The organism is Ligilactobacillus saerimneri (genome assembly GCF_036689625.1).
Lineage (GTDB): Bacteria > Bacillota > Bacilli > Lactobacillales > Lactobacillaceae > Ligilactobacillus > Ligilactobacillus saerimneri.
This window is the reverse complement of record NZ_CP144759.1, coordinates 205001-262671: the sequence shown is the minus strand read 5'-3', so window position 1 is coordinate 262671 and position 57671 is coordinate 205001. Positions and strand designations below refer to the sequence as shown.

The following is a 57671-nucleotide window of genomic DNA, read 5'->3' as shown; positions in this document are numbered from 1 at the left end:
GATTCCGCAGCTGAATAACTTGACTCAAAGTTTCTTTTTCATGCTTCGCATACCCTTTAGTAGTTTCGACTAAGTTTGGAATCAGATCATTCCGCCGCTTGAGTTGGACATCAATCTGGCTCCAAGCTTCCTCGGCATGAACCTTGGCTGTTTGCAAGCCATTGTATAGCGCAATATATCCGCCTACCAATAGGATAATAACAACAATTGTAATGATTAATCCCATCAAAATCACTCCTTAAACTTTTTATTTTCAGCATACCAGAGAAAAATATCGGGATAAAGCTTTCCGCCCTATATTTGAAAATTATTAATATCAAAAAGAGGCTAGCAAGAACAAGTTCTTGCTAACCTCTATCATGCGGTCCTCACCAGTAATAGCAAAGAGTAGCTAGTGCTCCACAACACTAATCTACAGACACGTCACAATCCGGTGACTAATGTGCCCCGCTTATCAAAAGTTTGATCACTAGTTGCCGCAGCAAAACAATACTCAATGTATTGCCTGATCCCTCTCGACTCATCGCATGTCTGCTACTATAAACCAAAAACAGTTAAAATTCAAGTTTTTTATCCATCCGGTGGTGGGGAATACCCGCATCTATAAAACCGGCTCCCACTACCTGGTATCCTAGCTTAGTATAAAAGCCCTGAGCAGTATCCTGGGCTCCTAAAGTTAAAAATTTTGCTCCTGCCTGTCGGGCATCAGTTTCAATCTTAGTTAACAACTGCCGGGCAAAGCCCAAACCACGATATTGTTTCCGGGTAGCTACTCGTTGAATATGCCAGCCACCGTTTTCCCATGAAGCACGTCCGGTAGCCGCAGCAACTCCGTCATTATACAAAACATAGTGATAAGGTCCTTTTTCACCGTCAATTTCTAAACTGATATCAACTCCTTGTTCCTCCACAAAAACCTTTTTCCTAATTGCCAGCGCATCTTGGTAAATTGGTGATGCTAATTCCTGGGTCATCTTGATTGTTACTGCCAGTTTAATCACCTCATCTTAAATTATTATTTCAATAGTCATGCTACATTATTTTTTCTATTATAACTGGTAGTCCACCCCCTAAATAAAGAAACTTTTGCACTTTTAAAAAATCGTTCTATAATAATGGTGTAGAGAGATTATCAATTAATTTCTTTGCAGAAAGAGGCGAATGATTATGGCAAAGAAGCTAAGTAAGGCAGAACGTAAGGAAATGGCACGGAAGGCTATGGAAGCCCGGCAAAAGCAACCTAAGCCAGCTGCTGGTTCTGGTTTTGCCCGCATCGATGCAGACGCTAAGAATCTGCGTGGTGAATAACATTCGCACAGTTGAAGGATCTTTATAGACCCCAAACAGGTTACTTACTAGTAACCAATAAACGGCAGGCCGCTTAATGTGGACCTGCCGTTTTCTATTATTGTAAGACCGCCGTCGAAGACTTGATTGTTTGCTGCGGTGAGGTGGCTGGTAAAGTTTCTTTAAAAATATGATATGCCCTAGCATTCTGATTAATATCAAAGTACACCGTGGTAAAAGCTCCGCGAAATTCCTGGCGTTTCAACGCTTGACTAAATGCCTGCGCAACTAGTGCTGGATCATTTCCTGACCGCTGGCATCCGAAATCACCTAAAATTACTACCCGAACCTGATGATTTTTGAATAAGCGTAATGTCCATAAAATGCGCCGATAAATATGTCGGTATAATAACTGCTTATCCGGTTTAATCCCATTACAAAACATTGCCCGGACATTTGGGGCAGCGACCGAGACAACATCAATATAGCGAAAATGATCGAGAAACTTTAGCGATTCATCGTCACCTAGAACTTTTATTTTTTGCGAGTATAATAAGCGATCTACAAAATAATAATCATTAAGGTGTTGAATATTGTAATAATAATATTTTCGCCGCATTTGTTTTAACTCTGGATATAGAAATGTATTGCGACACAATGCTGCTTCCGAAGCATCAATTCCACTTTGGAAGTCGCCTCCTGGAACTAGCGGGTTAGCAAAGTTCATAATTCCTGTCTTAACATCACTCGGAATTGTCTTTAGGCGGCTCAATGGTGCACGTTGTTCGACTATGATCGTCGGAAGTAGCATCCCCCGTCCTACCGTTTGGCCCGGAGTTGCCGTTACTAACATTGTACTTTGCTCTAGCTGTCGCATCTGTACTTGATAAATATTTATCACATGATGAGCCAATAATCGTTTTGCTTTGCTATCCATCACTCTCACCTTGCTTCCCCACTCACATTAGTATTAACTAATCATATTTTAATCTATACGCCATTTTTTCGCAATCACTGGTTTGCTTCATTTTTCAAGATTTGTGTCTATCTCACTTGTCCATAGTATAATTAATTCGGTTAGTTTTTTACTTAAGAGGTGGTCAGTGATGGATATTAACATTAATGAAAAAATTGGGATTCGCGAACTTGTCGAATTTGTCCTCAAGGGTGGCGATTTGGTAACTACTAGTTCCAACGATCATTCTGCTCAGGAAGGAACCCGAATTCACCATCTTTTACAAAAGAAGTGGCCTGCTACAATCGCTGCCGAAGTGGACCTCAAGGGCGAATTTACCCATGCTGCCCATACTATTCAGGTTCACGGGCGAGCTGACGGTGTGCGCTATGCTGACCATCTTCCCAGTGAAATTTTGGAAATTAAAACTTCGCCAGTCGCTTTTAAAGATCTCACTACTAACACCTTAGAGTTGTATTGGTCACAGGCTAAATTCTATGCCCATCTTTTGCTGACCAAATATGACTTGCCCCAGTTGAAAATAACTTTAATTTACTATCAGACAACAACTAAACAGATAACGGAAAAATCCGTTACTGTCAGCCGTGATCAAGTTAAGGTCTTTACTAATAATGTCATTGCCAGTTATGCAGCCTGGCTCGATCTTGTCGCTGACCTCCACCGCCAACGGGATCAGGCTATCACTCAACTTGAATTTCCTTTTTCAAGTTATCACCAAAATCAACACGAACTGGCCGCAGCCGTTTACCGCACTATTGCTAGTCAAAAAAAGCTCCTTGTTGAAGCCCCAACAGGGACAGGCAAGACTATCTCCACACTTTTTCCTGCCATTAAAGCTTTAGGTGCTGGCCTGTGCACGCGTATTTTTTACCTAACTGCGAAACGTTCTACCCGCATGGTCGCCCGCGATACCATCAAGCTTCTCCATGAGCACGGACTCAACCTCCACACGGTAGTCTTGACGGCTAAAGATCAAATCATCTTCAAAGAGGAAAGGGACCTAGCCGATGAGGATAATCCTTTCTTATTAGGCTATTATGATCGGATCCGGCCGGCACTGCTGGACATCTTACAGCATGAGCAGCTGATCGACCCGGAAACAATTTGGACTTATGCTCGCAAGCATACTGTTGATCCGTTTGAATACTCACTCGATATCAGTCTTTTTTGTGACGTGGTAATTTGTGATTACAACTACCTCTTTGATCCGCTGGTCTATCTCCAACGTTTCTTCACCCAGCCTGACCCCCATAATGTCTTTCTCGTTGATGAAGCACATAATCTAATTGACCGCTCACGTCAGATGTACACCAAGGAAATTAGTTCTGCTGCGCTGGTTCCCCTTCTAAGCCAGCTCAAGGATCAACCCCGACGTCGCCAACGCTTAATTCATTTACTGGAACGGGTATTAGATAGTTTTGATGCTTTGAAGATCACTCTCCAAAAGTATCACCAGGAGACCCTGATGATGACTGAAGCAGCCACTGATTTTAACAAGCGCTTAGATACTTTTTGCGAGTTTACTAGTGATTGGCTCAAGGAGCATCAGCAAGATGAATTATACGACGAGATAAAGGACTATTTTCTGACAGCTCACGCCTTTTTAAAGATCAATGATTACTATGGACCAACATTTCGCACCCGCCTGCTCGTTGTAGATGATGAGCTCACTATTCGGACTATCTGTCTAGATTCCAGTCATTTGCTAGCTGATTCCCTCAATCTCGGGGGCGGGACTGTCCTTTTTTCGGCAACACTTTCGCCCTTACCGTACTATCGGGAAATGTTTGGTCTGGATGATGATACGAACCAAGGATTACTGTACCAGCTACCTTCACCTTTCGCATCGGACCACCTGGGATTGTTTGTAACCAATGATATCCAAACTACCTACCAAAAACGTCCAGCTAGTTTGGGACAAGTCAGTGCAACAATCTATCAGCTACTTGCTAGCCATCCAGGTAATTATCTGATCTTCTTACCATCATATTCTTATCTTGAGCAAGTAGTAGCCCGTTTTAATCGTGACTATCCTGAAATTGCAACAGTCTGTCAAACCGGGACCATGGACAACGAAGCACGCACTAATTTTTTAGCTAACTTCGTTGCTAATCCAACTTCATCCCTAGTCGGCTTTGCCGTTTTGGGAGGGATGTTTGCTGAGGGAATTGACCTTCAAGGATCCCGTTTGGCCGGGGTGGCAATCGTCAGTGTAGGGCTCCCCCGAATCAACCCCGAAACAGATGAGCTACGTAAGTATTTTACTGCCCATCATCGCGATGGTTTCCAATATGCTTACCAGCTACCGGGATTAAATAATGTTTTCCAGGCTGCTGGTCGTGTCATTCGGGGTGAAGACGATGTTGGAGTGGTCGTCCTAATTGACCAACGTTTTGCAAGCCCGCGCTACACTCAGTTTTATCCGCCTCACTGGCAACATTTCCAGCTGACAAACTCTCCTCAGCAACTGCAGCTGGCCTTGAAAAAATTTTGGCACCAACATACTGATTAACACACAAAAAGGGGCTGGAAGAAAACACTGTTTTCTCCCAGCCTCGGTCTTTATGCACTATTGTTTCACAGATAATGTGGAAATAATCACAAGTCTAATATCTAAGTGCGAACGAAGGTTGCCGTCCTTTGCGCCAACCCTCGTTTGAGCTTAACCCCACAACTTGCTGCAAGGGTTATTTCGTCCTCACCTTTATCGTCAATCTTTATGGAAGAAAAATTGCTTTATCCATAGTGGATCACGGCGCATCTGCAAATATGTATATACTGTCAACACCATCCCTCCAATGAAATCAGCTATTAGGTCTCCCATCGTATCCATTAACGCTGCCCGACCCACTAGGGCATGACCGGCACTAAGATAACGTTGTAAGTTTAAATTAGCAATCCCATCACAAGTAAATTCATAAAATTCCCATACCACTCCGGCAAACATCGCAAATGACAGCATATAGACACAGATCAAGGCCCGTTGCGGATGATTTTGTGTTTCATTATCGGTCAATGCACCATACAATGATAGGGCAAAACTGCCTAATAAAGCACCAGAGATCAAGTGTAATCCCTTATCCCAGTAAGGAACACTGTAAAAATGGAAGCCAGTTCCCAAATATACCGAGCCTAAAATAAATAATGTATAGAAAAAATATAGCATTGAGGGAATAGTAAAATGAAAAATTCGCGCTAATAAGCGTGGTAAATACAAGATAATGGCCCCGATCAACATTTCAATGTTCAACAGCAGGGTCCCCGTACCCGCAACTACATTGTAAAAAACAAAAAAGAGCATTAGCCATAAAACTAATTCCATAAACCAATCATGTTTTTTCTTCATTACTATTTCCCCCTTTTGGTCATAGTCCACCTTCATTATAGCATGGGATCAATACAAAAAAGCCTGGTTGCAATAACCAGGCTTTTTCATCAGTTTTGAACTGTTTAGTTTGTAAAACCGTACTTCTTGTTGAAACGATCGACACGGCCATCTGCTTGAGTAAACTTTTGCTTACCAGTGTAGAATGGGTGTGAGTCAGAAGAAATTTCAACACGAATCAATGGGTAAGTGTTACCGTCTTCCCATTCAATTGTTTCTTCAGAAGTCTTAGTAGAACCAGACAGGAACTTGTAACCTGTAGCTGAATCTTGGAAGACAACTTGATGGTAATCTGGATGGATTCCTTGTTTCATTAGTAAACTCTCCTTTGCCCTGGTCCATTTGCTGGGCCAGAGTTAGTATTTCTTTTCTTTGCAACAAACAACATGATAGCATGAATACTCAAGCCATGCAACAATTTTCCCGCTTAGTTTCCCGTTAATTGGGATAGTTGGGCCATGAAGTCTTGGTTAGATTTGGTATTACGTAACATATTAAGTACTAACGGGGTATCCTTTAGTGGATTTCCGCGCATCTTTTTCCGCAACTTCCAGACCGCGGCCAGGTCTTCTTCTGCCAAGAGCAATTCTTCCCGTCGCGTTCCAAACTTCTTGAGGTCAAGGGCAGGGAAAATACGGCGCTCAGCTAAAGCGCGATCTAATTGCATTTCTTGATTCCCTGTTCCCTTAAATTCTTCGAAGATGATGTCATCCATCCGGCTACCAGTGTTAACTAAAGCAGTCGCTAAGATGGTCAAACTTCCACCTTCTTCAACATTACGAGCTGCTCCAAAGAATTTCTTAGGTTTATATAAAGCCGCTGGATCTAAACCACCAGAAAGTGTCCGCCCACTCGGTGGTTCGGTCAAGTTGTATGCCCGGGCTAATCGGGTCAAAGAGTCTAGCAAAATCACTACATCTTGCTTATCTTCAACTAAACGCATAGCTCGCTCCAACACCAGCTCTGCCACTCGAATATGGTTCTCAGGTTTCTGATCAAAGGTTGAATAGACTACTTCACCGTTAATCGTTCGTTCCAGATCAGTAACTTCTTCAGGGCGTTCATCAATTAATAAAACTAGCAGGTGCGCCTGCGGATAATTAGTAGTAATGCCCTGGGCTATTTCCTTCATCAAACTTGTCTTCCCCGCTTTAGGTGGAGCAACAATCAATCCTCTTTGTCCAAAACCAATTGGAGCAAAACAATCAATCGCCCGGGTAGCAATCCGTTGCGAAGTCGTTTCTAGCTTGATCTGCCGATTGGGATAAACCGCCGTTAAAGCCGGAAAGTGTGGCCGGTCTTTAGCCTCATCGGGTGTTTTCCCATTAACCTGGTCAACCCGTAACAAACCTGACTTGCGTTCCCCTGGATGTGGTGGTCGAGCAGTCCCGGCCACCAAGTCTCCATTCCGTAAGCCAAAACGCCGGATCTGTGAATTTGAAATATACACATCTTCTTGTGACGGCGCATAGTTTAGCGGGCGTAAAAAGCCATAGCCATCCGCCAGAATTTCCAGCACTCCAGAAGTATAGTAGAAACCTTCTTTATCAGCTTGCGCACGAATTACTGCCAACACTAGTTCTTTCTTACTCATTTGGCTATAATAATGCACCTGATATTGCCGTGCATACTGGTATAACTCCCGTAAAGTCAACTGTTCCAGTTCGGTAACAGTTAACAATTTCTGGGTCCGATCTGACCCTTCTGCCGGTTGGGTATTAGCTTGTTTCTTCGATGTTGCGATAATTATCCCCCACCTTATTATTGTTTATTTGTGCAAACTTTCAGCTTCATTAACAATTTTCAAATCAACTGATAAGCCCTTGAACTTATCAATGATCCGTTCATATCCCCGGAGGATATTGTCTGCCCGATTGATTGTTGTTACCCCATCAGCCATCAATGCCAGGCCTAGGATCGAAACTCCGGCTCTGATCTCTCCTGCTTCAACGGTTTGCCCAATCAAATTAGGGGAACGTTTAACCGTGATGACTCCGTCCTTACTAGAGATATTAGCTCCCATCCGTTGCATTTCCGGAATATGCTTAACCCGTTGGGGATACAGAGTATCAATAATACTTGAACTTCCCTGTGCCCGCATCAGTAACGGCGTGATTGGTTGTTGCAAGTCAGTCGCAAATCCAGGATATGGCGCTGTTTTAACCGTAACTGGTGACAACTTGTCGCCCCCTGGAACGTAAATGCTATCTTCATTGATCTCCAATGTAACTCCCATCTCTTTGAGCTTAGCGATAAATGGGTCCAGGTGTTCAGTGATAAGATTGCGCACTAAAACACCCTTACCGTTTGCTGCTGCAAAGGAGAGGTAAGTCCCAGCTTCAATGCGATCAGGAATGATGGAGTGGGTATTAGTCATCTTCAAAGAGGGAACCCCTTCAACTCGAATAACATCTGTCCCGGCACCTCGAATATGCGCCCCCATATTGTTCAAGAAGGTTGCTAAATCAACGATTTCCGGCTCACGGGCAGCATTTTCCATAATCGTTGTTCCCTTGGCCTTAACTGCTGCCAGCAAGACATTAATCGTTGCCCCCACAGATACCAAATCGAAGAAAATCTCTGCACCGTGTAACCCGTCAGCACCTGCTTTGATGTGGACCGCATTGTCTTTTTCTTCTACTTCTGCTCCTAAAGCCTTGAACCCTTTAATATGTTGATCAATTGGTCGTGGGCCAATATTGTCCCCACCAGGGAAACCGACAATTGCTTCACCAAAACGACCAAGTAATGCCCCCATAAAATAGTAAGAAGCCCGTAGACTGCGAATAGTATCGCCGGGAAGAGGGGCTTTCCGAATCTGGGTTGGATCAATTTCTAAATTGCCACGGTTAAAGTGCGATGAAACATTCATTGATTCTAAGATCAGCATCAGGTTGTGCACATCTAAAATGTCCGGCACATTATCAAATCTCACCTTAGAATCTGCCAAAATTGCCGCTGGAATCAGTGCAACGGTACTATTTTTAGCCCCACCAATCGTAACTTCGCCATGTAACTGTTGGCCACCTTTAACAATTAACTTCTTCATCTTTATTGAAATCCTCACTCAATTAATCATCTAAAATAATATTGTCTGTGCGAGCTTAATCACCGCCCTAGCGGCTTCATCTCCGCACCGTGTGTCATAAAAATGCACACTTTCTTTCATTTTATAAGATAGCCCCGGGTGTTTCAATGTCTTTTACATCTTATTTGTCTTTTTTCATGAATTTATTTATTCCCTGTAATGCTCTTTACATCATCCTTACAACCCGAAAAAAACAGCGCCGTCAGGCTATCTGACGACGCTGTCTCTTTATCTATCTATTTGCTTATTTGCCAGCTGCAGCTTTGATAAATCCTGCAAATAACCCTTCTGGTCGTTGTGGCCGGGAAAGGAATTCTGGGTGATATTGGGCTGCAATGAAAAACTTCTTGTCTGGAATTTCAATCACTTCAACCAAACGGTTGTCAGGTGATGTCCCAGCAAAGACTAAACCTTTTTCGGCTAATAAGTCACGGTATTTGTTATTAAATTCATAACGGTGACGGTGCCGTTCTTGAATTACTTCCTGGTTGCCATAGCAAGCAGCTGCCCGAGAACCTGGCTTCAACTTACATGGATAAGCACCTAACCGCTGTGTGCCCCCCATGTTTTCAACATCTTCTTGATCAGACATCAAGTCGATCACTTTGTTTGGTGCATCAGGATGAACTTCCCCAGTAGTTGCATCTTTAACCCCTGCAACATTCCGCGCAAATTCAATGCTTGCCATCTGCATTCCCAAGCAAATTCCCAAGAATGGCATGTCATTTTCCCGTGCGTATTGGATAGACTTGATCATGCCTTCCAAGCCACGGCTCCCAAATCCACCAGGAACAATTAAGCCATCATATGGAGCTAAAGTAGCAGCTACATTGTCTTCAGTGATATTTTCTGCGTCGATATATGTGATCTTAACGTCAGCATTGATTTGGTAACCCGCATGCTTCAAAGCTTCGTTAACAGAAATGTAAGCATCCTTCAAGTTGACATACTTACCAACCAAGGCAATCTTAACTTCACCAGCCAAGTTTTCAACCTTGTTCCGTAATTCAACCCATTCAGTCATATCAGCAGCAGGCACATCCAACTTCAAGTGGTCACAAACAATTTGATCCATGTTTTGTGCTTGTAAGTTCAATGGAATCTGATAAAGAGTAGATACATCCATTGATTCAATTACTGCTTCTGGTTCTACGTCACAGAAGTTAGAGATCTTGTTCTTCATTTCTTGGGAAATAGGCTTTTCAGTCCGTACCACTAACATGTTTGGTTGAATACCTAAGCCTCGCAATGCCTTAACACTGTGTTGAGTTGGCTTGGTCTTCATTTCCCCAGCTGCTTTTAAGTATGGAACTAAAGTCGTGTGGATGTAGTAAACATTGTCATTGCCTACTTCTTTTTTCATTTGGCGGATAGCTTCCATAAATGGTTGAGATTCAATATCCCCAACAGTCCCACCAATTTCAGTAATCACGATGTCAGAGTCAGTAACTGTTCCGGCCCGCATGATCTTTTCTTTAATCATGTTAGTAATGTGCGGAATAACTTGGACAGTAGCACCCAAGTAATCACCCCGCCGTTCTTTACGCAATACTTCAGAGTAGATCTTCCCTGTGGTTACGTTAGAATACTTGTTTAAGTTAATATCAATGAACCGTTCATAGTGACCAAGGTCTAAGTCCGTTTCTGTCCCATCATCGGTAACAAACACTTCTCCGTGTTGGTATGGGCTCATTGTCCCTGGGTCAACATTGATATATGGGTCAAACTTTTGAATTGTAACTTTTAAGCCCCGGTTCTTCAATAAGCGGCCTAAGGATGCGGCAACGATCCCTTTCCCTAATGAAGAAACAACGCCGCCTGTAACAAAAATATACTTGGTCATGCTAAATCTCCTTTGAAATAAATTTGTGGGTGAACATAAAATAAAAACAACAAGCTCCCTACTCACTAGAATAGGGAGCTTGTTTATTCCGAACTGCTTTGCTTTACACTACCATGTAAAGCGCCCAAGAAACAGTCTACATAACTTTGATTATTCCGTCAAGGATTAGCCCTGATTAAATTAGTTTAATTGGTCTTCGTCCTCTTCTTCGTCATCATCGTCTTGCAATTCTGATAATTGTCCTTCGATGCCATCTGGTAAGTCATCGTCTTCTTCATCATCACCAAAGTCATCTAAGTCACTACTGTATTGCTTCAATTCGTCGTTTTCTTCGTCATCATCGTCGTAGCCGGAATCAAGATCTGTATCTTCTGGATCATCATCGTTGTAGTCGATCACATCATCGTCGTCATCGTCAACATCAGCTAAGAACGCATTGACACGCTTGTGTTTCTTGCTTGAAGAACCTTCATCGTCATCATCGGTATGAACGAGAGCTTCATCGATGGAATCATATGGATACCACTTCCGCAAGCCCCACATGTTATCACCCAGGGAAATGAAACTGCCGTCAACATTCAAGTCAGTATAGAACTGGGTCAAGCGTTCACGAATATCTTCATCAGACTTGCCCATGAACTGCTGCACCTTATTTGTTAAATCAGCGAATTCCAATGTATCCCCGTGTTCTTGCAAAATTTCATGAGCGACTTCGATCATTGACAGCTCATCTTTATTCATATCAGCGAATTTTTCAAGTCCCAACCTGGTACACGTCCTTTCAACAGTTTACTTCTCATACTACAATACTAGGCTTTAAATTGCAATCGAATTTTGTATTCCCCTAACAGGCTTATTCCTTGGTATAAACGATAATCTATCGCCAGGTGTCCCTGTGGTTGCTTGGTCAGATCTAAGACGTGATCCAACCGGGTAGTCCGCGTCACTAATTCAATCATTCCGTAAGGGGTGTGGTAGTGGTTGGTAACCTTGGTTGCAGTTGTATCAAATTGCAACGCCGTTCGATGTTGTCCCGTCGTCCGCGTCAACATAACCTGGTCGTCAGTGACCAGCTTGAACATCACTCTTGTCCCATCTTCTTCACGATACCGAATGTAGGTTGCCTCTCCCTTATTCACTAGTTGTCCGGTAAACTTTCGGTGATAATTTTCTACCTGTTTGTCGTGGGTTTCTTGGTGCGTTGTAATCTCGACTTGTACGTCATATTTCTCCATCCCCATTTTCTCCTATCCACATATTGTCTAGTTTAATTATAGCGAGATCATTCCTGAGATTCAAAAGTTAGCCCGAGCCTATGCTATAATTAACAATAATTTTATTTAACGAATCGCTTTAGGAAGGAGCCTGCCCCGTGCATTTTCAATATTCCGGCGCTTTACTGCCGATGGAAAAGGTCTTACGTGATCCGATCCATAACTATATCTATATCCAAAACAAAGTCATCCTTGATCTGATCAACACCCGCGAATTTCAGCGACTTCGTCGCATCCGCCAGCTTGGGGTCGCCAACATGACCTTCCATGGGGCTGAACACAGCCGTTTCACACATTCCGTCGGTGTCTATGAAATCACTCGCCGAATCTGTGATCTTTTTGCCCGTAACTACCCCCAAGTCACTCCGGGTGATGGCTTGTGGAATGATGATGAACGGCTAGTAGCACTCTGTGCTGCCCTCCTGCATGACGTGGGACACGGGGCTTATTCACATACCTTTGAACATATCTTCCACACAGACCATGAGCAGATGACCCAAAAGATCATTCTCGATCCGACCACGGAAGTTAATCAGGTCTTGTCCCAAGTTGGAGAAGATTTTCCCACACAGGTGGCTTCTGTCATTGCTAAAACTTATCCTAATCCGCAAGTTGTCCAGCTGATTTCTTCGCAAATCGATGCTGACCGGATGGACTACCTCTTGCGTGACTCTTACTACACTGGTACTAATTACGGAACATTCGACCTTACCCGAATCATGCGGGTAATGCGCCCCTACACAGGAGGAATTGCTTTTGATATGAGCGGAATGCATGCAGTGGAGGATTATCTTGTCAGTCGTTTTCAAATGTATCAGCAAGTTTATTTCCACCCCGTTTCACGCTCAATGGAAGTCATCTTAGACCACCTTCTTCGCCGTGCTAAAGTGCTATTCAAGGCGGGAAAACTCACCGGCTCATTTAAGCCTGAGTTGTTATTACCTTTCTTTACCGATAACTTTACTCTCAGTGATTACTTAAGCCTCGATGATGGGGTTTTAAACACGTACTTTACTTACTGGCGCCATAATCCGGATCCTATCTTAAGTGATTTGGCAACACGGTTTTTGGATCGCAAGCCACTCAAGTCAGTCCGGGTGACACCAACTACACATGCAATCATTCCTACTCTTCAGGATCTAGTTGCCCAAGCTGGATTCAATCCTGAGTATTATACTGATACCAATGACAGCTTTGACCTACCATATGACCTGTATGATCCGCGCTCAAAAAAACCGCGAACACAGATTGAGCTAATGCAAAAAGATAAGAGTCTGGTTGAACTTTCTTCTGTTTCTGATCTTGTCTTGGCAATTACTGGCCGGACCAGTGGAGATGAGCGTTTCTTCTTCCCTAAAGAAATGCGGGGCACTAGTCTTCAGGGACAAGGCGAAGTATTTGCTCCCGTCTATCGTGAGTTTATGCAGCATATTAAAAACGATCAGCTAATCAAGTAATAAGTCAAAAGGCTGGTGGAAAGCTCTGCTTTCTCACCAGCCTTGTTTTTTATCCACTAATATTTCTCAGATAATGTAACAAACAACTACCTACCTCAAAGCTAAGTAGAAACACAGACTTCTGCTCTTTGCGTTAACCACCATCCGGGCTTAACCCAATATCTTGTCACAAAATCGATTTTCCACGCACTTTTGGATAATCAATTTATTGGCGTTCTGCCAACCATGTGTCTAACAGGTCTGCATACTGTGTAGTTTGTTCTGCAAACGCCATGTGCTTAGCCCCAGCAAATAATTCCCACCGCGCATTTGGTAGGTGGTCATACATCGTTTTAGCTACTAAGGGGGTGCATAGATCATCGGTTCCACTTGTTATCAATGCAGGCACCTTTACCTGTTGTAATTTGTCTGTATATTCATAATCTTTCAGCGTTCCCTGGGGCACCAACTCGTTCGGTCCCCAAGCTGCTACATAGGATTCTGTCCCCATGCGCACTTCACGTTGGAGTGGCTCCGCATTTGTGACTGCCCGATCCCGACAATAATACTGCATAAACAACGCATCAGCTGCTTGATAAGCAGACCCACTATAATTACCCGTGACCTCTGCTTGCTTTAAGGCTTCTTGGGCTGTTAGGGGGAGATATTGCAACAAACGATGTTGTTCCTGAGCCCATAAACGAGCCGAGGAAAGCGTACTGGATAAAATTACGCTTTGTACACCACTAGGAGCATAGTCACAAAGATAAATAATCGCCAACATTCCACCCCAGGACTGACCTAAAAGATGGATCTGCTCCAACTTGAGATGACGGCGTAAAGCCTGTAATTCTTCAACCCAAGTTTCTGCTCGGTAAACTGCAGGATCAGTCGGGATCGTCGACCGCCCACATCCTAACTGATCATACATTATTAGTTGGCGGTCCAAGCGTACTGCTAACCCATCTAGCACCTCAAAATAAGTATGCGTTGAGCCTGGCCCACCATGCAATAAAACTAGGGGCGCTTTTACACTAGGCGTTCCCACTATTCGATAATATGTGCGCCACTGGTCATTATGCCAAGTAAAATAGCCATCCGTTACTGTCATCTTCTTGCCCCCTCTTGTTCTACAATGTAATGATAATTGCTAGGACAATCATTCCTAAGCCCAGAACCAGACAGTTAGCTGCTAAGGCTTCAAAATGAATCGGGCGGTTTTTCTTGCTAGCAACCGTTTCAACCTCAATCTTATCCGCCTGGTACTCTTCGTCTGTTTCGCCTTTTTTCTTTTTTTTAAACCAGCCAGAAAACAAACCAGCGTGGAGTAAAATATTACAAATCATCAGGCAGATATAACCGAGACCGGCCACGAATAAAAAGTTAGAAACCGTCACAATCCGTTTTTGCCAATAACCGATAACTATCATGATCACACATATCACTAGAATAAAAATGTCGGTTTTTACCCATAACTTATCAACAAAATTCTTCATCCCTTACTACCTACTCCTTTCGCAAGGCTTCGACTGGGTCCAGCTTGGACGCCCGGTTGGCCGGCAAAATTCCTGCGATCATACTGATCACAACACTCAAAATAATTCCTGTCATGACATACTTCGGCGTCAACATCACGAGAGTAATATCAAAAGCACTATGGGCAAAACGGTTGATTCCCAAACTCAAACCATACGTGAAAGCCACGCCTAAAATTCCTGCGAAAAGTCCGATCAAAAAGGCTTCCGCTGCAAAAATCCGCCGAATATCTTTACGCCGTGCGCCTAAGGCTTTGAGCACTCCAATTTCTTTGGTCCGCTCGACCACAGAAATATTGAGAACAACTAAGATCATAATTGCGGAAACGACCAATGAAATAGCAGCGATTGCTGTTAATACCCAAGTAATGACATTTAACATTTGAGTAAACATTTCTGTCATTTGTTCTTGCATCGAACCGGTATAGCCTAATTTCTTAACCTTATTCTTGATTTGCTTAGTGTTATCTTTATTCGCCGTGTGCAAGTAAATTACATTCGGTTCAAGTGTCTGTCCTGTTTCGGAGTAAAGTTTAGCAACTTCATCATAGCTGACAATCATCGTACTTACACTTTGCGTCTGTGCTTCATAGAGCCCTGCAACTGTCATCGTTTTTGTTAGGTTTTTGGTGCCAACTTTAAGATCAAACGTAACCTGCTTACCAACTATATCCTTTCCTAGCAAATCAGCTGTCCCTTTATCTAGAACAACTTCACCGCGGTGAGGAGCATGGCCCTTGACAATCGTTGATTTAGCAATATTGTCCGACATGGTCTGCAACATCAAAACACTAGCCCGTTTGCCATGATAAGTCACCGCGTCATTTCCCATGGAAAATACTGAATATCCTAACTGATATCTGTCCACATGTTTAATCTTTTTCAAGCGGGCAATATCTTTATCAGTGAAACCCCCACCGCTAGCCCCAGTCATAGCGGCAATATTGGCTTGCTGTTGTTTGGCAATCTCTGCTCGGTCCATCTGTTGCGGATTTTGCATGGCTTTTTGCTGATTGCCAGCCTGTTTATGAACCTCTGTTATGTTGGGGTTAGTATAAGATTTCATCGTTGAACTGACGTATGTGGTCACGCCCTTGCCCAAAGCTAGCATCAAAATCACTGCCATGATCCCAATACTAGACCCTAGTGCAACTAAAAAATTCCGCCCAAACTTAGCTTTCATATTGAGAAAAGCTAAGCGAATCGCTTTTGCCAAAGACATATTAGCCACTTTCCCTAACCGGCCAACTGCTGGCGTTGTCGCTGGGGAAGAGGTGGGTGTAGTGGCTAATAACTTACCATTTTCAATCCGGAGTTCGCGATCACAAAAGGCCGCCACCCGGTCTGAGTGGGTCACCATCAGCACCAGTTTCCCTTCAGTAGCAATCTCTTTAATCAATGCTAAAATCACTCCAGTGGTTTCAGCATCGAGGGCCCCGGTTGGTTCATCAGCAATAATCACATCCGGATCATTAACCAAAGCCCGAGCGATCGCCACCCGCTGCTTTTGTCCCCCTGAGATCTGGTCTGGCTTTTTATACATATGGTCCCCCAACCCCACCTTGGTTAAGAGTTGCTCTGCTCGTGCCACTCTGGTCTTTTCATCCACGTTGGATAAAGTCATAGCCATTGCTACGTTGTCAACCAAGTTGAGGTGGGCAATCAAGTTAAAATTTTGGAAGATAAAACCAATACTCTTCTTATGGTAGTCAACTAATTCCTGCTGACTAAACTGGGCTAAGTTGTGTCCATGATAAAGGATCTCGCCCGTAAAATCCGAATCTAATCCGCCGATCGCATTCATCAAGGTTGATTTTCCTGAACCTGACTCCCCAACGATAGCAACCATCTCGCCTGCCTCAAACTGAGCGTTAATCCCCTTCAATGCGGTAAAATCATTTCCGTCGGCGAGGTGATATTTCTTTACTACATTTCGTAATTCCATAACTGCCACAATTCTTCCTCCTTCTTACTAAAAAGAGACGTGCGTTAAAGTTATCAAATTCTGAAACTTTCCCCACGTCTCATTATTGTTATTATATTTAACCCCGCTACGCCAAGCCACTAATTAATCGGCTTATATTCCCCAGTGATTTCATCCATTTTCTGGGCCTTGTGGGTATTGCTATCGTATGTGTACAAACCTTTCAGGTTAGAAATAGTAGATGCCCCGGTACTAGTATGCCGGATTTCAATCTGATAAGTCGTAGCTGTTAGTTGTTGCACGAAGTATTGGTCTCCATTAACCTGTGGGACCCCCGTAGCTGCTCTGAACTGTTGGATAATCCCTGCGCTCGTTGGTTGTGCTACCTGACTGGAAGCTGAGGCCACTTCAGCATTGGAGGCCGACTCGATACTTCGTCCAGTTTGTTGCGCGTATTGTGAGCTGACAATCTTAGAAGAACGAGCATTAGCATAACTGGCTTGTTTAGCTGCTTCTTTTTCTTGCTTATCTTCAATCTTGTCTTTGTACTTGGAAGCTTGCTTTTGAAGGCGGGCTACCGTTACGTACTTATCATTTAACGAGTTCAGTGCTTGGAGACTACCGCCTGCTGCTTCATATTTCTCAGCTTTGTAATACCGCTGAATTTCCTTGTAGTAGGTATTGGCCAGTGTTACTTCTTTAGCTTCTTTTTTTACTGCCTTAATCTGAGTTAATAATTCCTCAGGTCGAGAAACATCTTGGAGCTTATCGAGTAACTTTTCTGCACGGGTAACTTCGTTAGCATCCAATGCCTGTTCGACACCCACTAAGGTCCGCACATTGTTACGTAATTGGACTACCTTAGTGGAAGTTTTACTAGTCACATTAATTTTTTGAAGCTCATCATTGGCTTTGGAATTAGAGCCATCAGCCAAATACTTCAATGCTTTTTGATACCGATTGTTGACGTAGGATTGCGACTGCGTATTGACTTTGGCATCGTTCTTAGTGCCTCCACTAGCTGAACATGCCCCTAAACTAAAAACAGTTAGTAAGGCAACAATTCCTGTTGCTACTTTCTTTTTCTTTAACACCACAGATCCCTCCCTTTGGATCAACTTTTTACACTTAAATTGTACCATGGATTTATATAAATCCATAAGTTAACGGTCAGTTTTTCGCAGACTATTTACTTTCCGCCCCATAAGATAAGTAGTTATCCAGATCACCGCAATAACGGCAATTGCGGAATAAAGCACGAGCATGCACTCCCGAACGAAAATCTTGGCATTGAGATAATATCCAAAATTTGCATCTAATTTATACAACAAGACAAATAAGGATAAGTCACCCCCGAACATCCCAAAGAATAAGGTATTGAACGTCATCCCCATGATCTGAAAACCGATGTTACGCCCACTGGTAAATAACTCGCTGAGACTAATATGGGGCTTGTTCTGGATAACTTCTTCTAAACCTGAAGCTACTGCAATTGCGGCTTCAGCAATCGCCCCCAAAGTACTGAGAATTGTTACTGCGGCGGTAATTGCACTGAAATTCACTCCAATCAAGAGGTTAAAAGCTTCAATCTCTTCTGATTGTTCATTGCTAAATCCTGCAACCATTGCCCAATGATCAAAGGGAATAATTATCACTAACATCGCACCAAGAACTAGCAAAGTAGCTAAGAAAGCCACGTTAGTTGCCCGTTCATCGTTATTTCCCATATAAATAGTTATAGCGAGAATACAAATTCCCATAAAAGCACTGACCGCCAACGGAGGAAAACCACCTGCTATTAGGATCACAGTAAGAAAAAGCAAGCAAAAGTTAAAGGCGACACTGATAAAAGAAACAACCCCACGTTTGCCTCCAACAATTGCCATTAAAACTAACAAAATTAATGTCAAGACGGTGATTGAATTCATGCTTTTTCCCTCCCTAAAACAAGCGTTGCCAAGAAACTTGCCGTTGGAATCACCAACACAATCCCAATGGCGGAAATCAATGCTTGGGCTAAGCCTAAAGCCATTGTCCACTCAAAGGTATACGCAATTGAATTACCGGTCCGAAGGTAAACCACCGCCATAGTGATTTCACCGGCAAAAAAGATCAGTAATAATACATTAATCAAAGGCCCCATGATGGCTTTACCTACTTGTTGCCCCGACTGGAATAATTGTCGCTTAGTGATCTTAGGCTCTGCCCGTTTCAATTCAAATAAGGTTGCCACAATATCCGTTGCTGCATCCATAACTGCCCCCAATAATCCAATAACTGTCGCAGCAAAGAAAAGCTGTTCTGGTGCTTGAGTGGCAAAATCCAGCGCTTCATAATGAATGCCACGATTGCCGGTTGCCTGTAAGATGGCGTAGCCGAGTACCAAAGCTATCGTTACTCCAAGGAAAATAGCAGTGCAAACTACTAAGCTTTGCTTGTTCCACCCAATCACAAGTAACACTGACAAAAGCGTAAACAGGAAGGCACTTAGGGCAAATAACCAGAAGAAATGGTTTAAATTTAACTGGACATCAAGCTGAATAAAGAACAAGAATAGCGCAAAATTCAATGCTACCGATAAGAGAGCACGTAATCCTTGCAAATGCATTGTAACTATTAGTAAGACAATAACCGTCCAAAATAGCATCGCTAGTGTTGTGTCTCGCTTCAGGTTATCAAATTGCCAAACTTTCCGCTTGCCATCATAAGTCACATTCAAAAAGACTTGCTGGTGAGGTCTTAAGCTCTGGTCTAAGCCCCCTGATTGTGAATATGTATGGCGAATCGTCACCAAGTCTCCCTGATATCTACCATTAATAATTCGGAGCGTAACTTGTTGCCGGATTTCCTCATCATGATTGTGATATGAATCTGTGGTCGCTTCACGGTGAGTTGTGGTCACTGTTTCAATACGACCAACTGGTTGGCGATACATAAAAGCATCATGCCTGGTGAAAAAGAATAAGGCTAGTCCACTCATAACGATAAATAAGAACATCCATAATGTTTTTCTATTTTTCATTTTTATACTAGCAATGCATTGTCTGTTACTAACAACACTAATTGCCCCTCCTTTCGTAAATTCACCAACGTCACTTCACTTTCATTGTACACTTTAACGAAGAATTGAGTTTACACGTTACTTAAGGTTTTAAATTATTTAACCTTGCCAATATTCTCTGCCGTGAATTTACACTCTAAGTGCATCACAAATATAAAAAGACCCATAGCAGGTACAATGTTTAATGACCAAATAAAACATACGAAATACCCACTATGAGCTATAATCAACTTACTATATTTGATCGATATGTTTTTCTAGTATCGACCCAGAATTTGTTCGTTCACTAACTTTAAACCATGGAACAGAATTCCTTGATTTAGATGCAATAGCTGAACGCCTAGGGACGTTAGTATATTGGCCTGATCAGTATTCACCAGAACAACGTGGTGCTAAAGCGAACTGATCTTGATAATTATACGGACCAAGAGATAACTGAATGGTAAAAGCAACTTAATCCTCGTCCCCAAAAAAGTCTTAAATTATTTGACTGCTAATGAAGTTTTATTTAATGAAGTGTTGTACTTAGTTTGACAATTCGCCACAAACAAAAAGAACGATGTCTTTTTAATTACATCGCTCTTATATATTTAAATAAAATTAAGCTATATCGTCATAAGACCATTTAGCGCTTACGGATAAATGACCATGCTCCAAGGAAAGAGGTCAATATTAAACCAAGAATTGAGTAGATTGTTATCTCTTTATCTCCAGTTTGCGGAAGCTTTTCCTGAGCATTTTTGTTATCAACATTCTGACTCGTAACCTTTGAATTAGTTGCTATCTTATTCGAGATAATACCACTTTCCAAACCTATTGTTGCATTACCAGGCGTAATCGGATTAGTTGGTGGCTCAATCGGTTTACCTGGTGTAGTTGGAGGATTAATTGGCTTATTTGGGTCAATAGGTATAATTGGTGTCTCTGGTAGAACGGGTTCATTAGCCCGATAGTAAATATCAACAACAGCATCTAAACTGTCAGAAGTTACCTTGGCTGCATCAACAGAAGCAAGAAGAGCAGTGTAACCATCTAATTTAGGAGCACTGAAAGCATCCCATTGCCCCGTATTCCACGGACCATATTCTTTCTTGTCACTACCAGCAACACTAGTGTAAGTTCGTTCTAAAGTAACAGGTTGCTTAGTGGTTTGCACTTCTCCATTAGGTAAATGAACATTAATTGTTCTAGTGATGGTCTTTTCTTCCTTACCTTCAATAGGTTTAGGATCTTCCTTCTTTTTGTAAAAATATTCTTCTTTAATTAATAAAGCCTCGAAGTCATTATCACTTAAACCATATTTATCCTTGTACTTCTCATCAAACTCATCTGAAAATCTATCATAGTCATCATCATATTTTGTGTCGTCCGGAAGACCTACAACATCCAAACTTTGACGTTGTATAGGATGATGACCATCGTATAGATGATCATCGTATGTTGGATCAGTAATATCATTATTCAAAAAATCAGAAATAGATACAGAAATTGCAGGAATAACAGGCGAGTTATATCCTTCTATTGGTGGAGCTTCAAGAGCTTTAAACCCAAGTTTCGGCAATTGATCATTCTCTTTCTCATCTGAATTAAAATAAATTGAACCCAAAACTTGGTAAGGTAGAACCACTTCTGTACCATCAGGTTTAATGATAGTTACTTCACGAAAGATTGCATAGTAGTTAGCTTTTGAAGATTCTGAAGATTCTTCCTTTCTTTCGTCGCTTTCTTTTGGTTGATATTGAGAAGCGGTAGCTTGGGAATGATTTTGCTTTGCAAGCACACCCCCCTTATTATTGTTATTAATTACTGGACTACTATTTACTTGAACATTCGTTTTTGTTACTTCTGGATGTGCAGTTTTTTCCACAGTATTACCAACTATGTTACTAGTTGAAACCTTGATAGTATCATTATCTACGTTAGCAACTGTTGTTTTTTCTGTATCATCAGCTGCACTAGCAGTTGAATTTTCTTCTCCATGATTAGTAGAATTATCGGTTAAAATGCCTCCCCCTTGATTTGAAGCGCTTTCAATTTTTGGTTCTGAAGAATCAGCTATTACAGTATGCGAACTATTAATAAGAAGTATTGTTCCTCCAATGAAAACAGAAACAACACCAATAGTCAATTTACGAATTGACCACCTTTGCTTGTAATTAGTAGCAAATAGGTTATTTTTTAACATATTACTCCCTCCTTCCTATATTCCATCATTACAGTATAAGCGTTTATTTAAGTCAAAAAATAAATAGTTTTTGCGTAAAACAAACATTTATTTACCTTAATTAAATTATACTATTACTACACTTAATTATACTATACTACATTTAATATATCCACTGATAACCATTTTGCTTATCCAATGCTAGTTGGCTACTACACTTTTTTTGATAAGCCAACTTCTTTTAACTTTAGATGATTTATCGGATAGCATCTAATGTTAAAAATTATTACTATGCATAGTTTTAGTAATCCTTACAAAATTAGCTATCACAAGCTCGATAACATCAATATAATTATCCCTCGCTAAAGTAAGAGAATTACTCCCATTCATTATTAAACCTATAAAGTATTCTACAGGAGCTAATGTTCGAATTACTAAACAACTTTTAATTTAGCAAAGATTTCATTATAATAAACAATAAAAATTATTGAATGTATAAGGAGACCACTCAATATGAAAAAAGACCTTATCCCAATTAATCCGTATACCATTCAGCAAGCACTACCCCAGCTTAAAATTCACTATTATCCTGAAATCGCATCAACTAATCAGCTAGCCAAACAGCTCATCCTAAATAATAAAGGCCAACAAGTCCAAGTAGTACTCACAAACCATCAAACCAAAGGGTATGGTCGCCATGGACGTCCTTTTAGTTCACCGGCTACGGGTGGCATCTATCTGACCTTAACTCTTCCCGTAACTACTCATGACTTGACCAGCCCGGGACTGTTCACAACGGCCGCTGGAGTCGGGGTCGTCCGAACCCTAACTTCAACTCTTCACCAACCAGCACAAATCAAGTGGGTCAACGATGTTCTCGTTGATGGCAAAAAAGTCTGTGGCATTCTCAGCGAAGTTGTTTTGAATACCGATACCAACCAAGTACAAGGAATCGTTTTGGGAATTGGTATTAACTATTTAAGTAAAATTAATGATTTCCCATCAGAACTCCACGATCGTATCGGAACCTTAGCTCAGATTGCCCAAGCTACTCAATGCTCAAGTACCACCTTTACGATTGCCCTCCTGACCAATGTTCTTGCAGCTTTAGCTGATCGAACTAATCCCAAGTTGATGACAGAATACCGCACATACTCAGTTGTAATTGGTCATGAAGTCACTTTAAATTTAGGTAATCAAAAAATCACCGGACGTGTGCAAGACATCAACGATCAAGGAGAGCTAGTCCTCACATCGGGTGCCGTCTTTAGTGCCGGTGAAGTGGTTAAATTACGCTAATTGTTTAGTGATTAGGTCCAGCCAATAAGGAAGGGCTTGGTCCAAGTCTTGGTAGGTTACAGTAAAGTTTCCGGTATACCACGGGTCAGCAACCTCGTGCCCTTTTTGCCCTGGAACAATATCAAATATTTGATAAATCTGCGCAGTAGTATCAGCCGGGGCTATTCGTTGCAGGTCCCGGCGGTTATTTTCATCCATACAGATGATATAGTCGCTTTCGTAAAAATCGGCGGTTGCAATCTGCCGCGAAACTAAACCTTGAGAAGATAAGCCGTGCTGGGCCAATATCTTCTTGGTACCGGGATGAGCCGGATTTCCTACTTCTTCATTGCTAGTAGCGGCCGAATCAACCACTACTTGGTTAGCAAGCCCCGCTTGGGCGACCATGGCCGTAAACATTGCTTCTGCCATCGGTGAGCGACAGATATTGCCCAAGCAAACAAATAAGATTTTCATAGTTTCTTGCCTCACTTTGTTGTCTTTTCTTCATTTTACCATCTGCTACGCTGGTAATTTGCCTGGTTTTGGTACAATTATAGTGATAAGAATTCAATTCTGAAAGGATGGCATGACTATGCAAATTAATGTCCCATTAACAGATGGTCTTTTAGCTGACAAATTTGGTAAGTTCGCTGGCCCTGCTGACTTAAAGGCCGACCACCCGGTCCGGTCTTTTCCAATCGAAATTACCGATTTACCAAAAAATACTGTATCGTTAGCCTTAGTCTTTATTGATTTTGATTCAACCCCTGTTTGCGGATTCACCTGGATCCATTGGCTAGCTGCTAATATCCCGGCTGACTGGACAACCATCCCTGAAGATGCTAGTCGGACCCTGGCTAACCAGTTTGTCCAAGGGAACAATTCCAACGCTGGCCGTTTGGTTAACGGTGATCCAGCGATCACTACCGGCTACGTTGGTCCCCAACCACCGGATACAACCCACGACTACACCCTGACTGTCTATGCCCTTGATCAAGAACTCGATCTTAAAGAAGGTTACTGGCTAAATGAATTTCGTCGGGCTGCTAAGGGGCATATCCTTGCCCAAGCTCAACTCGACCTGCCAAGCCGGGCAAACTAATAATTACACTAAGAAGGAGGCTGGAAAATTTTCAGCCTCCTTCTTATGCGCTAATGTTACATAAATAACTCGGAAAACAATCCCAAGATTATTGCTAGAATTCTTCGTATTCCCGCGGATCCTGATTCTTATTCATCCCATCTGGACGGTCCAGGGCAGAAATCCGCTTTATCTCATCCGTTGAAAGCTCAAAGTCAAAAATGTCTAAGTTAGTCAATTGATGGTGAATACTATTAGCCTTTGGAATAACCCCAACTCCTAATTGTAATTCCCACCGTAAAATGGTCTGGGCTACCGACTTGTTGTGCCGTGTAGCAATTTCTTGAATCACTGGTTCTTGCAAGACAGCATTGGCCCGACCTAAGGGGCTCCATGCTTGGGTCAAGATGTGGTGATCATTATTGTACCGAACTACATCTGGCTGCGACCAGTATGGGTGGAGTTCAACCTGATCAACTGCTGGTGTAACCCCCGTTTCGGCAATCAGTCGGTCGATGTGCTCTGGCAAAAAGTTGGAAACCCCGATTGACTTCACTAATCCAAACTTTTGGGCCTGGATTAGGGCCTGCCATGCCTCAACATAGTGGCCTTGCTTAGGGTTAGGCCAGTGAATTAGGTAAAGATCAAAATAGTCCAACCCTGATCGGTAGAGCGACTCCTGAATCGTAGCCAGAGCTTCATCATACTTGTGGTGGCGTCCTGGCAACTTAGAAGTGATAAATAACTGTTCCCGCGGAACTGGCGACCGACGTACTGCCTCCCCCACGGCGCCTTCATTTTCATAGTTGAAAGCTGAATCCAGCAACCGGTAACCATTATTGATAGCCGCATCCACACTAATTACACCTTGAGCCCCGTTGAGCTTATAAGTCCCAAAACCCAATAAAGGGATCACGTTGCCATCATGTAATTCATAATTAGGAATCATTCGCATAGCCTCCTCGTTAGTCTGTAATACGCTTCAAAACCGCAAATTCTTTAGCTTTGGCATTCTCTTCTTTAACTGCTTGTGATTCATCAAAAACATAGTAAGGTTGGCCATCCTTTTCTTGAACGATCAGCAAAGGTTTAGCCGCCTTATGCCGATAAATCTTGGCAGCAGTGTAGGCTTCATCGAAATCAAATGAACTTGAAATCGACTGCCCTGGATTGAAAAAGATACTTTCGGACATAACAGGACCTCCTTCTATCTACCTTACAAATTCAGTATACCACGCTTGTTGACGCCACTTGTAACCGACGCATTATTTACATTCATGGCTTCCTGGAGTAGGGTTAACCCATACCTGTTTGGTAAAGGAGAGAAAGAGTATGGTAAAACAACCAGACAAAATGCACTTATTGGGGTACTTTGTCTTATCTGTCATTATTAACAGTTTGGGCAATGCCCTAACCGTTTCAATCAACTTGGGATCTGCCTTGTGGACAGCAGCCTCCGTCAACCTTGCTCAGACAACACCGGTTTCTTTGAGTTGGTGGTTATTTTTATCCGGAGCAATAGTGATCTTAACCAATATCATCATATTGCACCACTTTCAAACCAAGCGAATCATCGGTAATTTAATTTTTATGGTTCCATTTGCCTCTTTAGTTGGCATCTTTGCCCACTTTTTAGTTAGATGGGGGATCACTAGTCTACCACTTAGCTTGCGAGTCTTTTTAGATTGCTTAGGCGTTGTATTAATTGCTGTGGCAATTTCACTCTATCAACGCGTTAATTGGATGCTTCATCCGGTTGATGACCTAATGCAAATCATCCGCTTTCGTTTTTTCAAAGGCAACTCAACTGTTGCCCAGTTAGTTACCTTCACTCCCCCACTCATTGTCATTTTTGTTATCTTTGGTTTAACACACCACCTTTATGCGATTAATATTGGGACAGTTTTTGCCTTATTATTCCAAGGAACCTTGGTAGGCCTTGCAGACCAGATAATTTTTCCATCCTTAAAGCACCAGAATATTGCTAACATGTCACAAGTCGAATAAGTATTTCTCGGGTTGAAACCACTTGCATAATTGGTATAGACAGGTATATAATTGGACTATACCAAAGAGCGTAGAAAGTGAGTGAGGTTTCATGCAAATTATCAAAGTTAAAGACAGTGTGGTTGGTGGCAAGAAAGGCTTTGAGGTCTTTAAACAAGCACTAGCTAATGGTGCAAAAGTTTTCGGATTAGCCACAGGTAGTACCCCAGAAACTACTTATACTGAATTACGGAATAGTGACCTGGATTTTTCCCAATGCGTTTCACTTAATTTGGATGAATATGTAGGGTTACAACCAGATAATCCGCAAAGTTACTACCGCTTTATGCATGAACACCTATTTGATGCTAAGCCGTTTAAACACAATTATTTACCTAACGGGATGGCACCAGATATCGTTGCAGAAACGGCACGTTATGAAGAATTACTCAGTGAAAATCCGATTGATTTACAATTGCTGGGAATTGGGCGGAATGGTCACATTGGTTTCAACGAACCAGGTTCTCCATTTGATGGCAAAACTCACAAAGTTAAGCTAACTCAATCAACAATTGATGCTAACTCTCGCTTTTTTGAACATGAAGAAGATGTACCCCGTTATGCAATTTCAATGGGAATTGGTTCAATTTTGAGTGCTAAGCAAATCTTGATGGAAGCATATGGCGAAAAGAAAGCTGATGCTGTTAAGGCTATGGTTGAAGGTCCAATAACACCGGATTGCCCGGCAAGTGCTCTGCAAAAACATCCGAATGTGATTGTGATTGTGGATGAGGCAGCGGCTAGCAAGTTAAATTAAGAAGTGCTGAGCATTGCGGGTAAGAGGCGTGCTGTAAGGAGCAACTGATGGTGATGATTTTATTATCGCCGAAGTTGCTATTTACAGACGAGCCTCTTGCAATGTGAAGCACGACAATAGAAGTGTAAACCAGCTTGGGTAAAAGGCGTAGGATAACGGACACCCCGGTGAGATGATAAAGTCATCCACTGGGGTGTTGTTATCCATAGGCTTTTGAGCTGGTGAACACGTTAAGGAATAGAAGTGCTGAGTAGTGCGGGTAGAAAGCACGACAATAGAAGTGCAATCAAACTTTGCATAGAAAAAAGATGACCCCTTTGACAGGAGTCATCTTTTTTCTCTCATTCTCTTTATGCCGCTAGTATTTAGCGATAAATTATCAGTTTCTACTTAAATCCGTAGATTAGTCTTTGCAACTCCGGCGGAACCGGTTAACAAACAATGGACTAACTGGTTGGTTGTTGTGGATCCGCGTGATTGCATCACCAATCAATTCACCAACAGATACTTGGTCAACTTTATCAATCCGTTTTTCTTCTGGTAATTGGATAGAATCAGTCAAGACCATCCGCTTAATTGGAGACTTTTCAATTCTTTCAATAGCCGGACCGGAAAGAACCGCGTGGGTAGCAGAAGCATAAACTTCAGTTGCCCCAGCATCGATCAATGCTTGCGCAGCCAGAGTGATAGTTCCGGCAGTGTCGATCATATCGTCGATCAAGATACAACGCTTACCCTTAACATCACCGATGATATTCATCACTTCAGCAACATTAGCCCGTGGACGCCGCTTGTCAATGATAGCGATCGGTGCCTTCAAGAATTCGGCTAACTTCCGTGCCCGCGTTACCCCACCGTGGTCAGGGGAAACAACTACGGCATCCTTGTCTAAGCCCTTAGTCAAGAAATAATCAGCCAACAATGGTGCCCCCATTAAGTGGTCAACTGGAATATCGAAGAATCCTTGAATCTGTGCAGCGTGCAAGTCCAAGGCGATAATCCGTGATGCCCCAGCCTTTTCGAGCATATCTGCTACTAACTTCGCTGTGATAGGTTCACGTGAACGTGCCTTCCGATCCTGGCGAGCATAACCATAGTATGGAATCACAACGTTAATCGTCTTAACGCTAGCCCGACGCAAGGCGTCAATCATGATTAATAATTCCATCAAGTTGTCGTTAACAGGTGCAGAAGTAGACTGAACCAGGAACACTTCGTCCCCCCGGACACTTTCTTCGATGTTGATCCGAATTTCACCGTCACTAAAACGGTCAACTGAGATCTTACCCAATGGAACACCAACGGCAGCCGCCACTTTTTGGGCTAATGGCTTGTTGGAATTTAATGCAAAAATTTTAAGGTTGGAATCATTATATTGTTCCGACATAGCAGCCTCCAATAAAATATCTTTTTAACAATACTAGATTTATAGTAATGCATTTTCCTAACATTAACAAGAAATTGTCGCAACAATTTCACTATTGTTTAATCAATACTTATTTTCTTTCATTTTCAGCCTTATTTTTCTCTGCTTCAGCTGCTGCTTGAGCTACGGGATAACGATCAAAGTATCCCTTCTTGTTGACTTGGCGACCACGAGCAATCCCCATGTCATGGGCATCAATATCATCAGTAATTGTTGAACCAGCAGCGACATACGCATGATCTGCAATATTGACAGGCGCAACAATATTTGAACCTGATCCAATAAAGGAGTAATCGCCCACGTTTGTATGGTGCTTGTTAACCCCATCGTAGTTAACAAAGACAGTGCCACAACCTACATTAATATCATGGCCTAAAGTAGCATCACCAACATAAGTTAAGTGCCCAACCTTGGTATTTTCCCCAACAGTCGCTTTCTTAACTTCAACAAAGTTCCCGATGTGGGCGCCAGACTTGATCTCAGCTTGTGGACGCAAATGGCTATAAGGTCCAATATCAGTGTTGTCATGCATGACGGCATCTTCGATATATGAAGAGGTCACAGTTACATTGTTACCAATTTGGCTATCAATGATTTCTGAATGAGCCCCAATCTTGCAATCTGTTCCAATCACAGTCTTACCCTTCAACTGAACACCTGGTTCAATCACTGTATCATTACCGATCTTAACATCAATATCAATATAGGTACTTTCTGGATCAATCAATGTAACCCCATTACGCATGTGTTCCTCATTGATCCGCCGCCGCATTACTTTAGTTGCCTTGGACAAGGCTAAGCGATCATTAACCCCCATGGATTCTTCAAAATCATCCATTTTGTAAGCGGCCACGATCTTACCTTCTTTTTGGAACACTTCCATCACATCAGTCAAGTAGTATTCCCCTTGGGCATTATCATTTTTAATCTTATGCAAGGCTGCGAAAAGTTCCTTGTTATCAAAGACATATACCCCAGTGTTAATTTCCTTGACAGCTGCTTCTTCTTGCGTAGCGTCTTTTTGTTCAACAATCTTATTCACAATTCCAATTTCATTGCGGATAATCCGACCATACCCAAATGGATTGTCAGTCCGTGCTGTTAAAACAGTAGCTACAGCCCCTTTTTGCTTGTGATATTCAAATAATTCAGCAAAAGTTTGCGCAGTGAATAATGGGGTATCACCACATGCAATTAACGTAATGCCATCTTTGGCCCCCAAAAGCTCTTCTGCTTGTAAGACGGCATGGCCCGTCCCCAGTTGTTCTGCTTGCAACGCATACTCAGTCCGATCGCCTAAAGTTTGTTCCACAGCTTCTGAGCCATGACCGACAATCGTTACGATTTCGTCCATATTATTTGCTTCAATCTGAGTTAAAACGTGATCTACCATTGGCCGGCCACAAACAGGGTGTAAAACCTTGTACAATTTGGACTTCATCCGTGTCCCTTGACCAGCAGCCAAAATAATTGCATATTTTGCTGTCATTTTCTTCTCCTTATCTAGTTCGAACATAATTTAACGCGGTGTTTACTTGATGAACACCACCATTTTACACAATCAGTATCATATCATATTTCCCTAAGAATTAAAAAAACACAACGCCTATCCTAAACGTTGTGTTTTGACCTTATTTATCACCAAAGACTTTTTGGAGGTAATTCCCTGCACTAACCTCAATTGTCTTTTCCAGTGTATTTACCTTATCAACCTTGAGTAAGGAAGTATATTCATCAACCATCCGGTGACCACTAAAAGCAGCTTCGGCAAAAACTGTGATCCCCACCAAGTGAGAATCAAATTCTTCGATCATACTCTTCATTCCGTTGACCGTGCCGCCACCCTTCATGAAATCATCGACTACCAAAACATTACTTCCAGTTGGCAAGCTCCGTTTGGATAGCTCCATCTTTTCGATTCGGTTATTAGACCCGGAAACATAGTTAACCGACACTGTTGAGCCCTCAGTAATCTTAGAATCATGCCGGACAATCACAAACGGTACATTCAAATCAGCGGCTACACTCTGAGCAATCGGGACCCCTTTGGTTGCTACTGTCATCACAGCATCAATTTGTTGGTCAATATACTGCCGTGCAATCAAACGACCAACCCGCTTTAAAACTTGGGGTTCACCCAGCAAATCAGATAAGTAGACGTATCCTCCAGGTAACAGGCGGTCTTGTGCAGATAGCTGGTGAGCCATATCAGCAATAAAGTCGCGCGCTTCTGTCTCGGAGATTGATGGGATAAACATTGCACCACCAGCAGCGCCTGGAATGGTTTTGAGAACCCCAATCCCCCGATATTGAAATGTTCTCTTAATAATTGCTAAATCTTCACTGATCGAAGACTTGGCTGATTCATACCGCTTGGTGAAAAAAGTTAATGAAATCAGCGTATGTGGCCGTTCCATCAGGTAGTTAGTCATATCAATCAAGCGATCACTTCTACGTATTTTCATTTTTCCCTCCTATAAGCGTTGTTTACGGATTGATTATACGGCATTTTTCGTCATTTGCCTATCTTTTTGGCTGAAATAAATAAAATAATTCGTTTTTTGGTTAAAAAAGATAGTAACTTGTCCGGTAAATGATAACGAACGTTACTTCTTTTAAATTTTCAATCTTATCAGTATAATAAAATTAATATTATTTCGCGAAAGGATGATGATGGATGGAGATTTCCGAAAAAGCTCCGGCCAAGCTCAACTTGAGCCTTGATACCCTGTACCGGCACCACACTGGTGACCCTGAATGGGACATGGTCATGACTGCAATCGACTTGTCTGACTACGTGACCATTACTACTAAAGAGACCCAAAGTTCACCCCAAATTACGGTGGAAACCGACTCGGGCTTTTTGCCTTGTGACCAACGGAACCTGGCTTTTCAGGCGGCTGCTACCCTGAAGAACAAATTCAATATTCCCCACGACGTCAAAATCCACATTAAGAAAAATATCCCGGTAGCTGCGGGCATGGGGGGTGGCTCTGCAGATGCCGCTGCCGTCCTCCGCGGTCTCAATAAGCTCTGGCAACTGGGGCTTTCGCACAAGGAACTCGCCCAAATTGGTTTGCAAATCGACTCGGATGTTCCTTTCTGTGTCTACAGCCAAACCGCACGGGTCTCCGGTCGCGGTGAGGTCATTACCCCCCTTGAGCCTTTACCACCACTCTGGTTGGTAGTCGCTAAGATCAAGGCTAGTGTTTCTACCCCCCGCATCCTCCGCCAGATCGATTATGAAGAACTCGATCACCAAAACACCGATGCGGTAGTGGCAGCCATTCAAAATCACGACCTGGCAGGGATCTGTGCTAATATGGGTAACTCCTTAGAAAGAATCACATGTGCGCAACACCCCGAAATCCTCAAGATCAAAGAAACCATGCTCAAATCCGGCGCTCTGGTTGCGCAAATGAGCGGAACTGGTCCGACCGTTTTTGGGATTTGTCGAAAGCAAACCCAAGCTAATCATGTTTACAATAGTCTACGAGGCTTTTGTCAAAACGTCTACGTTGTCCGCCCCTTACGCTAACCACAATTCACATCTGCAATAAAGATGGCAAGCTAAGAATAAGTGTTACATAACAGTATTCTTAGCTTGCCATTTTTTGCTAGCAACCTAGCGCTTATCTTGAAGACGATAAAGGATTATTCTTCATCACCAAAGTAATCGTCAAAGTTTAATTCAATACTCTTAGTTAAAATATCCGTGTACGTAAAGGATACCGTTTTAACCGCACTATCATCTAATTCAATGATGAAGACGCGGGGGAATGTCTTGGCCAAAACGCCGTGGCGTCTAGTAACCTTTTTTCTACCGGCTTGGGATGTGATGGTTAACTTAGAACCAATCCGTTCGTCCAGCCGCTTTTTAATGTTTTCCAATGAACTTGGCATAAAATTCACCTCTACTGTGCTCTCACTCTAATCAGCCGTCGCTATACATCATATCATTGTAGCATGGTTTCGCATAATTACCAAATAAATATTATTTAGCAATAACTCCAGCTGCTAGCAAGCAATCAGAAAGACGGATGAAATCTTCAACCGTCAGGGCTTCAGCCCGCACTGATGGCGCAATCTCAGCCTTGGTTAGAGCAGTCTGCATTTTTGCTTTCACATCCACATCTTTCCCATACAGCCCCTGGAGGTTGTTCCACAGACTCTTGCGCCGGTGCATGAAACTGCCCTTAACCAAAGTCCGAAAATGCGATTCATCTTGTGGCTGAACTTGCGCTTCAGTTTTGCGCGTCAATACGGCAATCGCAGAGTCCACCTTAGGCTGGGGCACAAATACTGTCTTGGGAACAATAAAGGCAGTCTGGACATCCATTGCATACTGCACTGCCACTGACAAAGAACCATAATCTTTGGTTTGAGGTGTAGCCGCCAGACGATCAGCGACTTCTTTTTGAACCATAATCACAATCTTGTCTAAAGCCACACCACTATCAAGTAAGTTCATAATAATCTTGGTTGTAATGTAATATGGCAAGTTAGCTACCACTTTAAGTGGACGGTCCCCTGTAAAGTGGGTCGCTACCAGTTGGGACAAATCGGCTTGTAATACGTCCTGATTAACCACTGTTACATTGTCATAAGGGGCTAACGTTTCCCCTAGAACTGGAATCAGGCGCTGGTCGATCTCCAATGCTAGAACCTGGTGGGCATTTTGTGCTAACTGTTCTGTCAGGGCTCCAATCCCAGGTCCAATCTCAATCACATCATCTGCCGTAGTGATTTCAGCGCTGGTCACAATCTTACGCAAGATATTGATATCCGTTAGGAAGTTTTGTCCAAGGCTCTTCTTAAAGTGTAACCCGTAGGCTTCCATGATTGCCCGGGTCCGGGTTGGTGAGCCAATTTCGATATTATTCGCCATCTGCTTGTTCTCCCATCATCTCATTGACCTGTGCCAACGCCTGGGCAAATTCCGCTGGTTGAATCTGAAAAAGCTGCAGACGTTTGTACAGTTGTTTACCATTAGTATAACCGATCCGTAAGATCTCACCGAGCAATTCCCGTTTGCGTTTGGCTCCGGGACCAGCAGTCAAACCAGCCGTTTGTAAGTCTTCTAGGCTTATCAAAGCTGGGGTATCAGGTTCTTCGGTATACAGGTGGGCTAAAGCATCCCGAATGGCTTCCGCGCTAGCATGCTCCACCCCTAAACTACCCTTAGCGTGGGGCGCTGCATCCTGGCGGTTAAGAAAAGCGTGTTTAACGCCAGGAACTTCACGGGTAATAACCTTGCGGATTTTTTCCCCATTGAAATCTGGGTCGGTAAAAACAATTACCCCCCGCTTTTGCTGGAGTTCATCAATCTGAGCCAGCACTTCATCACTAATCGCAGACCCCCGCGTTTCAATTGTGTCCGCATTGACCGCCTTTTTGATCTGTTCGGTATCACTTTTGCCTTCAACAACAATTACTTCTCTAATTTTTGTCTTTTCATTCATTAATTTTCAAAATCCTCTTTGTATTTGCAAATGTCTGGGCTGCTAATGTTGTAGCGGTTGTCCCCCGTATTTGCGCTAGAAATTCTAACGTATACCGGGTAAAGCCTGGTTCATTCATAGCTCCCCGCATCGGAATGGGGGCTAGATAAGGAGCATCTGTTTCAACTAAAAGCCGGTCAGCCGGCGTTATCAGTGCTGCTTCTCGGACCTCCGGTGCGTTGGCAAATGTCACTACCCCACTAAATGATAAATAGTAGCCGCAAGCCAAGAATTTTTCGGCCCAATGGGCGTCACCGTTAAAGCTGTGCATGATCACCCCATCCTGGGGTTGAATAGCCTGCATGATGTCATAAGTATCTGCCAAGGCGTCCCGGGTATGGATCACTACTGGCCGGTGCAACTCTTGGGCCAGTTCCAATTGCCGGATAAAGATCCGCTTTTGCACATCATGAGGGGCGTCATGGTAATAATCCAGCCCGATCTCTCCTACTGCTTTGTAGCGTGGGTTTTGCATGGTGGTCAAAAGGAGTTCCTCCCATTCGGGACCGTAGTCCAAGGCGGTCTCCGGATGACATCCCAGCGCTCCGTAGATATGGTCGTCTAAAGCTAACAATTCCCGCAAGCGCGCATTGCTAACAGGCGAATCGGCAAGCACCAACATTGCCGTCACGTCGAGAGCATGAGCTCGGGTAATTACGTCAGGAATATCATCTTTGAACTGGGGAGCATTGATATGTGTGTGTGCATCAAAAATCTGCATCTTCTTCACCTAACATTAATAAAATAACTTCTCAATAATAACAGCTTGCTGCTTCCTTTAGCAAAAACAAACGAGGCTAGGAAACTTCCCGGCCTCGTTTATTTGCCTAATTAGCCAACATCAGATCCGGCTGGAATGTTGTCTGGAACAGTAATCAGCTGAACTGTCTTGCCATCATCATATTCTGCTGACAAGAGCATCCCTTGACTGACTTCACCCTTCATTTCCCGTGGCTTCAAGTTAACTACTGCGATAACCTTCTTACCGACTAGTGCTTCGTAGTCAGGATACCACTTAGCGATCCCGGAGAGGATCTGACGATCGCCACCTTCATCCCCGGCATCAACCCGGAACTTCAAAAGTTTGTCTGCGCCAGCAACTTTGGAAACTTCTTTGATCTCCACAACCCGCATTTCAACTTTGTCGAACTTATCGAACCGAATTGGTTTCTTGTTCAAAGTCAAACCAGCTGTTTCATCTGTGGCTGGCGTTTGTTTTTCTTGCTTTTCAGCTTTTTCAGCCATTGCTTTTCTTCCCTTCGCTTTTTCGTTCTTCGTCATCTTGGACTTGATAAAGGCAGCTTCTTCCTCAACATCTAGCCGTGGGAAGATTGGAGTTCCCTTTGCTACCACTTGAGTTTCGGCTGGTAATGCCAAGTAGTCAACGCCTTTGATGTCCATGTTTTCTAAAGCCAATCCCAGTTGGGTAAAGATAGCTTTAGGAGCATGCGTCATCACTGGTTGGATCAGGATCGCTGTTAACCGCAAACTAGCTGCTAAGTGTGCCAGGACACTGTCAAGTTGCTCATGCTTACTGTCATCTTTAGCTAAGACCCATGGTTCTGTTTCGTCGATATACTTGTTGGTCCGGGCTACAAATTTCCACAAAGTATTAAGCGCGTTGGTAAAGTGGAAACTGTCCATTTCAGCAGTATATTCAGCTACCGTTGTCTGTGCTAACATTTCTAAATCACCATCAAAGGCGGTCACGCCGGCATGTAAGGTTGGAATCTTCCCGTCCCGGTACTTGTTGATCATAGCGACCGTCCGGTTGAGCAAGTTCCCCAGGTCGTTAGCCAGGTCGGAGTTAATGCGTTCAACAAAGTCTTCCGGAGTGAACTGACCGTCATTTCCAAACGGAATTGACTTGGTAAGGTAGTAACGCACAGCATCCAAACCATACCGTTCTGCCAACATTTCTGGGTAAACAACGTTTCCTTTGGATTTGGACATCTTGCCATCCTTCATCAAGAGCCACCCATGACCTAAGATGTGCTTAGGCAATGGTAAGTCTAACGCCATCAAAATAATTGGCCAATAAATAGTGTGGAAACGAACAATTTCCTTACCAACCATTTGAACATCAGCCGGCCAATACTTGTTAAACAAGGAATCATCATCAGACCCATAGCCCAGTGCAGTGATATAGTTGCACAAAGCATCAATCCATACGTAAATCACGTGCTTAGGATCGGATGGAACGTTAATCCCCCAGTCAAAACTAGTCCGGGTTAAGGCCAAGTCTTCCAACCCTGGCTTGATGAAATTATTCAGCATTTCATTCTTGCGACTAGCAGGGATGATGAAGTCAGGATGTTCATCATAATACTTAACTAACCGGTCTGCATACTTACTCATCTTGAAGAAGTAGCATTCTTCTTCAACTAACTGTACTTCGTGACCAGAAGGGGCCTTGCCGCCGATCATCTTTCCCTGGTCGTCACGGTAGACTTCTGCTAATTGTGATTCGGTAAAGTATTCTTCGTCAGAAACAGAATACCAGCCCTTGTAAGTTCCCTTGTAGATATCCCCTTGCTTTAAAAGACGCTCAAAGATCTTTTGCACTGCCTTTTCATGGTAATCATCCGTTGTCCGGATGAACTTAGTGTTGGAGATCTCCAAAGTTTGCCACAATTCTTTGATTTGGGCTGCCATCTGATCAACATAGGCCTTAGGAGTCATCCCTAGTTTTTCTGCCTTTTGCTCGATCTTCAACCCGTGTTCGTCGGTCCCTGTCAAATAGAACACGTCAAAGCCTTGTAGACGCTTGTAGCGTGCTAAAACATCACACGCAACTGTCGTATAGGAATTCCCAATATGTAACTTCCCTGATGGGTAGTAGATTGGGGTGGTAATGTAATATGTTGGTTTCTCTGCCACTCTCCGTCGCTCCTCTGCAAATTTCTTGATAATTAGTTTTAGTATATCATTAATTATCTGTAGGAACACTGTTTTACTGCGATTATCCTCAGTAAAAAAGCTGGGAGAAAATACTTTTTTCTCACCAGCCTCGGTCTATATTCACTAATTTTTCACAGATAACATGGAAAATAACCACAAGTCTAGTAATGAAAGTCACCGTACTTTGCGCCAACTATCGTTCTAACTTAGCTCAACACCTTGCTGCAAGGATTATTTCCCCCTCACTTGGTTATTACTGAAGAAGATAGGAGCGACACTTATGCATACTTGTGGGCAATCTTCCCACAAACGGCAGCCACAATCGCAGCTAATAAATCGTCAATAAAGGTTGTCACGTGGGGATTCCCTTGGTCGAAACTGCGAATAATTCCCGATTTTTCCCGGTCAAGATAACCGAAGTTGGTCGCTCCAATCGTTCCGTAGATATTGGCAATCTGTAGGGCCAAGGTTTCATCCACACCAAAGACACCCGCATCGTTGGCGATGATGTCACTTAGGGGACTAGCTAGTTGACCAGCTTCAGTCAACCGGTCAAGTTCTAGCATCACCATGGCATTATTGAGCAGGTCCCGTTTGTGTAAAGTATGGATCAGCTCAGTGAGCGCTTCTTCCTTAGTCAAACGTGGTTCAAATTTATGCTGGGTCGTATATACAATATCAGCTAAATCTTCGAGCTGGACGCCCCGGTCTGCCAAACGGTTAACTACGAATTCATAGGCGGCTTTGTCTGGATAACGAAATTGTGGGTTGTTCATATGCTTAGGTCACCTTTCTTTTCCAAATACTTCTTTATCCTACCAGAAAAATCCATCCCCCGGTAATTTTTCAATTGTGAGAATAATTCTATCAGAGTTAACAGGGACATTAGATAACAATTTGAAAGCATTTTCATGTAATGGATGTTATGTTATTTTTATACTTGTACTACTAGATAATTATTAAAAAGGAGTCCTGCACGTATGACACACATTCCTTTCCAGGCGATTGCTGTCGATATGGATGGTACATTTTTGACAGATAAGAAAGACTATGATCATGACTTGTTTACAGCCGTGCTCAATGCCGCTCACAAAAATAACATCCGTTTTATCACAGCTAGTGGTAACCAGTTCTATAAACTGCAAAAAGACTTTGGGGCGCATGCCACAGCCATTGACTACGTCGCTGAAAACGGAGCGTATCTTCTCCAAGGTGGAAAAACATTGGACTATACTGCAATTGATAATTCTTTGATTCCCTTGGTGTTGGAGTATCTTCAGCCCCAAACTAACGTCCACGTCATTATTTCTGGACTCAAACAGGCTTATTGCCTGACGACGACCCCCCAAACTTTCCGGGATGCAGTCCATTTTTATTATCCAAAAACGACGGAAGTTTCTTCATATGCTGACGTGCCGGTGGGACAAGAACCGATCCTCAAGCTCTCATTGGACGTTCCTTGGGAACAGACTGACCGGATTGCGGATGGTATTCGGACCTATTTTGGTAACCAATTCCACATTACTTCGAGTGGTAACGGGAGTATCGACATTTTGGCACCAGATGTCAATAAGGCCAATGGCTTGAAACAGTTGCTTACTACGCATGGCATCAAGCTCGACCAATTAATTGCTTTTGGGGATAATGGCAATGACGCTGAAATGCTCAAAGCAGCCGGCCTCTCCTATGCGATGGCCAACGGGATCGATGCAGTTAAAAATATTGCTGACCATGAAGCCCCAAGTAACAATGAAAACGGGGTTCTCAAAGTTCTGGCTGATTACCTTCTATAAGCTAAGCAAATTACTAACAAAAAGTAAATAAATGTGCTATGATTAAACCATCATAAAGGAGGTCATGATTATGGCACAAATTACTATTACACCGGCTGCACTGGCCATTCTCAAGCAAAAAGAACTCACAGACAAGACGATGCTCCTCATCACTGACGATGCTGGAGGCAAATATTCTATCGATGGGGGTGCCTGCAGTATTGGGGGAAAATTCTCTATTATCACTGTTGATGAATTAGAACCACAATACGATGTCAAGCTGGAAGGTCCAGAAGGAATTAATTTCTATACTTCTAACTATGACATGACATTCCTCGGGGATGGGCTCAAGTTGGATGCCAAGTATGGCGCTTTACGGTTAAGTAACTCCAACAAGTTGCTGGATACTTTTCTTGGAATCGCTGATGCCAAAGACATCCTGGCCTACCTGGATGACAAATCTAACACCGAAGTCGGTAACTGCTAACTAACACTAAATAAAGTAACCAAAAACCCGCTCCAGGGCCTATAATTAGGCGCCGAAGCGGGTTTCGTTTTTTAGAACTGCCTACTTATTAGTATTCGATATTATTTTCTTCAAGGAAAGCTTTAGCTTTTTCGGCATCCTCACCAAAAACTTTTAATGCCGCTTCCCAACGCTTTTCTAGTGGAACCATCGGAATAAGCATTTTGGCAGATTCCAATCTAATTTCAGCTTGTTCTTCCTTTGTCAACATCATATACGATCGCTCCTTTCCTTGATCAGCCTTAATGTTCTTAAATGCTTGAATAAGTTGGTTTCCTAAGTCACTGGTATTTGTCTGTGGTTGCTGTTTTAAAGCTTCAATTCTGCCAGTTTGAAATTGGAAACGCCAGGCCGATATCTGATGTGGCAAAAGATCAAATTTAGCAACAACTGAAGCCATAGATTCCTCATGAGTTTGGTAGTAGTCTATCATACGCAACTTAAAATCTACACTGAAAAAGCGTCTACTTTTACGATGCCGAAAGGCATCGATTCCTTGAAGGCGATATCGATTAACCCATTCACTAATAAGTTTGTAGGAAATGTGATACTTCTCGCCTAAATCAGAAAGACTTTTCGAGGTTGTCAGATACTCATGAACAATTTGTACTTTTAACTCTGGTTGATATTTCGTCATAGAAAAATGCCTCACAATCGTTAGAATCCTTGTCTAACAATTATGAGGCACTTCAATCCAACCGGTCCAGCTTTAGCATTTTTATTATTTTGTTTGCTTCAAAATTTAGCACAAATCTAGTATCTAGCAGATAACACACGACCATATAGTGCTTTATTTCACTATATGCCGTGTGTCATTTACTAATTAGGTACTTCTCTTTTTGAAAAAACTTTTTAGTGCCGATCTTTTTTGAGTGTGAGGGTTTGATTGCATTTCTTTGTCGTGCTTCCCATTGCAAGAGGCTCGTCTGTAAATGGCAACTTCGGCGATGATAAAATCATCACCATCAGTTGCCCCTTACAGCACGCCTCTTACCCGCAATGTTCAGCACTTACTTTCTTAACGTACTTCGTAGTGCAGAAAGCTATACCTAACTACGGGTGCCTCTGATGATACTCATCATTCGTTACCCTAGGTTAGATCACGCTTTCTACCCGCACCACTCAGCACTCCTATTAACGTGTTCACATCCCCAGATCCCTAGCCCTAGCTTTGATCTCTTGCAATGTTTGGCATTGCTGCGAGCTTATGAGCTAGTGTACGGGATCTAACCGGGGATGTTTACACTTCTATTGTCGTGCCTCCCATCACAAAAATCTAGCGTATAACAACACCCCGATGGATGACTTTATCATCTCACCGGGGCGTCTGTTATACCACGATTTTTACCCGTGATGTTCAGCACTCATTTTTTACAGCACTCACATATTCACAATGCATCATCTGGGGCACCTCATCCCATGGCACCGGGAACCCTGCCCCATGGGCGCAAAAAACTGAGTCAGGCGTGTTGTCCAAGTCCGCTTGCGGTTCATACGCTCGTTCAGCAATCACTTTTTCCGCATTCACCGCAGGCCGGTAACCTGCCACGATACATTCCAATTGTCCCTGCCCATGAGTATAGGCGCGCACCGTTTGGACATAGCTTCGCATCTGCGAAACCGGAGCCATCCCTGTAATCACTGAGACCTCTTGGTTAGCACTCTCTGGCAATTGATAATTGCCACCCATCGCCTCGATGTCATTGAGCGCCCGGCCCACTTGGTTGACCGGCACCGTCAACGTGTATTCGTACCAGGGTTCCAACAGCTGCATTGCTTGCCGTTGGCGAAGCACCATCAGTCCCTGCCGCACAGCCCGACTAGTAGCTTCTCTAAAGTCCCCCCCTTCGGTGTGCTTGATATGACTTCTACCGGTAACCAGTGTCAACCGCACATCTGTCAGTGGGGCTCCAATCAACGTCCCACGGTGTTCTTTTGTTTTCAGCGTCGTCAGAACCTGGCGCTGAATGTTACGTTCCAACACTTCCAAACTACAATTACTTTTAACCTCAATTCCCCTTCCAGCTGGGAGGGGTTCGAGGAGGATATGGGCTTCAGCATAGTGGCGGAGGGGCTCAAAATGCCCGACCCCCTCTACTGGAGCAGTAATGGTTTCTTTGTACAAAACTTGCCCCGCTATAAAGGCTACTGCTAACCCGAAGCGATCCTGGAGCACCTCCTTGAGGACCGCGATCTGCATTTCCCCCATCACTTGGAGGTTAATTTCTTGCACATCCTGCAACCACTGCACATGGAGCTGGCGGTTTTCATCTTCCAGCTGGCGTAAAGCTTGCAGACAAACGTGGGGATCGTTGCCCTGGAGATCTACTGCGTAGCTCAAGGCTGGGACCAAATAAGGTTGAGCGAGGTCTGGAGTGGTTCCCAATCCTTGTCCTCCATAGCTCGCTGTCAACCCTGTCACTGCGCATGGTTGCTGGGGACCCACTGCCGTCACATTAGTATATTTTTCCCCATTGTAGATCCGGATCTGGTTGATTTTTTGTCCTGGAAACAGCTCATCTTTAACCCGGAGTTCTCCTTGTGTCAGCTTGATCCACGTCAACCGTTCTCCGGCTTCTGTCCGGGTGATCTTGAAGACCCGCCCTGCTAAAGGCGCCGTTGAAGAATGGATTCCATCTTGCCATTTTCCCCACTTTACCAGCCCATCCAACAGGGTAGCACTCCCTGATTCTTGGAGGGCTGAGCCAAAGTACACAGGGAAAAGCCGGCGTTGGGCAATCAATTCTTGGACTCTTTCTTGTGCTAGGGTCCCAGAAGTCAGATACTCATCCAGCAAGTCCTCATCATTGAGTGCAATTGCTTCTTGGGTATCCGCCGTTAACTCATCATCAAAGGGGATACAAGTGGATGCCAAGTTAGTTGTTAAGTCAGCCAAGAGGGCTTCTCGATCCAACGCATTCGCCAAGTCCATCTTGTTAACAAAAACCACCGTCGGCACCTGGTAGCGGGTCAACAAGCGCCACAAAGTTCGGGTATACGCCGTCACCCCATCCGTAGCCGCCACCACCAGCACCGCATAGTCTAAAACACTCAATACCTGTTCCATCGCCGCTGCAAAATCAATGTGCCCCGGCGTATCCAGTAAGGTCAATTGTCGGTCGTCCATGGAGATCAGCGCCTGGTGGGAAAAGATCGTAATTCCCCGTTGCTTCTCCATATTAGCTGAATCCAAAAAAGCATCCCCGTGGTCAACCCGGCCCAATTGGCGGAGGGTTCCCCCCTGGTGCAAGAGTGTTTCCGCCAGGGTAGTTTTGCCCGCATCAACTGGGGCCACAATTCCTAAGGTCATCTTTTTCACTGCTGATCCTCCTCTGTTGGGACAATCTTTTCAGCTTCCACCGGCTTGCCATCTAATGCCGTTACTGGCACCTGGAGCCCTATTCGGTACATATCATTTTTAAGCAAATGGTACTTTTCGTCTATCTGCGTCCAATTAGCCGTTTCTGGATCAGCAAATTCTACTACAATCGCCAGGTCAGTTAGTTGGTCTTTGAGCAACCACAAGGTCTGAGCGGCCAGCTCTGCTTGAGCTAAACGCCCAGCCGTCTGGCGGTCATTGCTCAACAGCAACGTTGCGCTAAGGACCACCATCCCGACTGCTGTTAAAATCTGAGCCACCAGTTGGACCACTGGATTGAAGTAAGCAAACATCCCCACTACCCCGGTCAAACCAACCACGATAGCTAACATTTTGAGCCAGTGACTAGCCATCTGGCGCCGACGGTATTTCCGTAGAAAACGGCGGTTAGCACTAATTTGGTCAGTAATTGTAGTAAGCGCCACCTGAATTTTCCGATTTAACTGCGTTTGTTTATTCATTATTTCCACCTCATTTAAACTATTCTTCATTGAACAAGAGGCTCATCATCTGCGGCGGTAATGGATGCTGCAAGTGCAAATCCATCCCCACTGCAGCTTTCTTTTGTGGACCGATCAGTTCTTCTGCCACCGTCGTCGGCGCAATCGTCGCCGGCCCTAAATAATAAAATTCCTTTCCCGCCTGGTCATCTCGCTTGACAAAGAGATGGATGGTCACTTGGGGCTGCCCTTGGTCTACTCCTTGTAACAGTTCCTGCACCTCAGGTGAATTGAGATGGCGGGGGGTTCGTGTGTACCAACGCAGGTTTTGTCCATCTTGTAATGAATTATTATAGCGTGCAGCCCGGCTAGCTTGTTTTTCGGCATCAGTTACCGGCTTATGATAAGTAATGAAAATTGGACAAACTCCTGCACTCACCCGGTAACCATACAGGGGAGCACTAACATCCAAAGGCCAGTTGAGCAAACGGCATACATCACGTCGGTCATAGCGCTGATACCGGGTAAACTGTTTTCCTTGGTCGTAGCGCTGGGCTAAAAGCAAACCAGTAGTTACCGCATCCTGCAATAACTTAGCAAAGTTATCGTCTTGTCTGATAAGGTCTTGTAGCGGGGCAGTTAGCTGGTAGCCCAACAGGTCTTTTTGTTCGACTAAGGCTTGGTTTCCATAACGAGCCTTTTTAGTTTGCTTTCCAGCTTTGACAGCAAAGAAATCTAAACTCAACACACCCATTACTGACCGCAATACTGCCGGTGATACATAAGCTTTGTGATCACTAAGGGCCTGGGTATATGTCTCGGCTGTGCATGTTCTTTGCTTGAGTAGCAGGTCCAACAGCACTAATTCGTGGACGCGTTTGCCATTAGTCAACTCCTGGGTAACAAACGTCAGGATGGCATCTGCTAGTGGCGCCAAGGGCTGCCCTACGCCCATTTTTACTAAGAACTGGTTGTAATTACTGATCGCACTCGTGCGGATAAAGACCGTTGGATCCACGCTTCCCCATTGGAAGAAGTCCTGTAACAGAGGAGAGCGCCCCAGTTTATTCTCCAATTCCTTGAAAGCCTGGCGTAACTCCCGCATAGCATCAAGTTTAACCTTGGCGAGCGAGGCAAAAATCTCCTGGGCTGCCACCTGGCTGAAGTTGATCGTTGTCAATCCCATTACTGGTGGCAAAGTCGTCTTTTGGCGCAAGACAGTTCTATCCCGACTGGTATCACGTGTCAGTGCCATTGGAATCAGGTAGTTATTTTGATAATTACCAATAAAATCAATCACCGTCACAAATTCCTGCCCCGGATACTTACGCAATCCTCGCCCTAGCTGCTGTAAGAATACGATACTCGACTGGGTATTGCGGAGCATGATGATCTGGTTAAGGGCGGGAATATCAATTCCTTCATTAAAAAGGTCAACGGTAATAATATAGTTCAGTTTCCCTTCTTCCAGAGCTACCACTGCCTGGGCCCGCTGTCCTGCACTATCCTGGTTAGTTAATGCCTGGGCTGGGTAGCCCCGTTGGCTAAACTCTGCTGCTAACTGGTGGGCTTCTTCCTGTCGGCTACAAAAGACGAGCCCACAGGGCCGGTCGCCGGAGTACCCGTAGTAGTCCAATTGCTGCAGAATGTAATCTACCCGTTCAGGAGCAATTAAGGTTGCCAAAGCAGTTGTATCAGTGATCGTGACCCCTGCTTGAACATAATCGGTCACCCCGATGTAATGGAAAGGTGTCAGCATGCCTGCTTCCAATGCTGCCTGCAAGCGGATCTCATATACCAAGTGGTAGTCAAAAAGCGCATAAACATCCTGTGCATCAGGCCGATCTGGGGTGGCCGTCATCCCCAACCAAAACTGTGGCGTGAAGTGTTGAAAAAGCTTCCGATAAGACGGGGCAGCTGCCCGATGGGCCTCATCGATCAAGATATAATCAAATTCATCCGCTGCCCATTTTTGTAACTCCTGGTCCTGGCTCAAAGTTTGGACCGTCGCAAAGAGGTATTTGGCTTGGCGGTCATGATGGTTCCCCGTCAGCAAGCCAAAATCAGTCGCCGGACCGCCAATAACTCTTTGAAAACTTGCCCGACTCTTTTTAGCAATTTGTTCCCGATGAACTACATACAAGAACCGTTGGGGCTGTTCCTGTTTTACCGCCAGGGCTCCCAGGTAGGTCTTCCCTGTCCCGGTAGCTGATACCACCAAGCCCCGTTGGCCTCCAGCCTGACGTAACTGGGTCAATTCATGCAAAGCAGCTTTTTGCATCGCATTGGGTACGATTTTTGCGGTTGGCGCTGCTGACGGATTTCCCGCAGTTCGGACGGGCGGTTGCCACGTTTGTTCATAGGCTTTAAGCCACTGTTCATCAAGGGGTTGGCTTTGCTCTTTGAGGGTTTGTAATTCTGTTCTTACCTGTTGCCCTAGAGCGCCTTGTTCGTTAGTTGTCACCTGGAGAAGCCATTCATTATTTTGCAAAACCGCTCGGCGGGTGAAGTTGGCACTCCCTATCAGCAGGGTATGGTAGTCTCCATGATCAAACATGTAAGCTTTGGTGTGAAAGCCATCAGTGGTAGTGATCCGCACATCGAGGTTGGGAATCTTGCGGAGCTCTTGAAAAACCCGTGGACTATTGAAACCTAAGTACTGGCCGGTAATCAATGTGCCCGTAATCTTTTTACGGGCTAAGTCTGCCAACACCAGTTTCAAGGGTGGCAGCATATCCGGTGTGATAAAGGCTACTGCCCAGGTGAAATCATTACAAGTCAACAATTGCTGACGTAAGGTCGCCCAGATCGTTCCTGCTGGCTTATTAGTGATGATTTGGGGCCCAACCACCCGGTTTCCGTGATAGGAACTATGATCAACTAACCCGTTCAGCACCGCCGCCTGAAATGCTGGTTGACTAATGTCCATAAAACTGCTCCTTTCAAAAAAGCCGACCGATGAGGCCAGCTTTCCGTATCGTTATTGTGCGCTTAATCCTTAATCTCTAACAAGATTGGGCAGTGGTCACGCCGGTCGCCAGTTGCGATCATCTCGGACCGAACAACCTGGTCTGCCATCCGTTCACTAACTAACCAATAATCAATCCGCCACCCTGAGTTGTTAGCCTTACTGGTTCGTACTCGTTGGGCCCACCAGGAGTAAACTCCCGTCACATCCCCATGTACGTGCCGAAAACTATCAGTAAAACCATAGCTCAAAAGGTTGGTAAAGCCGGCCCGTTCTTCATCAGTAAACCCAGCTGACCGGTGATTATTTTCCGGATGAGCGAGGTCAATTTCATGGTGGGCTACGTTGAAGTCCCCACTAGCCAAAACGGGTTTCTTTTGATCAAGTTCATGCAGGTAAGCTGCATACTTTTGATCCCAGCCCTGCCGCTCAGTCAATCGCTTGAGCCCATCGCCAGCATTAGGAGTATAGACTTCAGTCACGTAGAAGTTAGCAAATTCCAGCGTGATAATCCGTCCTTCGTCATCCATCGGTTCTGGCGCCCCGATTCGGGGATAGGATACTACTGGGGCTAAGTCCCGCTTGTAAAGATACATTGTCCCTGCATAGCCTTTCCGCGCTGGTTCGACTGATGACCGCCACACATAATCATATTCAGGAAACATTGTTGCCAAAATCTCCTGGTGCTTTTTGGTTGGACCCGTCGCCCGTAACTTGGTTTCTTGAATTGCAAAAATATCAGGCTTGTGTGCATAGATTGTCTGCAAAACCGCCCGGGTAGCATGAGCCCGTTGTGAATCACTTGTCAAAGCCGCGTTCAGAGAATCAATATTCCATGAGATTAAAATCATCGCTAATCTTGCCTCGCTTCCGCTATCTTTTTACTAATTGTATCACAGATCCCTCCTGAGTCCGCCGCCCTTACGCTCAATGAAAGCACAAAAAAACCTGTGGTAAAAAACCACAGGCTTTAATTGAGTAGTGCTTGCTAAAGGATTCGAACCTTCGACCTCATCATTACTAGTGACGTGCTCTGCCAACTGAGCTAAGCAAGCATTTCATCAACGAAAAATAGTATAACAAACGCCACTAGAAATGTGAACCCCTAATTTTAATTTTTTTCGGTTTTTCTGCAAAATACGAAAAAATATCTTTTCTACACATTGTTTAAGAGTAACATCGAGCCCGTTTTAACACCTATCATTAACGCACAAGTTTAGTGGATAACGGACACCATCTTTGTTCACGTTATAATTCGAGAGTTACCCGGGTTAGGTCACGCTTTCTAACCGCACCCCTCAGCACTTCTTTAACGTGTTCCTCACCCAACTCCCTATCCCTAGTCATAAACTCTTGTGATGCTTACACATCACCGCGACTTTATGCCCTAGGACACGAGAGTTACCCGGGTTCGATCACACTTCTTTTCCTTAACGTGCTTCTCATCACAAAAATCTAGCGTATAACAACACCCCGATGGATGATTTTATCATCTCACCGGGGCGTCTGTTATACCACGATTTTCACCCGTGATGTTCAGCACTCATTTCTTTAAATATTCCAATCCCATCCGTTCCATAAAGTCCGCCACCTTCATCTCATACAAGCGGGTGAACGTCTCCGGTGCATTCTTCTGGGGCTCTGGAATAACAAATGAGTTTTGCTCATCATTCTTCCACCGCCCAATATAGCCTGAACGGTGATGAAGTTTAGCCGTCCATTCCGAATGGTAAATCGTGAACAATTGCCGAACTTCTAACCGTAACTGCCGGTCACTCAATACTGGTGTCAGTGTTACAAAGTCTGTAAGGTACATGCTAACCAAACCCCACCGTTCTAACTGCTGATCAAACGCCTTATACAATTTAACTACCGTCCGCCGCATCGCATGGGCATCCACCAAAGGTTTAGCACTTGCTAATTCATACAGTTTCTGGGCTGCTTGCAAGGTCTTAGGGTAGAGTTCTTGGAGTTTGGGCAAGATCGCTTCCTGTTGCTCAGCAAAGAAAATCAAGGTGTCAAACAAAGTTAACAGGCGGAATGACATCCACCCATCGTTATGACCATCAGCTGGTTCGGGCTGCAAAGTAGCCAAAATTCCCTTGAAGTACAGTTCTTCGTCTTCTTCTGTAATCAAACCCCGGTTCCGTTGATCACGATAAACTGCAAAGTGTAAAACTGAATCATATAATTCCACCCCCACAGTCATGAGTTTCAGGTCCAAATCTTGCTTACCCGTCGTCAGGTTGAAAGCTACTTGAGGCACATTTTGCGCTACCAATAGAAAATGGAGCAATTCATGGGCTACCGTATAGTTGGGCTCTGTGATGTCAAAGACTTTTACATGCACCGCCCCGTCGCGAAGCACCAACTGGGCCTGATCGTGGCGTAAATATCCTGCCTTTTTATCAGCAAACTCAACCGTTACTGGATGGTTAGTTTGTGCTTCGACGGCTTGAATTAAACTCTGAGTCTGGCCATTTAACATAGTCGTGGTAAATTTATTTTCGCTCATTTTTTTGTCGTATCTCCTGTAAAATTTCTCTTGCCTGCTGCGATGACCGGGCGTGCTGGGCTTGCATCGCTTGGACGACGGCTGCCACTTCGTCAGCATCCGCCCCTACCGCCACAGCGAGTGACCGCAATTGAAGTTTCATGTGGCCCCGCTGAATTCCATCAGTTACCAGGGCGCGTAGGGCAGCCAAATTCTGGGCTAGCCCCACCGCTGCCACTACTTGTTCTAATTCCCGGGCATTTTCTACCCGCATTAATTTGTGGTTCAACTGTACTACCGGAACGATCCCAATTGAACCGCCCACAAACCCTAAGGGCATTGGTAAAGTTAGCTGGCCGTGAAGCTTTGTCCCCTGAACTTTCCACTGGCTCAACCCCCGGTACTGTCCGTCGCGCGCAGCATAGGCATGGGCGCCTGCTTCGATTGCCCGCCAGTCATTGCCACTAGCCAGGACAACAGCGTCGACCCCGTTCATAATCCCCTTATTATGGGTTGTTGCCCGATAAATATCAAGCTGCGCTACTCGACTTGCCTGGGCGATTTTAGCTGCTACTACCTCACCTGGGATATCTCCCCGCCCTAAAAGAGTAATTGGCAGCGTACATTCTACTTGAACCAGGCATTCAGTCGCATAGTTTGAGAGGATCGCCATCAGAACGTCTTGATCGAGCTCAGTGCGAATAGCTGTCGCCACTGCTTCTAACATCGTGTTGAGCATATTGGCTCCCATTGCTTCTTGAACATCGACGGCTAGGTCCACTGCTAATAAGTCAGCCGCTAACGGCCGCAATCGTAACCAGCGTGCTCCCCCGCCCCGCCGTTTGAGTGATGGGTGGGCTTCATCAGCTACCTTTAATAAATACTCTTCCCGTGCTGCCAATGCCCCGGTTAGGGCTACTTGGTCCTGCACGTTTTCAATGATGATCTGTCCAATCATCAACCGCTCGGCAATCTGCGCTTGAAAGCCTCCAGCTCGCTTGACTAGCTGTGCACCGTTACTGCTAGCTGCCACCACTGATGGTTCCTCAGTTACCATCGGAACAACATAATCTTTGCCGTTGATTTGGTAATTGACTGCTAATCCTTCTGGCAAGGCATAGTTAGTCAAGTAATTTTCAATCATCGTGTCACCTAGTGCTGCTGCTGTCCCTAGGTGGCGCAACTGTGTGATCTCGTCCGTTGTTAATAGCCCCGCTTCCCAGAGAACATCGAGCCGTTCAGCCCACTTTTTTTGGTAATACTTACTGAATAAATCCATGCTTCACGTTCCTTTTTCTTAATGATAGTGCCTATTTTATCACGGTCTAAGTACTGTTCAAAAGCAATTCGAATGTCTGCGGAGTTAAATGGTGCGTGGTATACTGAAAGTGATTTGAGGAAGGAAGTCTTAATATGGAAGAAAAAATTTATACTGATTATTTCTATGACCCTAATGGCTTTGATACTCAGGATGCTGCTTATAAGCCCCTTAAGCAGTATCCTTGCGCTCCTAACCCACTCAATATTCCTGCCCTCCTCCAACCGGATAAGGAAACGGCTAGTGATGTCTACTACACTGTCACCGCCCAAGCAGGAGAAGTCCAACTAGTGCCTGGTCCTAAAACTAAGACCTGGGGCTACAATGCCCCTCTCCTTGGGAAGTTCCTTGTCTTCAAACGGGGGCAACATACCCATATCACCCTTCGCAACGAACTTCCTGAACTGACGACTTTCCACTGGCATGGAGCAGACGTTCCTGGTCCCATCACTGATGGTGGCTGTCATGCCCCTGTTTACCCACACCAGGAGCGTAAGATTGACTTTACTTTGGAGCAGCCTGCCTGCTTCATGTGGCTACACGCTCATCCTTGTCCACTAACTGCCGAACAGGTTTACAAGGGACTTGCTACCGGGGTTATCGTCCGGGATGATGTCGAAGCCCAACTGCCTTTCCCACGCAATTATGGTGTCGACGATATTCCTCTTGTTCTACAAGACCGAAATTTTACCGCTGATAATCAGTGGGATTATCAACGTGACTATGATCCGGACGGCGTTCTGGGAGAAACGCCCCTGATCAATGGGACTGTCAACCCATACTTTGATGTCACTACCCAACGAATACGGCTCCGCATTTTGAACGGGTCCAACCGGCGGGAATGGCGGTTACACTTTAGTGACGATACGGTTATGACCCAGATCGGGTCTGACGGTGGAATCATGCCTGCTCCTGTTAAAATGACCAAACTGATGCTAGCTTGTGCTGAACGCGCTGAAGTAATTATTGATTTTGGTCACCACCAACCAGGTGATACCGTTACTTTGTATAGTGATGATACTCCGATCTTGGAATTTCGAATTCATGACTATACTCCTGACAATACTGTCTTGCCTGACCACCTCGTTGATATTCCTGCATATCACGTCACCCCTGGTACTCCAGTACGGAAGTTTACCCTTGATGGGACCGATGATGCGGTTATGATCAATGGCAAGAAATTTAATATGACTCGGATTGATGAGCGCCAGCAACTCAACACTACTGAGTATTGGGAAATCACCAATACCAACAGTTGCCACAACGGTATGGGGCATCCTTTCCATGTGCACTCCACTCAATTTGAAATCGTTTCGCGTAACGGTCATGCGCCTAACCCCAACGAGTACGGATTGAAAGACACCGTCCAGGTTAACCCCCAAGAAACGGTCCGACTCAAAGTTCACTTTACTTGTCCTGGGGTCTTCATGTATCACTGCCACATCATTGAGCACGAAGATGGAGGGATGATGGGTCAAATTGAAGTCTTTGATCCTGAACATCCGCGGACCTATGAACTAATGAACATGAAGACTCTCGTCGATGCCCTAGCTACTGAGCGTGGTATTAAACCTGAAGAAGTCTGGATGCCTGACATGGAAGGTCACAGTGGCTGTACAATGTAGGAACTAAAACTTAATGTAAGCAAAAAATATCCCTACGCTATGAACAATAGCATAGGGATATTTTAATTGCTTTATTATTTACTCATATCCTTTTGGTATATGAGATGAACTTTTGGTCATACTTAAGCGCAAAAAGTAAGTGGGAAACATTAGTGAATAAAGACTAAGGCTGGGAGAAAACAGCGTTTTCTCCCAGCCTCTTAGCTTCTAACTATTTGTGTAACATTTCGTAAATGATTCCTTCTCGAACACCACTATCAGAAAAAATCACTTTCGGCATGTTCAGGTGGGTCAACATCTGAACTACTGGGGTTAACCCGCCAATGATGATATCTGCGCGATCAGCTTCATCTTCAAGATCTACCCGCCGTTCAGCCAGCGACATCTGTAACCACGAGGCATAGCGATCAACAAACTCAGTAGTTGGCATCACTACCCCATGCATCTGTTCTGGATCGATAGCTCCCTCATCAAAGAGTTTACACCGGCCAACTGTACGGTTAGCTCCACCGAGTAAGACTAATGGCAGGTGGCGCCCTTTTTCAAACCAGTCCAATTGATCAAAGCTTTTTTGAATAAAGTTTTGAAACCTAAACAAGTCATAGGCCGAAATACGGTCAGCCGAATGGAATTTTTCACTCAAACTAACGGCTCCATAAGGAATACTAATTAAGTGTTGGGCCTGATTGTTTTGGGCGAGAACTAGCTCAAAGCTCCCTCCACCCATATCACAAATCATGTAATCAGTCAGGTCAAGGGAATGAGCCACACCTAAGTAATCATAGTAAGCTTCCTTAGTTCCTGACAAAACATTGACTTCAACCCCTGTCAGGTCTGCAACTTGTCGCAAAAATTCACGCTGATTGCTGGCAGCCCGCACTGCTGCAGTAGCAATTCCCGTCACTTTCAAATCAGGCAAGTCTTGATAAGCCCGCATGAAGGTTTGAATCGCCGCCAGAGTCCGTTCAATGGCTTGTGGCTGTAATTTCTTTTCTTCACTCTGACCCATTCCCTCAGCGAGACGGGTCATAATCTTCATCCGCTTGATTTCTGTGTTGTGCCCTTGGTCATCAACAGCTTGAATTGACAACCGCGCTGAATTAGAACCCAGATCAATTATCGCTAGATGCTTCATAGAACTCACCCCATCCTTAATGATACGATGATTCTACCACATTTAGCCCTGATTTGGTGTAGGAATATTATCAAAATAATTTACCCCAATTGCTGCGCGCACTTCCTGAAGGGTCTGGTTAGCCACTTCATTTGCCCGGATACTGCCTTGGCGTAAAATTTCATATACCGCCCCGAGGTCTTGGGCAAACTCGTTCCGCCGTTCCCGAATTGGGGCAAGTTCTGCTTCCAAAACTTCGTTGAGGTAACGCTTGAGCTTGACGTCACCAAGGCCCCCAGCCTGGTACTGCTCCTTTAATGCTTGGACTTGTTGCTTATCAGGATCAAAAACGTCCAAATATGTAAAGACCATATTTCCTTCTACTTGGCCTGGATCAGAAACCCGGATGTGGTTAGGATCTGTGTACATTGACATGACCTTCTTCGTCAATGTTGCGGCATCATCAGCTAAATAAATTGCATTCCCCAAGGATTTGCTCATCTTGGCATTACCATCCAATCCGGGGAGGCGGCCTGATCCTTTAGGTGGGAAAACCCCGGTTGGTTCAACTAAGACATCCCCATAAATTGAGTTGAAACTCCGGACGATTTCACGGGTTTGTTCCAACATTGGTTCTTGGTCATCACCAACTGGCACCACTTCGCCCTTGAAGGCGGTGATGTCTGCTGCCTGACTTACGGGGTAAGTGAAGAAACCAGCCGGAATAGACCGGTTAAAGTTCTTTTGTTGGATCTCCGCTTTAACCGTTGGGTTGCGTTCCAAGCGCGAAACGGTAACTAAGTTCAAGTAATACATATTAAGCTCTGATAAAGCCGGGATTTGTGACTGTACAAAGATCGTTGACTTAGCTGGATCAATCCCCACGGCTAAATAATCTAGTGCTACTTCCACTAGGGAACGCCGAATTTTTTCTGGATCCCGTGCATTATCGGTCAATGCTTGGAGGTCTGCAATCATGATATATGGATCATACTCGCCTGAGTTTTGCATCTTAACCCGATTTTTGAGGGATCCAATATAGTGTCCAATGTGAAGCTTGCCCGTAGGCCGATCCCCAGTCAAAAGTACTTTCTTTGCCATAAAAATTCTTCCTTTCTTGTCTGGCATTGCAAACAAAAAACGCCTCCTAAAATTAGGACGCGTTAACGTGGTACCACCTAAATTACGAATTCAAAATTCGCCACTCTGTTTGCTTATCAAAAAAATCTTTACCAGTCCCACTTCGTAGTCTCTGCACCCTCTCAGCCCCCGGGTCCTCTCTGTTGTTAGACATCCTACTTTAACTGATAATATAAACTGATTAAATTCTAATCATCTCATCTAATTGTTGTCAAGGGCTTACATCAACAAAATCAGCTTAACCCACCCTTTATCCATGCATACCACTAAAGAATCAACTATAATTGACTATGCAAACTTACTATCTATACCAAGGAGGCCGTGATGATGGATGAAATTGACCATCATTTAAAAAAAGAGTATCGCAAATGGGAGCAGATCCAGCAAAGAGAACTTGCTAATCTCAATGCCTCCCTCCGCCACCTCTGGCTCAACATTCTCGCTTACACTCTCATTGCTGTGGTCGAATATATCCTAGCACGCTTAGGACATTCCCAAACCTTGATGGCCGATGCGTGGAACAATATTTCGGGGATTATCTCGACTGGGCTCCTCATGACGGGAATCCATATTGCCCGCGACATGGACGATGATGACATTGCGGGGATTCCCCTGCCTAATCTCTCCTTAAAAAAGACTGGTAATGACCAGCGCATCCAATTTACCCGGTTGCGGTATGAAACGGTTTTTACCCTGGTAACATCAATCGTTATGATCGGGATCGCCTTAAAAATCATTGTATCAGGTGGCCTCAATCTAATGGATATCCACCGACATTTCGTTCCCAAAGCAATTGCCTTTTGGGGGGCTGTTATCGCCTCAGTTATCATGCTGGTCGTCTGGTACCTGAACCGTAAAGCTGGGCGCAAACTCAAAAATGCTGCTTTAATTGCTTCTTCCAAAGATAGTCTGGGAGATGCCTTGACTAGTATTGGTACAGCAATCTCGATCCTAGGGGCCCAGCTTTTTTACCTCACCTGGCTTGATGGTGCTGCCAGTATTGTTGTCGGATTATTCATCCTCTATGCTGGAGGTAATATTTTTATTGAAAGCAGCCTCAACTTGGTTGATTACTTTGATCCCAAAACTGAAGCTGAATTTCGTCGCGAAATCAGTCAGCTTCCTGAAGTCCATGCGATCGAAGAACTTAAAGCCCACTATAACGGTAACCTGGTCACACTGGATGTAGTTGTGGTTGTGGCCGCCGATATGTCCGTACTAGATTCGTATCGTTTGGGCGAATATATTGAACGAATGATGGGACGTAAGTTTGGAATTATTGATACTGATGTCTCCTTCATCCCAGATACCCAAGAAAACATCAAGAAAGGAACGCGTCGTGGCAAAAAAAGAAAAAAACGTAAATACTGAAATCTCTCCTGAACAAATGAAAGAACAGCACCGCGTTGACCACGTAGTGCAGCTGATCAAGAACCGTTATCAAACAACCAAAGAAGAATATGAAGCTGCCCACCAAGAAACAGCCTCAGTTGAGCAAAATTACGGGCAAAATGCCAAGATTAATACTTATGAAATAGACGACCAAATGGAAACCAACGCTGAAGTGCAACAGCAAAAAGCCCTCGTGTCTAAAAATATTTTGGCTGAAAACATCCTCAAAGACCAGTTACAGGTGCTACAAACCCTCTCTGACTCGCCATATTTCGGACGTATTGATATCCAAGAAGATGACGATCAACCAGAAACCCTATACATTGGAACTGCTTCGTTCATTGATTCTGACAATAACTTTCTTGTTTATGATTGGCGAGCACCAATCGCCAGCATTTACTATAACGGAACTCTAGGGCCTGTTACTTATCAAACTCCAATGGGAACACAAAAAGCTGACCTCCTTAAAAAACGCCAATTCAAAATCAAGCATGGGACTATTCAACACATGTTTGATACCAATGAAACAGTCGGTGACGATATCTTGCAAGCTGTTTTGGGAGAGCACAGTACCGCTTATATGCAAAACATCGTTGCCACTATTCAAAAGGAACAAAATGCGATTATCCGCGACACCGAAAGTGACCTGCTCTTGGTTCAGGGGGTAGCTGGATCTGGCAAAACCTCAACCATCCTCCAGCGAATTGCTTTTCTCCTCTATCATAGTCGTCAAGAGCTCAACGCTGACCAGATTGTTCTCTTCTCTCCCAATCTGCTCTTTAGTAACTATATTTCAGCTGTTTTACCTAGTCTGGGAGAACGTAACATGCGCCAGGTTACCTTGGCAGAATTTTTTGGACAACGACTCCAGGGACTGCACGTTGAAACGCTGTTTAGTCGTTATGAATCCCAGCAAAGGGCTGTTGCAGACGATGATTGGCATTCTGCAAAGAGTGATCCAGCGATTATGCAGGCCGTCAAGCAGTATTACCAGCAACTAACTGTATCCCAACTACAGTTCACCGCACTCAGTCTTGGTAGCGAAGAAGTTATCAGTGAAAATGAACTCCGCGAACTATACCTAGCACAACCAGCCACCATGCGTCCCAGTCAAAAGATTCGGCGTATGCAAAAGTACCTGCATAAAAAAATCTCTGCTATTATCGCTACTGCGGCTAACAGTGACCAGATCCAAGCCGAAGTTGCCAGTCTGACCAATGAAGAATACCATGATTTGATGGGACGACATGAAATCAATCAGGATATCCCTGATGTGGCAACTTATCTGGGCCAAAAGTTAGCTGAGCAGCACTACGCTCCGATTGTAGATGGAATCTACAATGCCTTTTTCGTGGATTTTTATGCACAATACCAAGCTTTCCTCCGGTCCTATTTACCCGCTGCAGTGCCCGCTTTTAGTCACCGCTTGGAGTTTCATCAGATTGCGCTTGATGATTGCGCTCCGCTCTTGTTACTACGTGATTTACTGACCGAAGGCGGTCAAAATAGGTCAATTCAGCATTTGTTTGTCGATGAAATGCAGGACTACACCCCTACTCAGTTGCTCTATTTGCAACACAGCTTCCCTAAAGCCAAGCTCACTCTTCTTGGTGATAGCGAGCAAGCTTTGTTCAACCCAATGCAGGCTCCTAAAGAACTTCTGACAACGTTAGCCCAAAATCTAAATGCCAAAAATCCTCGTATCGTCCAGCTTAATAAGAGCTATCGGTCCACCCAGGAAATCACCAACTTCATGAAAGACCTCTTACCTGATGGGGATGAGATTCAGTCATTTACTCGCCATGGTGACCTGCCTGAGCTGATTATTACCCCTGATAAAGTGCGCGGGTTAACGGTTCTTCAGGCTGAGTTGAACAAAATAGTCAGCGATGAGCAAGTAGTCGCCCTCATTACCAAAAATAAAACTGAAGCAACAACGCTTTATCAGCGACTTCGCCGCGGATTACCTGTAACTCTTTTGGATAATGCCGATCGTTCATTACCAGAAAGCGGCGTCGTAATCTTGCCTATATATCTCGCCAAAGGCTTAGAATTTGATGACGTAGTAGCATTTGATATCTCGCGTGATAATTATCCAGATACTACTGCTGGGATTCTTTACACGATTTGTTCCCGTGCAATGCACCGTCTCAAACTAATCGTTTGTGGTCAACCTAGTCCGTTATTGACGCAAATAGCTCCAGAGCATTACCAAATTAAACGTTCGTTAACTTCATAGTTAAGATCCTATATCTCAAACATTGACCTGTGATATACTATTAATACTGTTTACAGGTCATATGCCACTTTAGCTCAGGAGGTAGAGCGCCACCATGGTAAGGTGGAGGTCGTCGGTTCAAGTCCGATAAGTGGCTTATTGTATACTTTTTAATACTTTCTAGTTGTTACAAATCCTATTAAATCAAGGTTTGTTTTTTCTAGTTCGTTATGGTTTTAAAAATTCCGCGACAAAAACATTAAACCATTCACCGACACGAATACTAAGAAGTACCGCCTTCTATGGGCGGTTTTTTATT

The 57671-nt window shown here is 44.1% G+C and carries 51 protein-coding genes, 2 tRNA genes and 1 pseudogene (1 of these 54 cut by a window edge); 15 read left to right on the top strand and 39 right to left on the bottom strand.

Annotated elements, in window-relative coordinates; all coding sequences use genetic code 11:
- A protein-coding gene (locus tag V3C97_RS01220; RefSeq protein WP_009555542.1) for a LemA family protein crosses the window boundary here: on the bottom strand, positions 1 to 226 show its start. It extends 329 nt beyond the left edge of the window; only the first 226 of its 555 coding nucleotides appear in the window; it begins with the start codon at positions 224 to 226; its stop codon lies beyond the left edge, outside the window.
- Positions 227 to 554: 328 nt separating this feature from the next.
- Positions 555 to 1001 carry a GNAT family N-acetyltransferase gene (locus V3C97_RS01215; RefSeq protein ID WP_009555544.1) on the bottom strand — a complete coding sequence of 149 codons (447 nt, stop codon included), beginning with the start codon at positions 999 to 1001 and terminating at the stop codon, positions 555 to 557.
- Positions 1002 to 1167: 166 nt separating this feature from the next.
- Between V3C97_RS01215 and V3C97_RS01210 the strand changes: the two genes are divergently transcribed.
- On the top strand, positions 1168 to 1308 hold the full coding sequence (locus V3C97_RS01210) for a hypothetical protein (protein WP_009555546.1): 141 nt from the start codon (positions 1168 to 1170) through the stop codon (positions 1306 to 1308).
- Between the two features lie 97 nt (positions 1309 to 1405).
- Here V3C97_RS01210 and V3C97_RS01205 read toward each other — a convergent pair whose 3' ends face one another.
- On the bottom strand, positions 1406 to 2224 hold the full coding sequence (locus V3C97_RS01205; protein WP_009555547.1) for a TIGR02452 family protein: 819 nt from the start codon (positions 2222 to 2224) through the stop codon (positions 1406 to 1408).
- Positions 2225 to 2393: 169 nt separating this feature from the next.
- Here V3C97_RS01205 and V3C97_RS01200 point away from each other — a divergent pair, with 169 nt between their 5' ends.
- Positions 2394 to 4775, top strand: coding sequence for an ATP-dependent DNA helicase (locus tag V3C97_RS01200; protein WP_317294164.1), 2382 nt, complete (start codon positions 2394 to 2396; stop codon positions 4773 to 4775).
- A gap of 198 nt (positions 4776 to 4973) precedes the next feature.
- On the opposite strand, the gene V3C97_RS01195 is transcribed toward V3C97_RS01200, so the two are convergent.
- The 7 genes from V3C97_RS01195 to V3C97_RS01165 form a co-directional block, all read right to left on the bottom strand.
- A complete protein-coding gene (locus V3C97_RS01195) occupies positions 4974 to 5609 on the bottom strand; it encodes a hypothetical protein (RefSeq protein WP_009555550.1) in 636 nt (211 codons plus the stop codon).
- A gap of 104 nt (positions 5610 to 5713) precedes the next feature.
- Positions 5714 to 5962, bottom strand: a complete 249-nt coding sequence (locus tag V3C97_RS01190; protein ID WP_009555552.1) for a type B 50S ribosomal protein L31 — start codon at positions 5960 to 5962, stop codon at positions 5714 to 5716.
- Between the two features lie 113 nt (positions 5963 to 6075).
- Positions 6076 to 7329, bottom strand: a complete 1254-nt coding sequence (rho, locus tag V3C97_RS01185) for a transcription termination factor Rho (RefSeq protein WP_009555554.1) — start codon at positions 7327 to 7329, stop codon at positions 6076 to 6078.
- A gap of 87 nt (positions 7330 to 7416) precedes the next feature.
- A complete protein-coding gene (locus tag V3C97_RS01180) occupies positions 7417 to 8697 on the bottom strand; it encodes a UDP-N-acetylglucosamine 1-carboxyvinyltransferase (protein WP_009555556.1) in 1281 nt (426 codons plus the stop codon).
- Between the two features lie 283 nt (positions 8698 to 8980).
- Positions 8981 to 10579 (bottom strand): CTP synthase, encoded by a 1599-nt coding sequence (locus V3C97_RS01175; RefSeq protein ID WP_268889809.1) that lies wholly within the window; start codon positions 10577 to 10579, stop codon positions 8981 to 8983.
- A 180-nt stretch (positions 10580 to 10759) separates the two neighbouring features.
- Positions 10760 to 11344 (bottom strand): DNA-directed RNA polymerase subunit delta, encoded by a 585-nt coding sequence (rpoE, locus tag V3C97_RS01170; RefSeq protein WP_009555560.1) that lies wholly within the window; start codon positions 11342 to 11344, stop codon positions 10760 to 10762.
- A gap of 44 nt (positions 11345 to 11388) precedes the next feature.
- On the bottom strand, positions 11389 to 11814 hold the full coding sequence (locus V3C97_RS01165) for a DUF1934 domain-containing protein (protein ID WP_268889810.1): 426 nt from the start codon (positions 11812 to 11814) through the stop codon (positions 11389 to 11391).
- A 170-nt stretch (positions 11815 to 11984) separates the two neighbouring features.
- On the opposite strand from V3C97_RS01165, the gene V3C97_RS01160 reads away from it, so the two are divergent.
- Complete coding sequence (locus tag V3C97_RS01160) at positions 11985 to 13310, top strand: HD domain-containing protein (protein WP_040534032.1); 1326 nt, start codon at positions 11985 to 11987, stop codon at positions 13308 to 13310.
- Positions 13311 to 13515: 205 nt separating this feature from the next.
- Here the strand turns inward: V3C97_RS01160 and pepI are convergent, their stop codons facing one another.
- The 6 genes from pepI to V3C97_RS01130 all read right to left on the bottom strand — a co-directional run bounded on the left by pepI (position 13516) and on the right by V3C97_RS01130 (position 19770).
- Positions 13516 to 14400 carry a proline iminopeptidase gene (gene pepI, locus V3C97_RS01155; RefSeq protein WP_338434297.1) on the bottom strand — a complete coding sequence of 295 codons (885 nt, stop codon included), beginning with the start codon at positions 14398 to 14400 and terminating at the stop codon, positions 13516 to 13518.
- 19 nt (positions 14401 to 14419) lie between these two features.
- Positions 14420 to 14785 carry a DUF3899 domain-containing protein gene (locus V3C97_RS01150; RefSeq protein WP_009555569.1) on the bottom strand — a complete coding sequence of 122 codons (366 nt, stop codon included), beginning with the start codon at positions 14783 to 14785 and terminating at the stop codon, positions 14420 to 14422.
- 10 nt (positions 14786 to 14795) lie between these two features.
- Entirely contained in the window at positions 14796 to 16778 is a 1983-nt protein-coding gene (locus V3C97_RS01145) for an ATP-binding cassette domain-containing protein (RefSeq protein ID WP_283590145.1), read from the bottom strand.
- A 110-nt stretch (positions 16779 to 16888) separates the two neighbouring features.
- Positions 16889 to 17842 carry a hypothetical protein gene (locus V3C97_RS01140; RefSeq protein ID WP_338434296.1) on the bottom strand — a complete coding sequence of 318 codons (954 nt, stop codon included), beginning with the start codon at positions 17840 to 17842 and terminating at the stop codon, positions 16889 to 16891.
- A gap of 69 nt (positions 17843 to 17911) precedes the next feature.
- Entirely contained in the window at positions 17912 to 18676 is a 765-nt protein-coding gene (locus tag V3C97_RS01135) for a YibE/F family protein (RefSeq protein WP_009555575.1), read from the bottom strand.
- Positions 18673 to 19770 carry a YibE/F family protein gene (locus V3C97_RS01130; protein ID WP_338434295.1) on the bottom strand — a complete coding sequence of 366 codons (1098 nt, stop codon included), beginning with the start codon at positions 19768 to 19770 and terminating at the stop codon, positions 18673 to 18675. The genes V3C97_RS01135 and V3C97_RS01130 overlap by 4 nt, the downstream gene beginning before the upstream one ends.
- Before the next feature lie 298 nt (positions 19771 to 20068).
- On the opposite strand from V3C97_RS01130, the pseudogene V3C97_RS07815 reads away from it, so the two are divergent.
- A pseudogene (locus V3C97_RS07815) lies at positions 20069 to 20343 on the top strand (transposase); the annotation flags it as partial.
- A gap of 91 nt (positions 20344 to 20434) precedes the next feature.
- Here the strand turns inward: V3C97_RS07815 and V3C97_RS01125 are convergent.
- Positions 20435 to 21994: a mucin-binding protein gene (locus V3C97_RS01125; RefSeq protein WP_338434294.1), complete on the bottom strand. Its 1560-nt coding sequence runs from the start codon at positions 21992 to 21994 to the stop codon at positions 20435 to 20437.
- A gap of 492 nt (positions 21995 to 22486) precedes the next feature.
- Here V3C97_RS01125 and V3C97_RS01120 point away from each other — a divergent pair, with 492 nt between their 5' ends.
- Complete coding sequence (locus V3C97_RS01120; RefSeq protein ID WP_027826482.1) at positions 22487 to 23272, top strand: biotin--[acetyl-CoA-carboxylase] ligase; 786 nt, start codon at positions 22487 to 22489, stop codon at positions 23270 to 23272.
- Here the strand turns inward: V3C97_RS01120 and V3C97_RS01115 are convergent.
- Entirely contained in the window at positions 23264 to 23728 is a 465-nt protein-coding gene (locus V3C97_RS01115) for a low molecular weight protein-tyrosine-phosphatase (protein ID WP_338434293.1), read from the bottom strand. The two genes, V3C97_RS01120 and V3C97_RS01115, sit on opposite strands and share 9 nt — an antisense overlap.
- Before the next feature lie 118 nt (positions 23729 to 23846).
- On the opposite strand from V3C97_RS01115, the gene V3C97_RS01110 reads away from it, so the two are divergent.
- Positions 23847 to 24356, top strand: a complete 510-nt coding sequence (locus V3C97_RS01110; RefSeq protein ID WP_009555585.1) for a YbhB/YbcL family Raf kinase inhibitor-like protein — start codon at positions 23847 to 23849, stop codon at positions 24354 to 24356.
- A gap of 94 nt (positions 24357 to 24450) precedes the next feature.
- On the opposite strand, the gene V3C97_RS01105 is transcribed toward V3C97_RS01110, so the two are convergent.
- Positions 24451 to 25290 carry an aldo/keto reductase gene (locus tag V3C97_RS01105; RefSeq protein ID WP_338434292.1) on the bottom strand — a complete coding sequence of 280 codons (840 nt, stop codon included), beginning with the start codon at positions 25288 to 25290 and terminating at the stop codon, positions 24451 to 24453.
- Between the two features lie 10 nt (positions 25291 to 25300).
- Positions 25301 to 25528 (bottom strand): hypothetical protein, encoded by a 228-nt coding sequence (locus V3C97_RS01100; RefSeq protein WP_009555591.1) that lies wholly within the window; start codon positions 25526 to 25528, stop codon positions 25301 to 25303.
- A gap of 139 nt (positions 25529 to 25667) precedes the next feature.
- On the opposite strand from V3C97_RS01100, the gene V3C97_RS01095 reads away from it, so the two are divergent.
- Positions 25668 to 26342, top strand: a complete 675-nt coding sequence (locus V3C97_RS01095; RefSeq protein ID WP_009555593.1) for a YczE/YyaS/YitT family protein — start codon at positions 25668 to 25670, stop codon at positions 26340 to 26342.
- 91 nt (positions 26343 to 26433) lie between these two features.
- On the top strand, positions 26434 to 27138 hold the full coding sequence (gene nagB, locus V3C97_RS01090; protein WP_216543854.1) for a glucosamine-6-phosphate deaminase: 705 nt from the start codon (positions 26434 to 26436) through the stop codon (positions 27136 to 27138).
- Positions 27139 to 27541: 403 nt separating this feature from the next.
- Here nagB and V3C97_RS01085 read toward each other — a convergent pair whose 3' ends face one another.
- The 3 genes from V3C97_RS01085 to purR form a co-directional block, all read right to left on the bottom strand.
- A complete protein-coding gene (locus V3C97_RS01085) occupies positions 27542 to 28525 on the bottom strand; it encodes a ribose-phosphate diphosphokinase (RefSeq protein WP_009555597.1) in 984 nt (327 codons plus the stop codon).
- 109 nt (positions 28526 to 28634) lie between these two features.
- A complete protein-coding gene (gene glmU, locus V3C97_RS01080; protein WP_268889820.1) occupies positions 28635 to 30053 on the bottom strand; it encodes a bifunctional UDP-N-acetylglucosamine diphosphorylase/glucosamine-1-phosphate N-acetyltransferase GlmU in 1419 nt (472 codons plus the stop codon).
- 142 nt (positions 30054 to 30195) lie between these two features.
- Positions 30196 to 31029 carry a pur operon repressor gene (gene purR, locus V3C97_RS01075; RefSeq protein ID WP_009555600.1) on the bottom strand — a complete coding sequence of 278 codons (834 nt, stop codon included), beginning with the start codon at positions 31027 to 31029 and terminating at the stop codon, positions 30196 to 30198.
- Between the two features lie 212 nt (positions 31030 to 31241).
- Here purR and ispE point away from each other — a divergent pair, with 212 nt between their 5' ends.
- Positions 31242 to 32102, top strand: a complete 861-nt coding sequence (ispE, locus tag V3C97_RS01070; RefSeq protein WP_009555602.1) for a 4-(cytidine 5'-diphospho)-2-C-methyl-D-erythritol kinase — start codon at positions 31242 to 31244, stop codon at positions 32100 to 32102.
- Between the two features lie 116 nt (positions 32103 to 32218).
- On the opposite strand, the gene V3C97_RS01065 is transcribed toward ispE, so the two are convergent.
- From V3C97_RS01065 to V3C97_RS01040, 6 genes are all read right to left on the bottom strand, one after another.
- The gene (locus V3C97_RS01065) at positions 32219 to 32467 is read right to left on the bottom strand and encodes a Veg family protein (protein ID WP_009555604.1); all 249 of its coding nucleotides are present in this window, start codon (positions 32465 to 32467) and stop codon (positions 32219 to 32221) included.
- A 91-nt stretch (positions 32468 to 32558) separates the two neighbouring features.
- A complete protein-coding gene (rsmA, locus tag V3C97_RS01060; RefSeq protein WP_268889822.1) occupies positions 32559 to 33452 on the bottom strand; it encodes a 16S rRNA (adenine(1518)-N(6)/adenine(1519)-N(6))-dimethyltransferase RsmA in 894 nt (297 codons plus the stop codon).
- On the bottom strand, positions 33442 to 34026 hold the full coding sequence (gene rnmV / locus V3C97_RS01055) for a ribonuclease M5 (RefSeq protein WP_180849235.1): 585 nt from the start codon (positions 34024 to 34026) through the stop codon (positions 33442 to 33444). Before rnmV ends, rsmA begins: the two co-directional genes overlap by 11 nt.
- Positions 34019 to 34786 (bottom strand): TatD family hydrolase, encoded by a 768-nt coding sequence (locus V3C97_RS01050; protein ID WP_268889823.1) that lies wholly within the window; start codon positions 34784 to 34786, stop codon positions 34019 to 34021. Before V3C97_RS01050 ends, rnmV begins: the two co-directional genes overlap by 8 nt.
- A 110-nt stretch (positions 34787 to 34896) precedes the next feature.
- Complete coding sequence (gene metG / locus V3C97_RS01045; RefSeq protein ID WP_338434530.1) at positions 34897 to 36975, bottom strand: methionine--tRNA ligase; 2079 nt, start codon at positions 36973 to 36975, stop codon at positions 34897 to 34899.
- 269 nt (positions 36976 to 37244) lie between these two features.
- A complete protein-coding gene (locus tag V3C97_RS01040) occupies positions 37245 to 37742 on the bottom strand; it encodes a phosphatidylglycerophosphatase A family protein (RefSeq protein WP_180849231.1) in 498 nt (165 codons plus the stop codon).
- Positions 37743 to 37946: 204 nt separating this feature from the next.
- On the opposite strand from V3C97_RS01040, the gene V3C97_RS01035 reads away from it, so the two are divergent.
- Positions 37947 to 38759: a Cof-type HAD-IIB family hydrolase gene (locus tag V3C97_RS01035; RefSeq protein WP_009555616.1), complete on the top strand. Its 813-nt coding sequence runs from the start codon at positions 37947 to 37949 to the stop codon at positions 38757 to 38759.
- Positions 38760 to 38829: 70 nt separating this feature from the next.
- On the top strand, positions 38830 to 39225 hold the full coding sequence (locus V3C97_RS01030) for an iron-sulfur cluster biosynthesis family protein (RefSeq protein ID WP_051174547.1): 396 nt from the start codon (positions 38830 to 38832) through the stop codon (positions 39223 to 39225).
- 88 nt (positions 39226 to 39313) lie between these two features.
- Here the strand turns inward: V3C97_RS01030 and V3C97_RS01025 are convergent, their stop codons facing one another.
- From V3C97_RS01025 to V3C97_RS00990, 8 genes are all read right to left on the bottom strand, one after another.
- On the bottom strand, positions 39314 to 39901 hold the full coding sequence (locus tag V3C97_RS01025; protein WP_338434291.1) for a helix-turn-helix domain-containing protein: 588 nt from the start codon (positions 39899 to 39901) through the stop codon (positions 39314 to 39316).
- Between the two features lie 720 nt (positions 39902 to 40621).
- Complete coding sequence (locus V3C97_RS01020) at positions 40622 to 42583, bottom strand: translation factor GTPase family protein (protein ID WP_338434290.1); 1962 nt, start codon at positions 42581 to 42583, stop codon at positions 40622 to 40624.
- Positions 42580 to 43104, bottom strand: a complete 525-nt coding sequence (locus tag V3C97_RS01015; RefSeq protein ID WP_338434289.1) for a hypothetical protein — start codon at positions 43102 to 43104, stop codon at positions 42580 to 42582. Before V3C97_RS01015 ends, V3C97_RS01020 begins: the two co-directional genes overlap by 4 nt.
- A 19-nt stretch (positions 43105 to 43123) precedes the next feature.
- Positions 43124 to 46012 (bottom strand): DEAD/DEAH box helicase, encoded by a 2889-nt coding sequence (locus V3C97_RS01010; RefSeq protein WP_338434288.1) that lies wholly within the window; start codon positions 46010 to 46012, stop codon positions 43124 to 43126.
- A gap of 62 nt (positions 46013 to 46074) precedes the next feature.
- Positions 46075 to 46902, bottom strand: a complete 828-nt coding sequence (locus tag V3C97_RS01005; protein ID WP_180849213.1) for an exodeoxyribonuclease III — start codon at positions 46900 to 46902, stop codon at positions 46075 to 46077.
- Between the two features lie 131 nt (positions 46903 to 47033).
- Positions 47034 to 47106, bottom strand: a tRNA-Thr gene (locus V3C97_RS01000).
- Between the two features lie 488 nt (positions 47107 to 47594).
- Positions 47595 to 48566 carry an IpaB/EvcA family protein gene (locus V3C97_RS00995; protein WP_338434287.1) on the bottom strand — a complete coding sequence of 324 codons (972 nt, stop codon included), beginning with the start codon at positions 48564 to 48566 and terminating at the stop codon, positions 47595 to 47597.
- Positions 48553 to 49824, bottom strand: a complete 1272-nt coding sequence (locus V3C97_RS00990) for a hydroxymethylglutaryl-CoA reductase, degradative (protein ID WP_338434286.1) — start codon at positions 49822 to 49824, stop codon at positions 48553 to 48555. Before V3C97_RS00990 ends, V3C97_RS00995 begins: the two co-directional genes overlap by 14 nt.
- A gap of 134 nt (positions 49825 to 49958) precedes the next feature.
- Between V3C97_RS00990 and V3C97_RS00985 the strand changes: the two genes are divergently transcribed.
- Entirely contained in the window at positions 49959 to 51488 is a 1530-nt protein-coding gene (locus V3C97_RS00985; protein ID WP_338434285.1) for a multicopper oxidase family protein, read from the top strand.
- A gap of 211 nt (positions 51489 to 51699) precedes the next feature.
- Here the strand turns inward: V3C97_RS00985 and V3C97_RS00980 are convergent, their stop codons facing one another.
- Both V3C97_RS00980 and trpS read right to left on the bottom strand, forming a co-directional pair.
- On the bottom strand, positions 51700 to 52623 hold the full coding sequence (locus V3C97_RS00980; protein WP_317294132.1) for an exopolyphosphatase: 924 nt from the start codon (positions 52621 to 52623) through the stop codon (positions 51700 to 51702).
- Positions 52624 to 52665: 42 nt separating this feature from the next.
- Positions 52666 to 53703, bottom strand: coding sequence for a tryptophan--tRNA ligase (gene trpS / locus V3C97_RS00975; protein WP_027826890.1), 1038 nt, complete (start codon positions 53701 to 53703; stop codon positions 52666 to 52668).
- Positions 53704 to 54069: 366 nt separating this feature from the next.
- Between trpS and V3C97_RS00970 the strand changes: the two genes are divergently transcribed.
- The 3 genes from V3C97_RS00970 to V3C97_RS00960 all read left to right on the top strand — a co-directional run bounded on the left by V3C97_RS00970 (position 54070) and on the right by V3C97_RS00960 (position 57509).
- Positions 54070 to 55113, top strand: a complete 1044-nt coding sequence (locus V3C97_RS00970) for a cation diffusion facilitator family transporter (protein ID WP_338434529.1) — start codon at positions 54070 to 54072, stop codon at positions 55111 to 55113.
- Position 55114: 1 nt separating this feature from the next.
- Positions 55115 to 57373 (top strand): RNA polymerase recycling motor HelD, encoded by a 2259-nt coding sequence (gene helD, locus V3C97_RS00965; protein ID WP_422392857.1) that lies wholly within the window; start codon positions 55115 to 55117, stop codon positions 57371 to 57373.
- A 63-nt stretch (positions 57374 to 57436) separates the two neighbouring features.
- Positions 57437 to 57509 (top strand) — tRNA-Thr (locus tag V3C97_RS00960).
- Positions 57510 to 57671: the final 162 nt, after the last annotated feature.

What these genes read in the sequence shown, in the direction of transcription:
- V3C97_RS01005 (WP_180849213.1), bottom strand. Translation starts at nt 46,902, where the DNA reads ATGATTTTAATCTCATGGAATATTGATTCTCTGAACGCGGCTTTGACA.
- V3C97_RS01105 (WP_338434292.1), bottom strand. Translation starts at nt 25,290, where the DNA reads ATGCGAATGATTCCTAATTATGAATTACATGATGGCAACGTGATCCCT.
- glmU (WP_268889820.1), bottom strand. Translation starts at nt 30,053, where the DNA reads ATGACAGCAAAATATGCAATTATTTTGGCTGCTGGTCAAGGGACACGG.
- V3C97_RS01120 (WP_027826482.1), top strand. Translation starts at nt 22,487, where the DNA reads ATGAAAAAAGACCTTATCCCAATTAATCCGTATACCATTCAGCAAGCA.
- purR (WP_009555600.1), bottom strand. Translation starts at nt 31,029, where the DNA reads ATGAAAATACGTAGAAGTGATCGCTTGATTGATATGACTAACTACCTG.
- V3C97_RS01115 (WP_338434293.1), bottom strand. Translation starts at nt 23,728, where the DNA reads ATGAAAATCTTATTTGTTTGCTTGGGCAATATCTGTCGCTCACCGATG.
- V3C97_RS01085 (WP_009555597.1), bottom strand. Translation starts at nt 28,525, where the DNA reads ATGTCGGAACAATATAATGATTCCAACCTTAAAATTTTTGCATTAAAT.
- trpS (WP_027826890.1), bottom strand. Translation starts at nt 53,703, where the DNA reads ATGGCAAAGAAAGTACTTTTGACTGGGGATCGGCCTACGGGCAAGCTT.
- V3C97_RS01165 (WP_268889810.1), bottom strand. Translation starts at nt 11,814, where the DNA reads ATGGAGAAATATGACGTACAAGTCGAGATTACAACGCACCAAGAAACC.
- V3C97_RS01150 (WP_009555569.1), bottom strand. Translation starts at nt 14,785, where the DNA reads ATGAAGAATTTTGTTGATAAGTTATGGGTAAAAACCGACATTTTTATT.
- V3C97_RS01015 (WP_338434289.1), bottom strand. Translation starts at nt 43,104, where the DNA reads ATGAATAAACAAACGCAGTTAAATCGGAAAATTCAGGTGGCGCTTACT.
- nagB (WP_216543854.1), top strand. Translation starts at nt 26,434, where the DNA reads ATGCAAATTATCAAAGTTAAAGACAGTGTGGTTGGTGGCAAGAAAGGC.
- V3C97_RS01040 (WP_180849231.1), bottom strand. Translation starts at nt 37,742, where the DNA reads ATGAACAACCCACAATTTCGTTATCCAGACAAAGCCGCCTATGAATTC.
- V3C97_RS00995 (WP_338434287.1), bottom strand. Translation starts at nt 48,566, where the DNA reads ATGAGCGAAAATAAATTTACCACGACTATGTTAAATGGCCAGACTCAG.
- V3C97_RS01160 (WP_040534032.1), top strand. Translation starts at nt 11,985, where the DNA reads ATGGAAAAGGTCTTACGTGATCCGATCCATAACTATATCTATATCCAA.
- rnmV (WP_180849235.1), bottom strand. Translation starts at nt 34,026, where the DNA reads ATGAATGAAAAGACAAAAATTAGAGAAGTAATTGTTGTTGAAGGCAAA.
- V3C97_RS01110 (WP_009555585.1), top strand. Translation starts at nt 23,847, where the DNA reads ATGCAAATTAATGTCCCATTAACAGATGGTCTTTTAGCTGACAAATTT.
- V3C97_RS01200 (WP_317294164.1), top strand. Translation starts at nt 2,394, where the DNA reads ATGGATATTAACATTAATGAAAAAATTGGGATTCGCGAACTTGTCGAA.
- V3C97_RS01065 (WP_009555604.1), bottom strand. Translation starts at nt 32,467, where the DNA reads ATGCCAAGTTCATTGGAAAACATTAAAAAGCGGCTGGACGAACGGATT.
- V3C97_RS01175 (WP_268889809.1), bottom strand. Translation starts at nt 10,579, where the DNA reads ATGACCAAGTATATTTTTGTTACAGGCGGCGTTGTTTCTTCATTAGGG.
- V3C97_RS00970 (WP_338434529.1), top strand. Translation starts at nt 54,070, where the DNA reads ATGGATGAAATTGACCATCATTTAAAAAAAGAGTATCGCAAATGGGAG.
- V3C97_RS00980 (WP_317294132.1), bottom strand. Translation starts at nt 52,623, where the DNA reads ATGAAGCATCTAGCGATAATTGATCTGGGTTCTAATTCAGCGCGGTTG.
- V3C97_RS01010 (WP_338434288.1), bottom strand. Translation starts at nt 46,012, where the DNA reads ATGGACATTAGTCAACCAGCATTTCAGGCGGCGGTGCTGAACGGGTTA.
- V3C97_RS00990 (WP_338434286.1), bottom strand. Translation starts at nt 49,824, where the DNA reads ATGGATTTATTCAGTAAGTATTACCAAAAAAAGTGGGCTGAACGGCTC.
- V3C97_RS01195 (WP_009555550.1), bottom strand. Translation starts at nt 5,609, where the DNA reads ATGAAGAAAAAACATGATTGGTTTATGGAATTAGTTTTATGGCTAATG.
- V3C97_RS01205 (WP_009555547.1), bottom strand. Translation starts at nt 2,224, where the DNA reads ATGGATAGCAAAGCAAAACGATTATTGGCTCATCATGTGATAAATATT.
- V3C97_RS00985 (WP_338434285.1), top strand. Translation starts at nt 49,959, where the DNA reads ATGGAAGAAAAAATTTATACTGATTATTTCTATGACCCTAATGGCTTT.
- V3C97_RS01050 (WP_268889823.1), bottom strand. Translation starts at nt 34,786, where the DNA reads ATGCAGATTTTTGATGCACACACACATATCAATGCTCCCCAGTTCAAA.
- V3C97_RS01210 (WP_009555546.1), top strand. Translation starts at nt 1,168, where the DNA reads ATGGCAAAGAAGCTAAGTAAGGCAGAACGTAAGGAAATGGCACGGAAG.
- ispE (WP_009555602.1), top strand. Translation starts at nt 31,242, where the DNA reads ATGGAGATTTCCGAAAAAGCTCCGGCCAAGCTCAACTTGAGCCTTGAT.
- V3C97_RS01130 (WP_338434295.1), bottom strand. Translation starts at nt 19,770, where the DNA reads ATGAAAAATAGAAAAACATTATGGATGTTCTTATTTATCGTTATGAGT.
- V3C97_RS01025 (WP_338434291.1), bottom strand. Translation starts at nt 39,901, where the DNA reads ATGACGAAATATCAACCAGAGTTAAAAGTACAAATTGTTCATGAGTAT.
- V3C97_RS01035 (WP_009555616.1), top strand. Translation starts at nt 37,947, where the DNA reads ATGACACACATTCCTTTCCAGGCGATTGCTGTCGATATGGATGGTACA.
- rsmA (WP_268889822.1), bottom strand. Translation starts at nt 33,452, where the DNA reads ATGGCGAATAATATCGAAATTGGCTCACCAACCCGGACCCGGGCAATC.
- pepI (WP_338434297.1), bottom strand. Translation starts at nt 14,400, where the DNA reads ATGACAGTAACGGATGGCTATTTTACTTGGCATAATGACCAGTGGCGC.
- V3C97_RS01030 (WP_051174547.1), top strand. Translation starts at nt 38,830, where the DNA reads ATGGCACAAATTACTATTACACCGGCTGCACTGGCCATTCTCAAGCAA.
- V3C97_RS01095 (WP_009555593.1), top strand. Translation starts at nt 25,668, where the DNA reads ATGGTAAAACAACCAGACAAAATGCACTTATTGGGGTACTTTGTCTTA.
- V3C97_RS01125 (WP_338434294.1), bottom strand. Translation starts at nt 21,994, where the DNA reads ATGTTAAAAAATAACCTATTTGCTACTAATTACAAGCAAAGGTGGTCA.
- V3C97_RS01190 (WP_009555552.1), bottom strand. Translation starts at nt 5,962, where the DNA reads ATGAAACAAGGAATCCATCCAGATTACCATCAAGTTGTCTTCCAAGAT.
- V3C97_RS01135 (WP_009555575.1), bottom strand. Translation starts at nt 18,676, where the DNA reads ATGAATTCAATCACCGTCTTGACATTAATTTTGTTAGTTTTAATGGCA.
- V3C97_RS01100 (WP_009555591.1), bottom strand. Translation starts at nt 25,528, where the DNA reads ATGTCCGAAAGTATCTTTTTCAATCCAGGGCAGTCGATTTCAAGTTCA.
- V3C97_RS01180 (WP_009555556.1), bottom strand. Translation starts at nt 8,697, where the DNA reads ATGAAGAAGTTAATTGTTAAAGGTGGCCAACAGTTACATGGCGAAGTT.